The 55,103-nt window shown below is 67.7% G+C and carries 52 protein-coding genes (2 of these 52 cut by a window edge); 32 read left to right on the forward strand and 20 right to left on the reverse strand.

The annotated features are described in order from the left end of the window. The 4 genes from ACF8ML_RS24890 to ACF8ML_RS24905 all read right to left on the reverse strand — a co-directional run. On the reverse strand, positions 1–300 hold the 5' portion of the coding sequence (locus ACF8ML_RS24890) for a DUF4136 domain-containing protein (RefSeq protein ID WP_016446518.1). 396 nt of this gene lie to the left of the window's left edge; only the first 300 of its 696 coding nucleotides appear in the window; the start codon lies at positions 298–300; its stop codon lies off the left edge, out of view. Positions 301–377: 77 nt separating this feature from the next. Continuing rightward, positions 378–1,349, reverse strand: a complete 972-nt coding sequence (ttcA, locus tag ACF8ML_RS24895; protein WP_016446517.1) for a tRNA 2-thiocytidine(32) synthetase TtcA — start codon at positions 1,347–1,349, stop codon at positions 378–380. Further along, positions 1,343–1,714 (reverse strand): dihydroneopterin aldolase, encoded by a 372-nt coding sequence (locus ACF8ML_RS24900; protein ID WP_016446516.1) that lies wholly within the window; start codon positions 1,712–1,714, stop codon positions 1,343–1,345. Before ACF8ML_RS24900 ends, ttcA begins: the two co-directional genes overlap by 7 nt. Before the next feature lie 42 nt (positions 1,715–1,756). After that, the gene (locus tag ACF8ML_RS24905; RefSeq protein ID WP_016446515.1) at positions 1,757–2,542 is read right to left on the reverse strand and encodes an SDR family oxidoreductase; all 786 of its coding nucleotides are present in this window, start codon (positions 2,540–2,542) and stop codon (positions 1,757–1,759) included. Between the two features lie 116 nt (positions 2,543–2,658). On the opposite strand from ACF8ML_RS24905, the gene ACF8ML_RS24910 reads away from it, so the two are divergent. Next, the gene (locus ACF8ML_RS24910) at positions 2,659–3,672 is read left to right on the forward strand and encodes a class I SAM-dependent methyltransferase (RefSeq protein ID WP_016446514.1); all 1,014 of its coding nucleotides are present in this window, start codon (positions 2,659–2,661) and stop codon (positions 3,670–3,672) included. Positions 3,673–3,692: 20 nt separating this feature from the next. On the opposite strand, the gene ACF8ML_RS24915 is transcribed toward ACF8ML_RS24910, so the two are convergent. After that, on the reverse strand, positions 3,693–4,586 hold the full coding sequence (locus ACF8ML_RS24915; protein ID WP_052862650.1) for a hypothetical protein: 894 nt from the start codon (positions 4,584–4,586) through the stop codon (positions 3,693–3,695). Between the two features lie 133 nt (positions 4,587–4,719). On the opposite strand from ACF8ML_RS24915, the gene ACF8ML_RS24920 reads away from it, so the two are divergent. Together ACF8ML_RS24920 and trxC are read left to right on the forward strand one after the other, a co-directional pair. Further along, positions 4,720–4,914: a DUF2905 domain-containing protein gene (locus ACF8ML_RS24920; RefSeq protein ID WP_012203183.1), complete on the forward strand. Its 195-nt coding sequence runs from the start codon at positions 4,720–4,722 to the stop codon at positions 4,912–4,914. Positions 4,915–4,990: 76 nt separating this feature from the next. Further along, a complete protein-coding gene (gene trxC, locus ACF8ML_RS24925) occupies positions 4,991–5,425 on the forward strand; it encodes a thioredoxin TrxC (RefSeq protein ID WP_016451857.1) in 435 nt (144 codons plus the stop codon). Between the two features lie 42 nt (positions 5,426–5,467). Here trxC and ACF8ML_RS24930 read toward each other — a convergent pair whose 3' ends face one another. Continuing rightward, complete coding sequence (locus ACF8ML_RS24930; protein WP_047326230.1) at positions 5,468–6,151, reverse strand: response regulator transcription factor; 684 nt, start codon at positions 6,149–6,151, stop codon at positions 5,468–5,470. 73 nt (positions 6,152–6,224) lie between these two features. Between ACF8ML_RS24930 and ACF8ML_RS24935 the strand changes: the two genes are divergently transcribed. Beyond that, positions 6,225–8,177 carry a sensor histidine kinase gene (locus tag ACF8ML_RS24935; protein ID WP_047326229.1) on the forward strand — a complete coding sequence of 651 codons (1,953 nt, stop codon included), beginning with the start codon at positions 6,225–6,227 and terminating at the stop codon, positions 8,175–8,177. A gap of 25 nt (positions 8,178–8,202) precedes the next feature. On the opposite strand, the gene ACF8ML_RS24940 is transcribed toward ACF8ML_RS24935, so the two are convergent. Together ACF8ML_RS24940 and ACF8ML_RS24945 are read right to left on the reverse strand one after the other, a co-directional pair. Continuing rightward, positions 8,203–9,456 (reverse strand): multifunctional CCA addition/repair protein, encoded by a 1,254-nt coding sequence (locus ACF8ML_RS24940; protein ID WP_047217754.1) that lies wholly within the window; start codon positions 9,454–9,456, stop codon positions 8,203–8,205. Between the two features lie 212 nt (positions 9,457–9,668). Then, positions 9,669–10,361, reverse strand: a complete 693-nt coding sequence (locus ACF8ML_RS24945) for a glutathione S-transferase family protein (protein ID WP_016446508.1) — start codon at positions 10,359–10,361, stop codon at positions 9,669–9,671. An 88-nt stretch (positions 10,362–10,449) separates the two neighbouring features. Between ACF8ML_RS24945 and queC the strand changes: the two genes are divergently transcribed. Beyond that, positions 10,450–11,208 carry a 7-cyano-7-deazaguanine synthase QueC gene (queC, locus tag ACF8ML_RS24950; protein ID WP_034348362.1) on the forward strand — a complete coding sequence of 253 codons (759 nt, stop codon included), beginning with the start codon at positions 10,450–10,452 and terminating at the stop codon, positions 11,206–11,208. 156 nt (positions 11,209–11,364) lie between these two features. Here the strand turns inward: queC and ACF8ML_RS24955 are convergent, their stop codons facing one another. After that, positions 11,365–11,937, reverse strand: a complete 573-nt coding sequence (locus tag ACF8ML_RS24955) for a 5-formyltetrahydrofolate cyclo-ligase (protein ID WP_016446506.1) — start codon at positions 11,935–11,937, stop codon at positions 11,365–11,367. Positions 11,938–11,952: 15 nt separating this feature from the next. Here ACF8ML_RS24955 and ACF8ML_RS24960 point away from each other — a divergent pair, with 15 nt between their 5' ends. Then, positions 11,953–13,932 carry a lytic transglycosylase domain-containing protein gene (locus tag ACF8ML_RS24960; RefSeq protein ID WP_016446505.1) on the forward strand — a complete coding sequence of 660 codons (1,980 nt, stop codon included), beginning with the start codon at positions 11,953–11,955 and terminating at the stop codon, positions 13,930–13,932. 108 nt (positions 13,933–14,040) lie between these two features. Further along, positions 14,041–14,604, forward strand: a complete 564-nt coding sequence (locus ACF8ML_RS24965; protein ID WP_047326228.1) for a DUF4124 domain-containing protein — start codon at positions 14,041–14,043, stop codon at positions 14,602–14,604. Between the two features lie 14 nt (positions 14,605–14,618). On the opposite strand, the gene ACF8ML_RS24970 is transcribed toward ACF8ML_RS24965, so the two are convergent. From ACF8ML_RS24970 to ACF8ML_RS24985, 4 genes are all read right to left on the reverse strand, one after another. After that, positions 14,619–15,299, reverse strand: coding sequence for a Fe2+-dependent dioxygenase (locus tag ACF8ML_RS24970; protein WP_016446503.1), 681 nt, complete (start codon positions 15,297–15,299; stop codon positions 14,619–14,621). A 110-nt stretch (positions 15,300–15,409) separates the two neighbouring features. Further along, on the reverse strand, positions 15,410–17,710 hold the full coding sequence (locus ACF8ML_RS24975; RefSeq protein WP_392408254.1) for a catecholate siderophore receptor Fiu: 2,301 nt from the start codon (positions 17,708–17,710) through the stop codon (positions 15,410–15,412). 672 nt (positions 17,711–18,382) lie between these two features. Beyond that, the gene (locus ACF8ML_RS24980) at positions 18,383–19,342 is read right to left on the reverse strand and encodes an MBL fold metallo-hydrolase (RefSeq protein ID WP_047326227.1); all 960 of its coding nucleotides are present in this window, start codon (positions 19,340–19,342) and stop codon (positions 18,383–18,385) included. A gap of 81 nt (positions 19,343–19,423) precedes the next feature. Then, the gene (locus ACF8ML_RS24985; protein ID WP_047326226.1) at positions 19,424–21,124 is read right to left on the reverse strand and encodes an AMP-binding protein; all 1,701 of its coding nucleotides are present in this window, start codon (positions 21,122–21,124) and stop codon (positions 19,424–19,426) included. 201 nt (positions 21,125–21,325) lie between these two features. On the opposite strand from ACF8ML_RS24985, the gene ACF8ML_RS24990 reads away from it, so the two are divergent. Beyond that, positions 21,326–22,315 carry a triacylglycerol lipase gene (locus ACF8ML_RS24990; protein ID WP_047217748.1) on the forward strand — a complete coding sequence of 330 codons (990 nt, stop codon included), beginning with the start codon at positions 21,326–21,328 and terminating at the stop codon, positions 22,313–22,315. On the opposite strand, the gene phhA is transcribed toward ACF8ML_RS24990, so the two are convergent. Together phhA and ACF8ML_RS25000 are read right to left on the reverse strand one after the other, a co-directional pair. Next, the gene (gene phhA, locus ACF8ML_RS24995; protein WP_016446498.1) at positions 22,249–23,160 is read right to left on the reverse strand and encodes a phenylalanine 4-monooxygenase; all 912 of its coding nucleotides are present in this window, start codon (positions 23,158–23,160) and stop codon (positions 22,249–22,251) included. The two genes, ACF8ML_RS24990 and phhA, sit on opposite strands and share 67 nt — an antisense overlap. Positions 23,161–23,224: 64 nt before the next feature. Continuing rightward, entirely contained in the window at positions 23,225–24,343 is a 1,119-nt protein-coding gene (locus ACF8ML_RS25000) for a tripartite tricarboxylate transporter substrate binding protein (RefSeq protein WP_235434573.1), read from the reverse strand. A gap of 374 nt (positions 24,344–24,717) precedes the next feature. Between ACF8ML_RS25000 and ACF8ML_RS25005 the strand changes: the two genes are divergently transcribed. The 10 genes from ACF8ML_RS25005 to rfbC all read left to right on the forward strand — a co-directional run bounded on the left by ACF8ML_RS25005 (position 24,718) and on the right by rfbC (position 34,281). Next, positions 24,718–25,200 (forward strand): Lrp/AsnC family transcriptional regulator, encoded by a 483-nt coding sequence (locus ACF8ML_RS25005; protein ID WP_016446496.1) that lies wholly within the window; start codon positions 24,718–24,720, stop codon positions 25,198–25,200. Between the two features lie 135 nt (positions 25,201–25,335). After that, positions 25,336–26,061 carry a GNAT family N-acetyltransferase gene (locus ACF8ML_RS25010; RefSeq protein ID WP_016446495.1) on the forward strand — a complete coding sequence of 242 codons (726 nt, stop codon included), beginning with the start codon at positions 25,336–25,338 and terminating at the stop codon, positions 26,059–26,061. A gap of 106 nt (positions 26,062–26,167) precedes the next feature. Beyond that, positions 26,168–27,049: an HlyC/CorC family transporter gene (locus ACF8ML_RS25015; protein WP_016446494.1), complete on the forward strand. Its 882-nt coding sequence runs from the start codon at positions 26,168–26,170 to the stop codon at positions 27,047–27,049. Between the two features lie 91 nt (positions 27,050–27,140). Next, positions 27,141–28,748 (forward strand): apolipoprotein N-acyltransferase, encoded by a 1,608-nt coding sequence (lnt, locus tag ACF8ML_RS25020; RefSeq protein WP_047326224.1) that lies wholly within the window; start codon positions 27,141–27,143, stop codon positions 28,746–28,748. Between the two features lie 178 nt (positions 28,749–28,926). Next, positions 28,927–29,451, forward strand: coding sequence for a bifunctional 3-hydroxydecanoyl-ACP dehydratase/trans-2-decenoyl-ACP isomerase (fabA, locus tag ACF8ML_RS25025; protein WP_016446492.1), 525 nt, complete (start codon positions 28,927–28,929; stop codon positions 29,449–29,451). Continuing rightward, entirely contained in the window at positions 29,448–30,671 is a 1,224-nt protein-coding gene (gene fabB / locus ACF8ML_RS25030) for a beta-ketoacyl-ACP synthase I (protein ID WP_016446491.1), read from the forward strand. The genes fabA and fabB overlap by 4 nt, the downstream gene beginning before the upstream one ends. A 164-nt stretch (positions 30,672–30,835) precedes the next feature. Continuing rightward, the gene (rfbB, locus tag ACF8ML_RS25035) at positions 30,836–31,906 is read left to right on the forward strand and encodes a dTDP-glucose 4,6-dehydratase (RefSeq protein WP_016446490.1); all 1,071 of its coding nucleotides are present in this window, start codon (positions 30,836–30,838) and stop codon (positions 31,904–31,906) included. Next, positions 31,903–32,805 (forward strand): dTDP-4-dehydrorhamnose reductase, encoded by a 903-nt coding sequence (rfbD, locus tag ACF8ML_RS25040; protein WP_043789905.1) that lies wholly within the window; start codon positions 31,903–31,905, stop codon positions 32,803–32,805. The genes rfbB and rfbD overlap by 4 nt, the downstream gene beginning before the upstream one ends. Before the next feature lie 40 nt (positions 32,806–32,845). Then, positions 32,846–33,736, forward strand: coding sequence for a glucose-1-phosphate thymidylyltransferase RfbA (gene rfbA, locus ACF8ML_RS25045; protein ID WP_016451845.1), 891 nt, complete (start codon positions 32,846–32,848; stop codon positions 33,734–33,736). After that, positions 33,733–34,281: a dTDP-4-dehydrorhamnose 3,5-epimerase gene (gene rfbC / locus ACF8ML_RS25050; protein ID WP_016451844.1), complete on the forward strand. Its 549-nt coding sequence runs from the start codon at positions 33,733–33,735 to the stop codon at positions 34,279–34,281. Before rfbA ends, rfbC begins: the two co-directional genes overlap by 4 nt. A gap of 6 nt (positions 34,282–34,287) precedes the next feature. Here the strand turns inward: rfbC and ACF8ML_RS25055 are convergent, their stop codons facing one another. Continuing rightward, complete coding sequence (locus ACF8ML_RS25055; protein WP_313282858.1) at positions 34,288–35,169, reverse strand: LysR substrate-binding domain-containing protein; 882 nt, start codon at positions 35,167–35,169, stop codon at positions 34,288–34,290. A gap of 213 nt (positions 35,170–35,382) precedes the next feature. Here ACF8ML_RS25055 and ACF8ML_RS25060 point away from each other — a divergent pair, with 213 nt between their 5' ends. The 6 genes from ACF8ML_RS25060 to ACF8ML_RS25085 all read left to right on the forward strand — a co-directional run bounded on the left by ACF8ML_RS25060 (position 35,383) and on the right by ACF8ML_RS25085 (position 42,807). After that, on the forward strand, positions 35,383–36,834 hold the full coding sequence (locus ACF8ML_RS25060) for an NCS1 family nucleobase:cation symporter-1 (RefSeq protein ID WP_016446485.1): 1,452 nt from the start codon (positions 35,383–35,385) through the stop codon (positions 36,832–36,834). A gap of 10 nt (positions 36,835–36,844) precedes the next feature. Continuing rightward, entirely contained in the window at positions 36,845–37,585 is a 741-nt protein-coding gene (locus tag ACF8ML_RS25065) for a GntR family transcriptional regulator (RefSeq protein WP_160852885.1), read from the forward strand. A 178-nt stretch (positions 37,586–37,763) separates the two neighbouring features. Beyond that, a complete protein-coding gene (locus ACF8ML_RS25070; RefSeq protein ID WP_126311299.1) occupies positions 37,764–38,807 on the forward strand; it encodes a putative 2-aminoethylphosphonate ABC transporter substrate-binding protein in 1,044 nt (347 codons plus the stop codon). 14 nt (positions 38,808–38,821) lie between these two features. After that, entirely contained in the window at positions 38,822–39,895 is a 1,074-nt protein-coding gene (locus tag ACF8ML_RS25075; RefSeq protein WP_016446482.1) for an ABC transporter ATP-binding protein, read from the forward strand. Beyond that, positions 39,892–41,658, forward strand: a complete 1,767-nt coding sequence (locus ACF8ML_RS25080; RefSeq protein WP_392408255.1) for a putative 2-aminoethylphosphonate ABC transporter permease subunit — start codon at positions 39,892–39,894, stop codon at positions 41,656–41,658. Before ACF8ML_RS25075 ends, ACF8ML_RS25080 begins: the two co-directional genes overlap by 4 nt. Positions 41,659–41,691: 33 nt before the next feature. After that, positions 41,692–42,807 carry a TIGR03364 family FAD-dependent oxidoreductase gene (locus ACF8ML_RS25085; protein WP_392408257.1) on the forward strand — a complete coding sequence of 372 codons (1,116 nt, stop codon included), beginning with the start codon at positions 41,692–41,694 and terminating at the stop codon, positions 42,805–42,807. Between the two features lie 12 nt (positions 42,808–42,819). Here the strand turns inward: ACF8ML_RS25085 and ACF8ML_RS25090 are convergent, their stop codons facing one another. Together ACF8ML_RS25090 and ACF8ML_RS25095 are read right to left on the reverse strand one after the other, a co-directional pair. After that, positions 42,820–43,995 (reverse strand): zinc ribbon domain-containing protein, encoded by a 1,176-nt coding sequence (locus ACF8ML_RS25090; protein WP_392408258.1) that lies wholly within the window; start codon positions 43,993–43,995, stop codon positions 42,820–42,822. Positions 43,996–44,068: 73 nt separating this feature from the next. Then, positions 44,069–45,181 carry an SPFH and helix-turn-helix domain-containing protein gene (locus ACF8ML_RS25095; RefSeq protein WP_034365129.1) on the reverse strand — a complete coding sequence of 371 codons (1,113 nt, stop codon included), beginning with the start codon at positions 45,179–45,181 and terminating at the stop codon, positions 44,069–44,071. 358 nt (positions 45,182–45,539) lie between these two features. Here ACF8ML_RS25095 and glyQ point away from each other — a divergent pair, with 358 nt between their 5' ends. The 6 genes from glyQ to ACF8ML_RS25125 all read left to right on the forward strand — a co-directional run bounded on the left by glyQ (position 45,540) and on the right by ACF8ML_RS25125 (position 51,743). After that, complete coding sequence (gene glyQ, locus ACF8ML_RS25100) at positions 45,540–46,478, forward strand: glycine--tRNA ligase subunit alpha (protein ID WP_016446477.1); 939 nt, start codon at positions 45,540–45,542, stop codon at positions 46,476–46,478. A gap of 34 nt (positions 46,479–46,512) precedes the next feature. Continuing rightward, positions 46,513–48,624 carry a glycine--tRNA ligase subunit beta gene (gene glyS / locus ACF8ML_RS25105; RefSeq protein ID WP_016446476.1) on the forward strand — a complete coding sequence of 704 codons (2,112 nt, stop codon included), beginning with the start codon at positions 46,513–46,515 and terminating at the stop codon, positions 48,622–48,624. 181 nt (positions 48,625–48,805) lie between these two features. After that, on the forward strand, positions 48,806–49,375 hold the full coding sequence (locus tag ACF8ML_RS25110) for an HAD-IIIA family hydrolase (RefSeq protein WP_047326216.1): 570 nt from the start codon (positions 48,806–48,808) through the stop codon (positions 49,373–49,375). 150 nt (positions 49,376–49,525) lie between these two features. After that, on the forward strand, positions 49,526–50,266 hold the full coding sequence (locus ACF8ML_RS25115; RefSeq protein WP_016446474.1) for a 1-acyl-sn-glycerol-3-phosphate acyltransferase: 741 nt from the start codon (positions 49,526–49,528) through the stop codon (positions 50,264–50,266). A 13-nt stretch (positions 50,267–50,279) separates the two neighbouring features. Continuing rightward, positions 50,280–51,212, forward strand: a complete 933-nt coding sequence (locus tag ACF8ML_RS25120; protein ID WP_392408259.1) for a M48 family metallopeptidase — start codon at positions 50,280–50,282, stop codon at positions 51,210–51,212. Between the two features lie 90 nt (positions 51,213–51,302). After that, a complete protein-coding gene (locus tag ACF8ML_RS25125) occupies positions 51,303–51,743 on the forward strand; it encodes a rhodanese-like domain-containing protein (RefSeq protein WP_392408260.1) in 441 nt (146 codons plus the stop codon). A gap of 22 nt (positions 51,744–51,765) precedes the next feature. On the opposite strand, the gene ACF8ML_RS25130 is transcribed toward ACF8ML_RS25125, so the two are convergent. Continuing rightward, complete coding sequence (locus tag ACF8ML_RS25130; RefSeq protein WP_012203224.1) at positions 51,766–52,701, reverse strand: LysR family transcriptional regulator; 936 nt, start codon at positions 52,699–52,701, stop codon at positions 51,766–51,768. 105 nt (positions 52,702–52,806) lie between these two features. Here ACF8ML_RS25130 and ACF8ML_RS25135 point away from each other — a divergent pair, with 105 nt between their 5' ends. Further along, entirely contained in the window at positions 52,807–53,781 is a 975-nt protein-coding gene (locus ACF8ML_RS25135) for a tripartite tricarboxylate transporter substrate binding protein (protein ID WP_016446471.1), read from the forward strand. A gap of 1 nt (position 53,782) precedes the next feature. Further along, positions 53,783–54,541 carry a maleate isomerase gene (locus ACF8ML_RS25140; RefSeq protein ID WP_016451831.1) on the forward strand — a complete coding sequence of 253 codons (759 nt, stop codon included), beginning with the start codon at positions 53,783–53,785 and terminating at the stop codon, positions 54,539–54,541. A 168-nt stretch (positions 54,542–54,709) separates the two neighbouring features. Here the strand turns inward: ACF8ML_RS25140 and lysM are convergent, their stop codons facing one another. Beyond that, positions 54,710–55,103, reverse strand: the 3' portion of a protein-coding gene (gene lysM / locus ACF8ML_RS25145; protein ID WP_016446469.1) for a peptidoglycan-binding protein LysM. 77 nt of this gene lie beyond the right edge of the window; only the last 394 of its 471 coding nucleotides appear in the window; its start codon lies off the right edge, out of view — the gene reads right to left on this strand; its stop codon occupies positions 54,710–54,712.

Genomic DNA, 55,103 nt, shown 5'->3' on the forward strand with positions numbered 1-55,103 from the left:
GGCGTAGTCGCGCGCATAGCGGGCGTCGGCGCCGATCTGCACGATCAGGCTGGCCCGGGAGTCGTCGCGCTGCAGGCCCACGCGGCCCAGGGCCTGCTGGGCCTGGGACTCGATGGCCGCGAAGTGCGTCTGCGCCTCGCGTTGCGAGGGCAGCACTTCCAGGCGGTAGGTGGGCGGCGCGGGCAGGGCGCCCAGCGTGGAATAGCTCTGGACGGTGCTCTGGACTTCGCGCACGCTGGCGCAGCCCGTAAGCAAGGCCGTGGCCACGATGGCCAGGACATGGATGCAGCGCAGCTTCATGGTGTACTCCTTGGTCGAAAAAAGGCCCGTTTGCACGGGCCTTGGTTGGAGTGGGGCGATTGTTATAGGTTCAGCCGTCAGGACGACAGTTGTACCACCTGCAGACCGGGCAGCGATGCGGACACTGGCATCTCTTCATGGTCGAAGGCCATGTCGCCGTTGGGGTCGGCAATGCCGGTGGCCTTGGCGTTCTTGAAGTCGTGCAGCTCGGGATCCATCATGTGCGTGGTCACGATGTGGCCCATGGCGCGGAACATGCTTTCCACGCGGCCCGGGAATTTCTTGTCCCATTCGCGCAGCAGCTCGCCCACGGCCACGCGCTGCAGGCCGTCCTGGCTGCCGCAGAGGTTGCAGGGGATGATGGGGAAGTTCTGGTACTGGGCCCAGCGCACGGTGTCCTTCTCGGGCACGTAGCACAGCGGGCGGATCACCACATGCTTGCCGTCGTCCGAGACCAGCTTCGGGGGCATGCCCTTCATGCGGCCGCCGTAGAACATGTTGAGCATCAGCGTCTGCACGATGTCGTCGCGGTGGTGGCCCAGGGCCACCTTGGTGCAGCCCAGCTCGTCGGCCACCTTGTACAGGATGGCGCGGCGCAGGCGCGAGCACAGGCCGCAGGTGGTCTTGCCCTCGGGCACGACGCGCTTGACCACGCTGTAGGTGTCCTGCGTTTCGATGTGGTAGTCCACGCCGATGCTCTTGAAGTACTCGGGCAGCACATGATCGGGAAAGCCGGGCTGCTTCTGGTCGAGGTTCACCGCCACCAGCTCGAATTTGACGGGCGCGCGCTTTTGCAGCTTGCGCAGCACGTCCAGCATCGTGTAGCTGTCCTTGCCGCCCGACATGCAGACCATGATCTTGTCGCCTTCCTCGATCATGTTGAAGTCGGTGATGGCGCGGCCCACCTCGCGGCACAGGCGCTTTTCGAGCTTGATCTGCTCGCGCTCGATCTTGATGCGGTTGCCGCCTGCGGTGTCTGCGGGGGCGTCGGCGGCGGCTTCTTCGGCCAGCCAGGGGTTGTCGGTCACTGCGTTCATGGGGTTCACCATTGTCCTGTCTCGACGCGAATGGCCACTTCGCAGTCGTCAAAAATTTCGAGCTTGGCGATCTTCACGCGCACGCCCATCACGCCGGGCAGCTGCATCAGGCGCTGGGCCAGCTTGCCGATCAGGCTCTCCAGCAGGTTCACATGCTCGGCCGTGCATTCATCGATGATGATCTGGCGCACCTTGCGGTAGTCCAGCACATGCAGGATGTCGTCGTCGCGCGGAGCCAGCGGCTGCGTGCCCAGGCTCAGCTCGGCATCGACCTGGATGGGCTGGGGCATCTGTTTTTCGTGGGCGAGGATGCCCAGGTTGGCGTCGAAACGCAAACCCGTGAGCGTCAGGATCTGTTGTCCGGTGGCGGAGTTCATGGGGAAAAGCCGTGGAGTGTGGGGATGGGCGCGGGCAGGCGCCTACATCATGGAAAAGTCGCGCTCGAAGCGCTGCAGGTGCTGGCCGCCATCGACCAGCAGCGTAGTGCCCGTGATGGACTGGTTGTCCAGCGCAAAGCACACGGTGGCGGCCACGTCGGCCGCGCTGGACGAGCGGCCCAGCGGGCTGAGGCGGTGCAGGGCCTCGAAGCGCTCCTGGCTCAGCATGTGGCTGGTCAGCGTCAGGCCCGGGGCCACGCCGACCACGCGCACGCGCGGCGCCAGGGCCAGCGCCAGCATGGTGCCTGCGGCCTCAAGCGCTGCCTTGGACAGCGTGTAGCTGAGGAAATCGGGGTTCTGGTTCCAGAGCTTCTGGTCCAGCATGTTGATCACGGCGCCGCTGGCATGCTCCTCGCCGGCCGCCACGCGGTCCTCGATATGGGCATGCAGCGCCTGGGCCAGCAGGATGGGCGCGCCGGTGTTGCTGCGCAGGTGGGCTTCCAGGGCCACGTAGCTGAAGCTGCCGGCGTCGTCATGCTCGAACAGAGAGGCGTTGTTGACCACGGCGTCCAGGTGGCCGAAGTGCGCAACGGCACGCGGCACCAGGGAGCGCACCGAGTCCTCGTTGAAGAAATCGGCATCCAGGGCGGCGCTGTCGCCGGCCAGTTCAGCGCAGGTGGCGGCCGTCTCCAGCGCCTCGTCGTGGGAGTCGCGGTAGTGCACGGCCACCTGCCAACCGGCGCTGGCAAGCGCGAGCGCGATGTCGCGCCCCAGGCGGCGGGCCGCGCCGGTCACCAAAACTGTGCGTGTTCGGGCAGGTGAGGACATTCGAGGACAATGTACGGATCGTGACGACAGAACCCTCAATTTTAACGGCCGCCCTGCAAACCCGTATTGCGCAAGAGATTGCGTCCTCGGGCGGATGGCTGGCTTTCGACCGTTTCATGGCCCTGGCGCTGTACGAGCCGGGCCTGGGCTACTACGCCAATGACACCGCCAAGTTCGGGCTGATGCCATCGTCGGGCAGCGATTTCGTGACCGCGCCCGAGATGTCCCCGGTCTTCGGCCAACTGCTGGCCGCCCAGGTGGCCGAGGCGCTGCAGCGCACGCACACCCGCGAAGTCTGGGAGTTTGGCGCCGGCACGGGCGCGCTGGCGCTGCAGGTGCTGGACGAGCTGGCGGCCCTGGGCGTGCGGCCGGACCGCTACACCATCGTCGACCTGTCGGGCACGCTGCGTGCGCGACAGCAGCTCAGGCTGGTGAAGTACGAAAGCCTGGTGCACTGGGCCGATGCCCTGCCCGATAGGCTCGAAGGCGTGGTCATCGGCAACGAGGTGCTGGATGCCATGCCCGTGCAACTGCTGGTGCGCAAGGCAGGTGTCTGGCACGAGCGCGGCGTGGTGCTGCAGCCGGACGGCAGCCTGGGCTGGGAAGACAGGCCCACGCCACTGCGCCCGCCGATGGACATCGAGGGCGAGCACGATTACCTGACCGAAATCCACCCGCAGGGCGAGGCCTTCATTCGCACGCTGGGCGAGCGCATGGCGCGCGGCGCGGCATTTTTCATCGACTACGGCTTTGGCGAATCCGAGTATTTCCACCCGCAGCGCCACATGGGCACCCTGGTGTGCCACCGGCTGCACAAGGTGGACGACGATCCGCTGGCCGATGTCGGCCTCAAGGACATCACGGCCCATGTGAACTTCACGGGCACGGCCGTGGCCGCGCAGGAGGCCGGCTTCGAGGTGCTGGGCTATACCTCGCAGGCCCATTTCCTCATCAACTGCGGCCTGGGCCCCAAGCTCGACGCACTGGCCCAGGGCCCGCGCGCCATGGCCACCAAGCTGATGATGGAGCACGAGATGGGCGAGCTGTTCAAGGTCATCGGCCTGGCCAAGGGCGTGGAGCCCTGGGACGCCATGGGCTTTGTGCGCGGCGACCGCACGCACCGCCTGTAGCGGGCCGGGGCCCGCCTGCCTCAGCGCTGGACGCTGCGGCCGTTGCTGACGTCGTGGACCGTCTGGTCCTTGAGGTTGATGCGGTAGATCTCGCGCGTGACGTTGCCAGAGAAACCCAGCTCCACGATGGACAGGTTCTCGAACGTGGTCGTGAGGCCGCCGGGCAGGATGCGGTTCAGGCGCGCGGCCGTCTCGCCCATGGCGCGCTCGATCTCGGGCGTGAAGGTGGCTTCGCTGTAGACCAGGGTGTTGTGCGGGTTGTGGCTGCGCACCTCCTTGCCGGCCTGCACCTGGTTGATGCCGCTGACACCCACGCTTTGCACCATGGCCTTGGCCGAGTCGTTCATGCGGGCATAGACGGGTCCCGTCACGCGCGGCAGCGGGCCGTCGCGCAGCGGCGCCATGGCGGCGGTGGCGCGGGTGTTGAAGTCCATCATGGCCTCGTAGGCCGGGCCGGACTTGACGATGCCCAGGTCCAGCCACCAGGGCTTGCCGGCCCCCTTGGCGGCCTCGGTGGTGTAGAAATTCTTCAGGTGAACGTCCTGCAGCACGGGCGGCAGCGCCGGCAGGGCCGCCAGCATCTTGCGCGGCGTGGAGGGATCGGCGCTGTGGATATGCACCACGGTGACATGGGGCAGGTTGAAGGTGTTGGCCTCGGCCACCAGCTTCAGGCGCAGCAACTGCTCGTGCACCACGGGCGCGACCTGGCTGTCCAGGATGGCGGTGGCATCGGCAGGCAGGCGGTAGACCAGGCCATAGGTGGCCTGGTGCGCGCGGAAGTCGCTGCGCTGCAGGGCGCTGTTGTCGATGGCGCCGGGTCGGGCTGCCGGCGCAGGTGCGCTGGCGCAGGCGGTCATCAGCAAGGCGGCGGGCAGGGCTGCGGCAAGAAGAAGAAGGCGGCGGTTGCGTTGCATGGCGAATTCGTGGTGGTCGGCCTGGAGGCGATGAAGAGGGGGGGACAGCGGCAATGTAGGCAGTCCATATGTCGTGTGCATGACGCGGTGTACTCTGTATGGCCCGGTCCCGCGCCGCCGTACACTCGGCGCCATGATCCGCTGGCTCCTCGTCATCTTTCTGGCCCTGCTGCTGTTCAATGGCCTGCACGCCTGGCTGGAACGCATAGGCCTGGGCCGCCTGCCGGGCGACTTCCGCTTTCGCCTGTTCGGCCGCGTGATTTTTCTGCCCATTGCCAGCACCGTGTTGCTCAGCGTGATTGCCGCCCTGATCGCCAAGCTGGTCTGAGCATGGCTTGAAGCATGGGCGCAGCGCCCGTATATGCATGCAATTGCCCCCATGACTCGCCAACAAGAGGCCGCCCATGTCCGACAAGCTGCATTTCGTCTGCCCCCATTGCCACACCACCAACCGCATTGCGGTCGATCAGCTGGGCAGCGCGCCTGATTGCGGCAGCTGCCATCAACCGCTGGTCACCGGCCAGCCCGTGGCGCTGGATGCGCAGAGCTTCGCCAGGCATGTGGGGCGCAGCCAGGTGCCCGTGGTGGTCGATTTCTGGGCCCCCTGGTGCGGCCCCTGCCGCATGATGGCGCCTGCCTTCGAACAGGCGGCTCAGGCGCTGGCGCCCGGCGTGCAACTGGCCAAGCTCGATACCGAGGCGCACCCCCACGCTGCCGCGCCCTGGAACATCCGCAGCATCCCGACCATGGTGGTGTTCAAGGAAGGACGCGAGATCGCCCGTGTCTCCGGCGCGCTGCCTGCCGGCGAGATCGTGCGCTGGGTGCGCTCGGTCGTCTGATGGTTGCCGGGCCGCAAGGACCGGGCGCCTTCAGGCCCTTCCTCAGGCCTGCACTTCACCCGGCAGATAGAAGCAATAGCCGCTGTTGCGCAGCGTCTTGACAGGCAGCTGCTGGCCGCTGGCCTCTTGCACCTTGCGCCTCAGCCGGCGCATCTGGGTGTCCAGGCGGCGCTGGTCGTAGACCAGATAGTCTCCACCCAGCGCCTGCACGATCTGGCGGCGGCTGACGCTGGCCCCTGCCTTGCCCATCAGGCAGTGCAGCACCAGCAGGTCCTGGTGTGACAGCGCCACAGGGGGCGAGGCGGGGGGCTGCAGGCGGCTGGGGCCAAGCTGCAGCAGCCACGGCGCCTGGCGCTGCTGCAGGCCCAGGCGCCGCACCAGGGCGGCCAGGGTGGCTTCCAGCTCGTCGAGATCGCAGCCTTTGCCCAGGTAGTGGTCGGCGCCGATCTCCAGGCCGTCGATGCGGTTGGCGCTGCTGTTGAGCGCGCTGAAGACGATGATGCCCAGTTGCTGGCCCTGCTGGCGCAGGCGCTGGATCAGCGCCAGGCCGTTGCCGTCGGGCAGGCCGATGTCGATGATGGCCAGCCGGTGGCGCCGCGCATCGAAATGGCGGTCGAACTCCTGCAGGCTGGCCACGCACTGCGGTGCATAGCCCAGGGATTCGAGGAAGTCCCCCAGTTCATGGCGCAGCACGGGCTCGTCTTCGAGCAGGATCACATCAAGCATGGACTGGGAGGAGGGCAGGCGGGTGACAGCGCAGACAGCTGGTGTACGCTGGCGGCCCCGTGGTGGACTTCAGATGCGATATTACCGTGCAACCCTCATCGTGCTGGCCTGGCTGCTGTGCCCACTGCTGCTCCAGGCCCGGACCCTCGTGCTGGACCCCGATGTGCCCATGCAGGAGACCGCAGGGCAGTGGCAGCGGCTCGATGACGCTTCGGGCCTGCTCGATGTGCGGCAGGCCGACCTGGCGCCCGGGTGGAAGGCGATGCCAGGGCACCTGAACGCCAGCTTCACGCAGGCGGCGGTCTGGTTGCGCATGCCGCTGCAGGTGCAGCAGCCCGGCAGCTGGATGCTGTTGCTGGGCAATGCCCTGCTCGATGAGGTGGAGGTCCATGTGCGCCGGCCTGGCGGCCCCTGGCAGCTGCTGGGGCGCAGCGGCGAAGAGATTCCGCGTCACGCCTGGCCGGTGGACTACCGCAGCCCCGCATTCCAGTTCGAACCTGCTGCCGCCGGGTCATACGAGTTGCTGGTGCGCCTGCGTGCGCGCAACGCGCTCGTCACCCGTATCGATCTGTGGCAGCGACTGGCGTTCGACAACCATACGCGGCGCGAGGCCCTCTCGTTCGGCCTGTACTTCGGGCTGTACCTGCTGTTGATTGGCGTGCAACTGGTGTTCTGGCTGGGCACGCGGGCTCCGGTGAGCGGCCTGTTTCTGGCCTATCTCAGCGTCTGCGTGCTCAATGAGGTGGTATCGCTGGGGCTGGTGCAGCAGTTGACGGGCCTGCCGGGTTTCTGGAGCGACCGCCTGCTGGGATGCGGCATTGCCGGCGCCCTGGCGATCTCCATGCAACTGGCCTGCAGGCAGTTGGAGCTGGCATCGCTGTATCCGCGGCTGGTGCGCCAGATCGTGCCGCTGCTGTGGCTGTTCAGCCTGTGCTGCATGCTGCTGGTGGTGTCGGGGCACTACTCGGCGGGCATGGTCCCGGTGCAGGCCATGACCCTGCCGCTGACCGTGGGCTTTCTCGCATTCGCCCTTTGGCTGTGGCGGCGCGGCCACGCCCCGGCACGGTTCTTCATGCTGGCGTTCGGCATCTTCTATGCCGGCGTGCTGATCTCTTTCCTGCGCAACCTGGGCTGGCTGCCCATGAACGCGCTGACCGCGCTGGTGTCCACGCATGCGTCCGCGCTGGGCACCATGGCGCACATGCTGCTGCTCAGTGGCTGGATCATCGGCGGATACGAGCGCAGGCGCCGCATTCGAGAGCGCGAGCAGGTCCGGCTGGAGGCGGAACTGCGGCAGCGACAGTTGCGCGAAAGCGAACTCAGCGAGGCGCTGGCGCTGGAGCGCAGGGTGCGCCAGGAGCAGCGCGACTTTGTCGCCATGGTCTCGCACGAGCTGCGCACGCCGCTGGCCATCATCCTGACCAGTGCGCAGCAACTGGCGCGCAATCTGGCTGCACCGCCCGACAAGACGCTGGCACGCAGCCGCAACATCCGCGAAGCCGCCCAGCGCCTGCTGGCCCTGGTGGACGACTGCCTGGCCGACGACCGCATGGCCGACCCCCAGCCCCATGCCGAGCCGCGCCTGCAGCCGTGCGACCTGCATGCGCTGGTGGATGGCTTGTGCCTGGACTTTGCGCCCGGCCGCATCGTCTGCCAACTGGGCGGGGGCACGCAGCAATTGATCACCGATGCCGGCCTGCTGCGCATCGCGCTGCGCAATCTGCTGGCCAATGCAGACCGCCACACGCCCGAGGGCGAATCGGTCCGCCTGGACGTGACCAGGCAGGGCGAGGGTCTGGAGATCCAGGTCTCGAATCCGGCAGAGCCCATTGCCCAGGCGGACCAGGACCAGCTGTTCGAAAGGTATTACCGTGGCCGCAACGCCCAGCACCGGCCCGGCGCCGGGCTGGGGCTGTACCTGGTGCGGCGCATCGCCGAGCGGCTGGGCGGCAGCGTGGCCTTGTTGACGGCAGGAGGCGAGCAGCCCGTGTGCCTGCGACTGGTCCTGCCCGTGGCGCGAGCCTGATTCCCGTGTGTGGCGGCCTTTTCGCTCAGGCCGCCTGCGCCAGCCAATCTGCCACGGCCTGCGCGCGCGCCGCCTGCACGGCTTCGCCGATGGCCTTGCCCTGCTTGCCGCGCGCAGCGGCCTGGGCGGCGATGTCAGAGGTGGAGACGGACAGCGCGGCAGCCAGCGCATCGCGCAGGCGGGCGCGCTGGGGGTAGGGCCGGTCCTCGAAACCCAGGCGCCCCCGCGCGTCGCATTCACAGGCCGCAAGGGCCTGTTCGAAGCGCGCGGGCTTGCGGATGGCGTCGCAGCGCTCCAGCAGGCGGACGATGGCGGCGCCGTTGAGTTCGCCGCTGCGGTGGATGTTGCCGTGCTCGCGCGCCACCACGTCGCCCAGTTCGCGGCAGTCCGTGGGCACGCGCAGACGCTCGCCCACTTTCTCGGCCAGCCGGGCGCTGCGCTGCTCATGGCCTATGTGGCGCGGCAGCACATCGGCCGGCGTCGTTCCCTTGCCCAGGTCGTGCACCAGGCAGGCGTATCGCACGGGCAGGGGGGCGTCGAGCTGTGCGGCCATGTCCAGCACCATCATGGCGTGCACGCCGGTATCGACCTCGGGGTGGTACTCGGCGCGCTGGGGCACGCCCCACAGCCGCTCCAGCTCGGGCAGCAGCACGGACAGCGCACCGCACTCGCGCAGCAACTCGAACATGCGCGAGGGGCGGCGCTCCATCAGGCCACGGCTGATCTCCTGCCACACGCGCTCGGGCACCAGGGCATCCACCTCGCCGGCGGCCACCATCTCCCGCATCAGGGCCATGGTTTCCGGCGCCACCGTGAATTCGTGGAAACGTGCCGCAAAGCGCGCCACGCGCAGGATGCGCACCGGGTCTTCGCGGAAGGCCCCGGTCACATGGCGCAGCACCCGGGCCTGAAGATCGGCCTGGCCGTGGTAGGGATCGGTGATGGCGCTTTCACCATCCCAGTCCGCAGGAGCGGCCATGGCATTGATGGTCAGGTCGCGCCGGGCCAGATCCTGCTCCAGCGTGACATCGGGCGCCGCCTGCACGACGAAACCCCGGTACCCCAGGCCGCTCTTGCGCTCGGTACGCGCCAGCGCGTATTCCTCGTGCGTCTCGGGATGGAGGAAGACCGGGAAGTCCCGCCCCACAGGCAGAAAGCCGCGCGCGGACATTTGTTCGGGCGTGGCGCCGACCACCACCCAGTCGCGGTCATGCACGGCCCGCCCCAAAAGACGGTCGCGCACCGCGCCGCCCACCATGTACACCTGAAATTCGCTCATGCCGCAATGGTAGGGCCTGGGCGGTGACATGATGGCGGGCTGCCTCCACGCACCGATGGAGTGCCGAGCGCATGCTTTCTTCCGGATTCTTTCTAGAGACGAACTCAAGCAGCGCCAGCCGGACGGCCGCTGCACTGCCTCCGCAACCGCGGCATTGCGCAGGCCGCGCCCACCCCAGCGCAGCAGTGCTCCGACTTTTGCTGGTGCGCCGCTCAGCCGGCCGCAGGCGCGCTGCGGTAGGGTTCCTCGAACGGCCGGAAATCGTGCTCGGCCAGTGCGCCCTGCACCCAGTCCTGCACGCCCGGCAAGGCGCGCACGCGGCGCACGTAGGCGTCGATGGCCGGGGCCAGCGGCAGCTCGTAGGTCGTCAGGCGCATGCACACGGGCGCGAAAAAGGCATCGACGATGCTGAACTGGTCATACAGCATGGGGCCGCTGGCCGTGGACAGCAGCGGCTGCCACAGCTCGGACAGGTGCTGGACATCGTCGCGCAGGTCCGCGCGCTCGGCCCACAGCCGCGCGCCGACCTCGGGCAACTGGGCCTCGATGTTCATTGGGCACAGCGAGCGCAGCGCGCCGAAGCCGCTGTGCATCTCGGCACAGAGGCTGCGCGCGCGGGCGCGGTTCAGGGCCAGGGTCGGCCACAGGTGTTTTTCAGGGAATTTCTCGGCCAGGTACTCGCAGATGGCCAGGCTGTCCCAGATGGCCATGCCTTCGTCCATGAGCACGGGCACGCGGCCCGAGGGAGACAGCGCGCGGGCGCGCTGCTTGAAGGCGGACTGCTCGTCGAAGCTGTCAAAGCGCAACATGACTTCTTCGAAAGCAATGCCGGCCTGGCGCATCAGCACCCAGGGGCGCATGGACCAGGATGAGTAATTCTTGTTGCCGATATAGAGCGTGAGCATGGCCGCAACCTCCGCGATAGGCCCTACAGCTTAGCAAGCATGGCAGGAAAACCCATGTAGGAGCCGGGCGCTGCCTGGGCGCGCTCTAATGCGTGCCATGCAAAACGATAGCTCTTCCCCCCAGGCGCCAGCGGGGCGCCACACGGCTGCGCTGGTCCTGTTTTCCGGCGGCCAGGATTCGACCACCTGCCTGGCGCAGGCACTGTCGCTGTACGAGCGCGTCGAGACCCTGGGTTTCGACTACGGCCAGCGCCACAGCGTGGAAATGCAGGTGCGCCAGCAGGTGCGCGAGCGGCTGGCCAGGGACTTTCCCGGATGGGCACCGCGCCTGGGCGATGACCATGTCCTCTCGCTGGACGTGCTGCAGCAGATCGGCGGCTCCTCCCTGACCGAAGACGTGGCCTTCGCCATGCAGGCCGACGGCCTGCCCAACACCTTCGTGCCCGGCCGCAACCTGCTGTTCCTGACCCTGGCCGGCGCGCTGGCCTACCGTCGCGGCCTGTCGGTCATCGTCACCGGCGTCTGCGAGACCGACTACTCCGGCTACCCCGACTGCCGTGACGACACCATGAAGGCCATGCAGCTCGCCCTGAACCTGGGCCTGGAGCGGCGCCTGCGCATCGAAACCCCGCTCATGTGGATAGACAAGGCCCAGACCTGGCAAATGGCCCACGACCTGGGGGGCGACACCCTGGTGGACCTCATCCAGCGCGACACCCACACCTGCTACCAGGGCACGCGCGAGACGCTGCACGACTGGGGCTACGGCTGCGGAACCTGCCCCGCCTGCGACCTGCGAGCCCGCGGCTGGCATCAATGGCAGGCGCAGCGCGAGACAGCAAACTAAAGAAGCACAGCGCTAGAAACCGGCGCGGCCAAAAGCGAGGGACACCGAGCAAGGGCCTAAGCCGGCCGCGCCGCCCCGCAGTGAGGGTGTCGTCCCCCTCCCCCGCGAAGCGGGCAGAGAGGGGGAAGGCGTGCAGCGCCTCAGGGGGTGCTTGTTCTACACCGGCCAGACGACTCCGTGGTCGTTCAAGATGGCGTCCAGGGGCAGGTCATGCGGCTCGGGCTCGAACTCGTCCACATAGCCGCAGCCGTAGCCCAGGCCCACGGTGAAGGGCCTGGGCTGCAGCTCGGCCAGGGTGCGGTCGTAGAAACCGCCGCCATAGCCCAGGCGGTAGCCACCGGCCGCGTAGCCCACGCAGGGCACGAACAGCAGGGTGGGGGTCAGGGTTTCGGTGTCCTTGGGCTTGGGAATGCCGTAAGCATCCTCTTCCATGGGACAGCCCGGGTACCAGGCGTGAAAGCTGAGTGTCTTACGCTGCTTGTCGATCACGGGCAATCCGATGCGGCGTCTTTGTGGGGTACCCTGTAGCTCGCCATCTTCCTTCCACCGGTGAAGCGCTGGCAGCGGGTCGAACTCCCCCTTGATCGGCCAATAGGCGCCGATGATGCTGTCGGGCCGCTGTATCAGCCAAAAGCGCATGACCTGCTGCAGCGCGTCGGCGCGCTGCAATCGGTCGGGAAGGTTGAGGCGCTGGTCTATCAAGCTGCGGCGCAGGGCTGCTTTGTCCATCAGATAATTTCCTCCATGCACTGGCTGAAGATTTTGACACCGCTTCTGGCGGCTTCCCTCTGGACCACCGCAGCCACGCCTGCGCTGGCGCAAAACCGTGGCGACGACGTCCTGCTGGAAATGCAGCAGGCCTTTCGCAAGGGCGACAAGGCCAAGCTCACGCAGCTGCTGCCTTCTGCGCGTGGCCATGTGCTCGAACCTTGGGCCGCCTATTGGGAACTCAAGGCCCGGCTCGAAGAAGCCAGTGCCGACGAGATTCTGGGGTTTTTCAAGCGCTGGCCCGGCACCTACCAGGAAGACCGGCTGCGCAATGACTGGCTGCTGCTGCTGGGGCAGCGGCGCGACTGGGGCATGTTCGATCAGGTGCACGGGGCGTTTCGCATGCGCGATGACCGTTCCGTCAACTGCTATGCCCTGCTGATCGACAACCTCAAGGGCCAGCCTGCCGCCAATCTTGGCCAGCAGGTCCGCGACCTGTGGTGGGCCCAGCGCGACGCCGACGACGGCTGCACCTATGCTGCCGGCGAGCTGTACGCAGCCAAGCAGATCAGCGAGCCCGAAGTCTGGCGCAAGGCACGCCAGTCGGCCGAGGCCAATCGCCAGAAGGCCACACGCGATGCCGTGGCCATCGTCGCGCCCGAGGCCCTGCCCCAGGTGGCGCAGGTATTCGCCTCGCCGGCGAAATACCTTGCCGGGCAGACGCGCGTGCGTGGTGCCGTGCCCAAGGAACTGGCGCTGCTGGCGCTGATCCGCATGGCGTCCAGCGACCCGGCGGCGGCGGCCACCCAGCTGGAAGGCGGCTGGGGTGCCCGGCTGACGGCCGAGGAGAACAACTGGGCCTGGGGCGTGATCGGCAAGCAGGCCGCGCTCAAGCTGCAGCCCGAGGCTGCGGCCTATTTCGGCAAGGTGCGCAAGGACGGCGATCTCAGCGACGAACTGCTGGGTTGGAAGGTGCGTGCCGCGTTGCGTGCAGGCGACTGGCGCACGGTGCGCCGCGCCATCGACGCCATGGGACCTGAGCGCACCGAACACACATGGACCTACTGGAAGGCCCGCGCCCTGCTGTCGGGCCGCCCCAGCGAGCAGGAGCGCTCCGAGGCGCGCCAACTGCTGGAGGACATGGCCGGCCCCGGCAGTTTCTACGAACAGCTGGCGCTGGAGGACATCGGCCAGCGCGTGACGGCCCCACCGCCGCCTGCGCCGCCCACGGCACAGGAGAAGGCCGCCGCCCGCGCCAACCCCAGTCTGGTGCGCGGCCTCTACGCCATCCAGAACGGCCTGCGCAGCGAAGGCGTGCGTGAATGGAACTACGCCACCAACCTGCACCAGGCCGGCGGCATGAACGACCGCGAACTGCTTGCTGCCGCCGACCTGGCCTGCCAGCAGCAGGTCTGGGACCGCTGCATCAACACCAGCGAGCGCACGCGCAGCTTTGCCGACTGGAGCCAGCGCTTTCCCATGCCCTTCCACGACACGGTGCTGGCGCGCTCGCGTTCCATCGGGCTGGACCCTGCCTATGTCTATGGACTGATCCGCCAGGAAAGCCGCTTCATCATGGATGCGCGCTCGGGCGTAGGCGCCTCGGGCCTGATGCAGGTCATGCCGGCCACGGCCCGGTGGACGGCGCGCAAGATCGGCATGACGGACTTTTCCCCGTCCATGATCAATGACCGCGATGTGAATATCACCATAGGCACCGCCTATCTGAAGCTGGCGCTGGACGATTTCGACGGCTCCATGGCGCTGGCTGCGGCCGGCTACAACGCCGGCCCCGGCCGCCCGCGCAACTGGCGCAACGGCCCGGTGCTCGACGCCGCCATCTGGGCCGAGAACGTGCCCTTCACCGAGACGCGCGACTATGTGAAGAAGGTGCTGTCCAACACCACCAACTACGCGGCGCTGATCACGGGCCAGCCCCAGTCGCTCAAGAGCCGCCTGGGCACCATCGGCCCGCGTGATGCGGCCACGCCCGACCCCAGCAAGGATCTGCCCTGAGCCGCACTTGACATTCCTGCGGGGTGCGGCGATGCCTGTCGGCGCTACACTTGGTTACCGACTGGCGGGCCGCATGCCGCGGCCCCGGATACCGCAGGGGTTTCAAGAATGACAACAACAGGGAGCCGCGCGGCCTGGGTCGCGCTGGGTCTTGCATGGGCGTGCACGGCGGCGGCGCAGCCCGTCTACAAATGGGTGGATGCCGAAGGGCGCACGCACTACGGTTCGCAGCTGCCCGTCGACCAGGCCGATGCCGGCCAGATCAAGGTCTCGCCCAATGGCAGCTCGGGCGCAGGCTCGGGCCGGTTTGGCGAAGAGCGCAATCCCGACGGCACGAAGAAGCTGCCCAGGCAGGTGCGCGAGCTGGCGGACGGTGTGGCCAAGGGCCTGAGCAAGGTCGATTCCAAGGAGGTGCCGCTGAACTGCGCAGCCGCCGTGGACAACATCCGCAGCCAGGTGGACACCATGGTCGAGAACGGCCAGAAGAACCTCAAGGGCGGCTACATCACGCAGGCGCAGTTCGATGCAACCGCGGGCAAGTTCCGCGAGGCGCGCACGCACGCCACGGTGGCCGACTGCCAGGCCTCCACGGGCCGCTCCAAGGCCATGTACCAGTGCATGTCCAACAGCTACAACCACCTGATCGGCTGCGCGGAAAAGCACAAGCCCTGAAGCGATCCCATCCCTCAGGTCTCGGCCCACATGCGCAGCAGGTTGTGATATTGGCCCGCGAGGCTGAGGGTTTCATCGGTCTCGCCCAGTTTTTCGCGCAGGCGCTGGATGGTCTGGTCCATCTCGAACAGCATGGCGCGGCGTGTGTCGTCGCGCACCATGCTTTGCGCCCAGAAGAAGGCGCACACGCGCTCGCCCCGGGTGACGGGCTCCACGCGGTGCAGGCTGGTGGAGGGATAGAGGATCAGGTCGCCGGCCGGCAGCTTGACCTCGTGCGTGCCGTAGGTGTCCACCACGACCAGCTCGCCGCCATCGTAGTCCTCGGGATCGCAGAGGAAGAGGGTGCAGGACACATCGGTGCGCATCCACTGCTGCGCGCCTGGCAGGCGCCGTGCCGCACCGTCCACGTGCAGGCCATAGGTTTCACTGTCTGCATAGCGGTTGAACAGCGGCGACATGGTGCGCGCGGGCAGGGCGGCACTGAAGTACAGCGCATTGGCCGCCAGCGCCTGCTCGATGGTGCGGCCCTGCTCCAGTGCCACGGGCGAGTCTTCGGGCAACTGGCGGTTGCGCTTGACCCGGGCGCCTTGGCTGCCCGCCGTGGCACGGCCATCCACCCAGTCGGCGGCGTCGATGGCTGTGCGGATCGCAGTGACCTGCTGGCGCGTGAGCACGTCGGGAATGTGCAGCATCATGGTGCGGGTCTTCCTCGCATGGAAAAAGCCCCGGCGGGGCCGGGGCGGTACTGGGATTGTCGGCGTTCTGCGCGCGGCAAGGCCGGCGCGGCCGCCCGTCTTGCATCCACTCAGAAGCGGAAGTTCGCCGTCACGCGCACGGAGCGCGGCGTGCCCGGGAAATAGCGGTAGCCGCTCTTGTTGATGGCGCCCACATACTCCTTGTCGAACAGGTTGTAGAAGTTCAGCTGGATGTCGGCGTTCTTGTTGATGCGGTAGCTCGCCATGGCGTCGAAGACCCAGTAGGCATCGGTGAAGTTGGGCGTGCCCACGGCGCCGTCGGTGCCACGCTTGAGTCCGCCCGAGTAGCGCGCCCCGCCAGCCAGCGTCAGGCCGAACGGGAACTGGTAGCTGGTCCACAGTGAGAAGGCGTTCTTGGGCGTATAGGTCAGGCCGCTGGAGCCGTCCTGCGCCACGGTGGCGCCCGTGTCCACCTTGGTGTCCTGCAGCGTGTAGCCGGCAGTCACGCCCCAGGCGGGCGTGATCTGGCCCGTGGCGCCCAGCTCCAGGCCCTGCACGATCTTCTTGCCGGTCTGTCCCACGGTGCCGTCAGGGTTGGTGACGATCTCGTTGGTGATCTCGGTGCGGAACAGCGCGCCTGTCAGCAGCAGGCGCTTGTCCATCAGCTCCCACTTGGTTCCCAGTTCGGCGGTCTTGGCCTTTTGCGGGTCCATGTTGGGGTTGTTGGCGTTGTTGGCGGCCGTGGACAGCGTGAAGTTGGCTCCGCCCGGTGGCTGCTGCGACAGGGCGTAGTTCACGTACACGCTGCCATTGGGCGCGGGCTTGTAGAGGCCGCCGATCTTCCAGCTCAGCAGGGTGTCGGAGGCCTCCAGGCCCACGGCGCTGGGCAGCACGGTGCCTGCAGGATTGCTGCCGCAGGCCGGGCCGCTGCGGCCGCCGCAGACGGCGCGTGCGTCGTACTGCGTCTTGTAGCGGTCCAGGCGCAGGCCGGCGTTGGCCTGCCATTGCTCGTTGAACTTGAGCGTGTCGAAGGCGTACAGCGCAAAGGTGTCGGTCGAGCCCTTGCTGTCGGCGCCGTTGCGCGACCAGTTCAGGCCGGAGCTGGGCACCTGCGGGTCATAGAGGCTGGCATTGGGCCAGGCGCCCGTGGTGCCCGTGCCGTAGTTGCTCTGCTTTTCGCGCGTGATCTCCACCCCGGTGCTCAGCTCGTGCCGCACGCTGCCTGTCGCCAGCTTGGTCGTCAGGTTGGTCTGGTTGGTGACGATGTCGTTGACCTGGTTCTTGAAGGTCGGCAGGCTGCGTGACACGGTCCAGTCGGCGGGATTGCTGCTGTTGTTGCTGGACAGCGTCATGAAGGCCGTGAGCAGGTAGTCCTGCTTGGTGCGGCCCCAGCGCGTGGTGTTGCGCAGCGTGGTGTCGGGCGTGAAGTCGTGCTCCACGCGCAGCGTGACCATGTCGGCCGTCACGTCGTCGTGGTCGGCGCTGGTGCCGTAGAAGCGGCTGGGGTCCACGGGGCGGCCCGCGTTCAGGCGCGCATCGGTGTTGCTGTAGCCGGGCAGGCCGATGGTGGGCACGCCGCCGTCCGGCACATTGCTTTGCTTGACGTGCAGCACGTTCAGATAGGTGCGCGTGTCGGTGTTCAGTCCGAAGGCGAACGACGGTGCGATGCCCCAGCGGTCATTGGCCACGCGGTCGCGGCCGGCGACGCCGGCGTCCTGCACCATGGCGTTGAGCCGGAAGGCCGCACCGCCCATCCCGGTCAGGCTCTTGTTCCAGTCCACGGTGGAGCGCTTGTAGCTGCCCGAACCCGCGCCCAGCGAGGCGCCGAAGCTGTCGGCCAGGCTGGGCTGCTTGGTGACCATGTTGATGGCGCCGGTGGGCGCGCTGCGGCCGTAGTCGGTGCTGGCCGGGCCCTTGGTGACTTCCACCTGCTCGGTGTTGAACACGTCGCGCGAGATGGAGCCCACGTCGCGCACGCCGTCCACATAGATGCTGTTGGAGGTGTCGAAGCCGCGCATGTAGATGGCATCACCCGTGCTGGTGTTGCCGTTCTCGCCCGCGTAGAAGGTGCCGGCGCCGGGCACGTTGCGCAGCGCCTCGGTCAGCGTGGTGGCGCCTTGTTCCTGCAGCACCTGCTCCTTGATGACGGAGATGGTCTGCGTCGTGTCCACCAGCGGCTGGGTGAACTTGGGGGAGGAGACCTGTGCGGGTTCGTAGCCGGTGCTGCGCGAGCCTTCGACGGTCACTTCCTTGAGGCTGGGCGCGGTCCTGGCGCTGGGCGTCTGTGTCTGGGCCACGGCCGGCAGGCCCAGGGTGGCCAGGGCCGCGGCTGCAGCGATGATGCCGGCCGACGGCGAGCGGCCAGCGGTGTCGTGTTTGCGGCTTTTGATGTACGAGTTGGAGTTCGCCATGGTTGAACGGAAAGCGGGATGGGCAGTGAACATGCTGGCTTGCTGGCCGGCGTTGCGCGGGCGGCTGGAGAGCTGTCTTGGCTTGCCGGTGCTGGCTGGATCAGGCAGTTTTGCCTGGATTGAGAATGGTAATGATTCCTAATAAAAATATAAGAATAATCTGATAAGTGAATGGATGGCCGTTGCCGCCCAGCAACAGCCCTGTCTCGGAACTTCAGCGTGGCGACCAGCCTGGCCGAGCGCGCCCCGCCCGGGATGTGGCGCGCGCCGCCGCTGTTCAGGCTGGCGATGTAACGCTGGTTGGCGAGGTTGTAGACGTTCAGCTGCAGGCTCAGGTTCGCGCTGAGCTCCCAGGCCATGAAGGCGTACAGCGCAAGGGTCTTGGTGTGGCCTTCGTTGATCTGGCCGGCATAGCGGATGTCCTGGCCCGTGATCGCATCGCTGACGCCGGGATCGTAGAGATTGGCGGGCGCCAGGGCGCTTGCGCCCGTACTCGGAACCCGAGGCGCCCTTGACGATCTCGATGTCCTCGATGTTGAAGGTGTCGCGCATCGGGCTGCCCAGGTTGCGCACGCGGTCGATGAAGATGCTGCCCGTGGTGCCGCAGCTGCGCAGTGCTTGCGGCCGGTGATGTGATTGGCGTGGTTTGCGCCTATCGCGGATCTGTTTCGTTCAGGCGTTGTGAACCCATTCGCCCTCGCGCTGCGCCGCGCCCGATTGCACCAGCGCATCCACCAGCGTGCGGCCCCAGTGCTCGGCGGTCTCGTGGCTGAAATAGCCTGCATGCAGCATGCCGAAGTAGGGCGTGGCGTCCAGCCAGGCCAGCAGTTCAGTGGTGCGCACGCGCTGCCAGTCCAGTAGCCGGTACTTGAGCAGCACCTTGGCCGCGTAGAGGGCATGGCGCTCGGGGGCGCGCACAAAGCCGTCCAGGCGGCGGCGCGCCGTGTCCAGCGCCGCGGCCACGCCCGTGAAAACGCCGCCGTGGCCGGGGACGATGGTGAGCGGGGCCAGGGCCTCGATCACATCCAGCGTGGCGGCCACTTCCTCGAAGGCCTGCAGGCCCTCGATTTCGGGAAACACCACGCCGAAGCCGTTTTCCCAGAGCGCATCGGCCGAGATCAGTGTGCGGCTGGCAGGCTCGAACAGGATGATGGAGTGCGGGTCATGCCCCGGCGCGGCATGGATCTGCCAGTCGCGCCCGGCCAGCCGCACGCTGGCGCCGGGCTGCAGTACGCCGGTCAGCGCAAATGGCGGGCATTCCTGGCCGGTGGGGGTGTAGCTCAGCGCCTCGGGATTCCAGTGGCGCACGAATTCGGCCTGGCCCGGCGCGACATAGGTCCGGGCCTGCGGCCAGCGCGCCTGCAGTGCGGCATTGCCGCCGCAGTGGTCGCTGTGCAGATGGGTGTTGAGGATGCGCGCCAGCGGCTGGCCAGCCAGCGTCTGCTCGATCAGCAGCACGGTCTGATCGGCATGGCTGACGTAGCCGGTATCGACCACGGCCGCGCCGTCGTCCTGCGGATCGGCAGGGTCGGCCGCGAAGACGATGTTGTTGGCCGACAGCCAGCCGCGCTCCAGCACGGTCATGCCGCACGGCAGCGCAGCGGTGGCGCTTGTGGGGGCGAAGGAGTTCATGGGGGGAGAAGCCTTTCCCAAGGCTAACAGCCGCAGGCAGCCACGGCTGACGCGTGGGCTACAGCTGCGGCTGTCCGGATTTCAGGCGGGATCGCGCAGGGCGCGCCGCAGGATCTTGCCCACATTGGTCTTGGGCAGTTCGTCGCGGAACTCCACCTGCCGCGGGCGCTTGTAGCCGGTGAGCTGGTCATGGCAAAAGCGCATCACCTGGTCCTCGGTCAGTGCCGGGTCGCTGCGCACCACGTAGACCTTGATGGCCTCGCCCTGGCGCTCGTCGGCCACGCCCACGGCCGCGCATTCGAGCACGCCGGGGCACATGGAGATCACGTTCTCCAGCTCGTTCGGATAGACGTTGAAGCCGCTGACTACCATCATGTCCTTCTTGCGGTCGATGATGCGGGTGTAGCCTTCCTGGTCCATCACGCCGATGTCGCCGGTACGCATGTAGCCGTCGGCCGTGAAGGCCTTGGCGGTCTCGTCAGGCTGGTTGTAGTAGCCGCGCATGACGTTGGGGCCCTTGATGCACAGCTCGCCGGCCTCTCCCATGGGCAGATCGCGGCCTTCGTCGTCCTTGATGGCGATGGAGATGCCCGGCAGCGGCAGGCCGATGGTGCCGCTGAAGGCGGTGGCGGTGACGGGGTTGTTGGTGCCGATGGCGCAGGTCTCGCTCATGCCCCAGCCCTCGATCATCACGCTGCCCGTGACCTGCTGCCACTGGCGCGCCGTGCCCTCGCTGGCGGCCATGCCTCCGGCCTGCGACACGCGCAGCTGCGAGAAGTCCAGCTCGCGGAACTGGGCGTTGTTGAGCAGGGCGTTGAACAGGGTGTTGACGGCCGGCAGGATGTGGAAGGGCCGTTTCTGCAGCACCTTGACGAACTTGGGGATGTCGCGCGGATTGGGGATCAGGCTCAGGCTGGCCCCCATGCGCATGGCGAACAGGCTCACCGTGAGGGCGAAGATGTGGTACAGCGGCAGCGCCGCGATGATGTGCGTGTCCTGCGCGCTGACGCGCCCGTGCAGGGCCGGCGTGAACCAGGCATGCGCCTGCAGCGTGGCGGCCACGATGCAGCGGTGGGTGAGCACGGCACCCTTGGACAGCCCGGTGGTGCCGCCCGTGTATTGCAGGAAGGCCACCGAATCCAGTCCCGCCTGGCTGGGGCGCAGCTCTTTCTGGGCGCCGCGCGCCAGCGCCTGGGAAAAGGTCGTGACCTCGCGCACCGTGCCGCCCGCCCCGTCCAGCGGCAGGCTGTAGGCCGGCACCATCTTGGCCAGGTGGCGCACGGCGAAGGTGATCCAGCTGCCATACATGCCGCCCAGCAGATCGCCCATGGCCGTGACGCAGACATGGCGTATGGCGCTGCGCTCGATCACGTCGGCCAGGGTGTGGGCGAAGTTCTCCAGGATGATGATGGCCGTGGCGCCCGAGTCCTTGAGCTGGTGCTCCAGCTCGCGCGGCGTGTACAGCGGATTGACGTTGACACAGGTGTAGCCGGCGCGCAGCACGGCCGCCATGCTCACGGCGAACTGCGGCACATTGGGCAGCATGATGGCCACGCGCGCATCGGGCTCCAGCCCCAGACCCTGCAGCCAGGCGCCCAGGCGCGTGGACAGCTGGTCCAGCTCGCGGTAGCTCATCCAGCGGTCCATGCACACCGAGAAGGGCAGGTCCGCATGCTGGGTGAAGGCCTCCTCCAGCAGGTGCGTGAGCGAGCGGTATTGCTCGGGATGCACCTCGTGGGGCACATCGGCGGGATAGTTCTTGAGCCAGGGCGCAGCGTCCATGCAGGGTACCTTGGGTTGCTGGTGAGACAGGGGAACGGCAAAGGGGCAGGCGCCGGTCGGCCGGCCACCGCTGCGGCTGATTCTGGTCAGGCGGGTGCTTTGCGGTCTACGCGGGGTTGTCCTAGGCAGGGGCCGGCGTCCCCGCGAAAGTGCGGCCGCTCTGTGCTACGTTGGCGTTTTTTTCAGGGAGGGCGGGCTGCCGTGAACGCACGCATTCTGCAAATGGTGGCGCTGGGCACGCTGGCCGGCGCCATGGCCTGGCTGGCATGGTGGTGGCCGGAATCGCGCGGGCTGGCGCTGGCAGGAGCGCTGCCGGGCCTGTGCTGGCCGGGCCTGCATCTGGGCCTGCAGATGGTGTTGATGCGCCGCGTGGTGCGCAAGGCCGGCGCACCCGTGCCCGCCTGGCGCACGGTGGCGGCAGCCTGGCTCGCCGAGTGGGCATTGGCCGTGCAGGTGTTTGGCTGGCGCCTGCCCTTCCGGGTCCATGCCGAGGCCGACGGCTGGCCAGGTGACCCGGCCGCAGGACAAAACGCAAGCCCGGTCACAGGCCAGGTCGGCATGGTGCTGGTCCACGGTTTCTTCTGCAATCGCGCGGTCTGGGCGCCATGGCTGCGGCGGCTCAAGGAACGCGGCATTGCCTGCGCGGCCATGACGCTGGAGCCGGCGCACGGCGCATCCATCGACGCCATGGTGGCCGACCTCGATGCCTGCGCACGCCGCATGGCCCAGGCCACGGGGCGGGCGCCGCTGATCGTGGCCCACAGCATGGGCGGACTGGTGGTGCGTGCCTGGCTGGGCCGGTTGTCCGCGCAGGAGCGCCGGCAACTGGCTGCCCATGTGGTGACCCTGGCCACGCCGCACCGCGGCACCTGGATGGCGCGCTTCGCCCATGGCCTGCCGGCGCTTCAGATGCGCGAGGACAGTCCCTGGCTGCAGCGCCTGGGGCCGCCGCCGCCCGAGGTGGCCTTCAGCTGCTGGTGGAGCTGTTGCGACAACATCGTCTTTCCCTTCCCCGTGGCCACGCTGCCAGGGCAGCACGCGCACCGCCTGGACGACGTGGCCCATGTGCAGCTGGTGTTCGACGAGCGCGTCTGGCGCTTTTGCCTGGAGCTGCGCGAGCGGCTTCAGGACGCGGAAGTCTGCAGGGCCACTTCACCGGGCAGCAGTGCATCGGCCGCGATGGTCGGCTGATCGCGCAGCTGGCGGTACAGCGGCTCGAAATCGGCGGCCGTGAGGTCGAACAGCTGCTGCAGGTCGTCGATCACGAAGTAGGTGTGCTGGTAGGTGTCGATCTTGTAGAGCGTGCGCATGGCGCGCTCCAGCGACAGCGGCAGGCGCTGCGGCTCGGGGCTGCGCACCGAGTAGTTGAGCTCACCCGAAGAACTCAGAATGCCCGCGCCGTAGGCGCGCAGGCCGCCCTGCTCGCGGATCAGCCCGAACTCGATGGTGTACCAGTACAGGCGCGACAGCATCTCGCAGGCGCCCAGCTCGGCGGCCTTGAGCCCGCCCTGGCCATAGGCCTGGATGTAGTCGGCGATGACGGGGTTGAACAGCAGCGGCACATGGCCGAAGAGGTCATGGAAGACATCGGGCTCGACGATGTACTCGAACTCCTCGGGCTTGCGGATCCAGTCCGTGACCGGGAATTTGCGGTTGGCCAGCAGCGAGAAGAAGGGCACCTCGGGAATCAGGCCCGGCACGCCGACGATCTCCCAGCCCGTGGCGCGGCGCAGGCGCTCGTTGACTTCCTCGAAGCGCGGAATGCGGTCCTTGGCGCCCAGCGAGGGCAGGGCGTCGATGAAGTGCTGGCTGGCCAGTCCCGGCAGCAGGGCGGACTGGCGTTCGTACAGGCGCCGGTAGGTGTCGTGGTCGGCCTCGGTGTAGGCGTCGTAGTCCTGCGCGCAGGTGTAGTCGTCGCTGGCGCGGCTGTAGTCGCCGCGCGGGGGGCGGTCGGCCTGGCCGTAGACCACGGGTGCCACACCGGGGGCGTGGGCAGGGGCGTGGGACGAGGTGGGGGTCGCTGCGGTGCTCATCATGGTGCTCTCCAGGGATCTTGTCATTGCTGCCCCGGGCCGGGGGCAGGCAAGGCACCTGCGCGGCTCAGAGCTGGCGGATTCGGGCGGCCTGCACCAGCAGGCCGTATTTGCTGTGCTCGGAGCGCACAAAGCGCGCGAACTCCTGCAGCTGAAGGTCTTCGGGCAGCACGCCCATGGCGGTCAGCGTTTCCTGCACCGGACTGCTGCGCATGGCCTTCGAGAACACGGCGGCATGGCGCTGGGCCAGGTCGGCGGGCCAGCCGGCAGGCGCGAACAGGCCGAACCAGTTGGCGAGGTTGAAGCCCGGTACCGTGTCGTTGAGGCTGGGCACCTCGGGCAGCAGCGGCACGCGTTCCAGCGTGGTCACGGCCAGGGCCTGCAGCCGGCCTGCACGGATGTGCGGCAGCGAGGACGCCAGGCTGTCGAACAGCAGATCGGCCGATCCGTCGAGCAGGGCCGACAGCGCCGGCTGCGTTCCGCCAAACGGCAGATGCAGCAGCGGCAGCCGTGTGAGCATCTGGTACATCTCGCCCGACAGGTGCCCGCTGCTGCCCGGCCCGCCCGAGGCATAGCGCAGCGGCTGGCGGTGCTTGGCAAGAAAGCGCTGCAGGTCCAGCGCCGTGCGTATGCGCCACTGGCGCGCCAGATCGCTGCGCATCACCAGCACATTGGGCATGCGCGCCACCAGCACCAGCGGCTGGAAGTCGCGCAGCGGGTCGTAGCCCAGCTGGGGCTGCAGCCAGGGCAGCACGGCGTGCGTGGCGGCCGCGCCCATCAGCAGCAAGCGGTCCTGGGCCGTGGCCTGGGCCACCATGTTCGAGCCCTTGGCGCCGCCTTCGCCCGGCACGTAAAGAATGTGGATGGCCCCCAGCTTCGCGGAGCTGGCCTCGACCAGAGGACGCGCCGTGCGGTCCAGGGGGCCGCCGGCTGCATAGGGAACGATCAGGGTCAGGGCGTCGGATTTCGCGTCGCGCGCCGGGGCTGTCAAGGCTGTCGGGGGCGGCTGGGGCGGCTGGGGCTGTGCCGAAGCCGGCAGCCAGGGCAGGGCGGCCAGGGCCGCCAGCAGGCTGCGCCGCGCCATCCGGGCCGACGGCTGCGGGCCGGCTGCCGCAGGTGCACGTACTGGCGCAGATGCACGGGCATCGCGTGGCATGGCGCGGGTGGCGTCGTGGCGGGGCGTCATGGCGTGAAGCGAAATGGAGGCGATCCCCGCAGTATAGGCAGCGCCGACTGCCGCTGAGGCCGCACGCGCCCATGTCCTGCGCGCGCCGGGCCGTCTGTGCGCGGGCGGGGAACTGGGCCAGGTTCAGCGGGGCTTTCATGGGGGTCTCCGGCCTTTTTGTGCAGGACAGTGTTTCGGGCGCCCCAGGCATGGCCTGCGGGCTTGCGATCAGTGCTGTCACTGTAGGCGGGAGGGGCTTCAGCTTTTTGCCGTTTGCCCTTGGTGGGAAAATGCGGAATGCATGAAAATTGCGGAATTCTTTTGTTTATCGCAATTTAACTGGTTAATTCGGGTTAACCCTGAAGAAATCCGTACTTATTTACGAGTCCACCGCCATGAGCGCCACGCACACCATCGACAAACTGGATCGGGCCATTTTGCGCCGCCTGCAGGCCAACGGCCGGGAAACCTATGACGTCATCGGGGAGCAGGTCGGCCTGTCTCCCAGTGCCGTGCTGCGCCGGGTCAAGCGCCTGGAAGACAGCGGCGTGATCGACCGCTATGTGGCCCTGGTCCAGCCGGAGACCGTGGGCCTGGGGCTGACCGCCTATCTCAACGTGCGCCTGGAGAAGTACACCGAGACCAGCAAGCGCAACCCCATGGACGTGTTCCGCGCCAGCGTGCAGACTTGGCCCGAAGTGGTGGAGTGCGTGTCGCTGACCGGGGAGATGGACTATCTGATGCGTGTGGTCGTGGCCGACATGCAGCACTACACGCGCTTCGTCATGGACACCTTGCTCAAGCATCCCAGCGTGCAGGATTGCAAGACCAGCTTCGTGATGGACCGCGTCAAGGTGACCACGGCCGTGCCTTTGTAGCTTTCGTGCTCGACAGGCGCCAGGCCGTTGGGTGTTGCAGGGAGGGGGAATTGGTTTGCATGCCAAAACCTTACGGTTTTGTTGCATTGCAATATCTTCGTTGCTCGACCTCGGGTTTTTACCTATATTTGAGCCATGAATGCATCCAAAGACTGGTTGAAGGCGTCCTGGCAGGCCGGCCGGGACATGTTGCGTGCGAGCGCAGGCCAGCCGCACCGTCCCGATGGGCGCTCCGCGTCCATGGTGCCCATTCGTTCGCTGGGCCCGTCCCACCGCGAACGCGTGGTGGCGCATTTGCTCAAGCTCGATGAAGGCGACCGCTACCTGCGCTTCGGCTATGCCGCCAGCGACGAGCAGGTTCGCCGCTATGCGATGCAGCTTGATTTCGAGCGCGACGACATCTTCGGCATCTACAACCGCCGGCTCGAGCTGATCGCCATGGCGCATCTGGCCTTTGCCTCGCATCCCGAGCACAAGAGCTGCGCCGAATTCGGCGTTTCCGTGCTCAAGCAGGCACGCGGCCGCGGCTACGGCGGGCGCCTGTTCAACCGCGCGGTGATCCATGCACGCACCAAGGGCGTGTCCATGATGTTCATCCACGCGCTGTCGGAGAACACGGCCATGCTCAAGATTGCGCGCAAGGCCGGCGCCACCATCAAGCGCGATGGCTCCGAGTCCGAGGCCTACCTGCAGCTGCCGCCCGCCGGCATCGACACGCACATGGCGTCGCTGATGACCGAGCACATCGGCGAGGTGGACTACCAGCTCAAGAAGCAGGCCAAGCAGTTCTGGGATTTCCTGGCCGACGTGCAGGAAATCCGCCGTGGCGTGCAGGATGGCCGCCACCAGGCCGGCGAATAGGCGCAAAACGCCGCAAAGGGAATTGGCGCAGCGCATGCAGGGGTGACGGAGCAATCCGCTATCCTTGCGGCTTGTTTCACTACCGCACGTCCTGCACTCCAAGACAGTGTCCGACCCCCATCCTGCGCGCTCTTCCGAGAAGGAAAGCAAGCGAAGCTTCCTGCAAAAGGTGGCCGAGTTCATCCACCCGGCCCCTGATTCTCCTGACGAGCTGATCGAGACCCTGGCCGACGCCGAGGACAACCAGGTCATCGGCCCCGAGTCTCGCGTCATGCTCGAACGCGTGATACGCATGGCCGACATGACGGCCGGCGACGTCATGGTCGCAGCCCCTCGCATGGACCTGGTCAACATCGACGCTCCGTTCGATGAACTGCTGCACCAGGTCATCACCACTGCACATTCGCGTTTCCCGGTCTACCAGGGCGAGCGCGAGAACATCATCGGCATCCTTCTGGCCAAGGACCTGCTCAAGCTGCAGCGTTCACCGGACCTGAACATCCGCGCCCTGCTGCGCCCCGCCGCCTTCGTGCCGGAGAGCAAGGGCCTGAATGATCTGCTGCGCGAGTTCCGGGGCAACCGCAACCATCTGGCCGTGGTCATCGACGAGTTCGGCCGCGTGGCAGGCCTGGTGACCATCGAGGATGTGCTGGAGGAAATCGTCGGCGAGATCGAGGACGAGTTCGACATCCCCGAGGACGAAGGCGACATCTTCGCCCTGGCCGACAACAGCTACCGCGTGGCGGGCGACACCACCATCGAGCATGTGAACGAAGCCTTCGAGGTCGCCCTGCATGCCCGCGATCCCGAAGATGAGTTCGACACCATCGGAGGCCTGATCGCCCACGAAATGGGCCATGTGCCCAAGCGCGGCGAGCAGATCCATCTGGCCGGCCTGGAATTCACCGTGCTGCACACCAAGGGCGGCGCCGTGCGCTGGTTCAAGGTGGTGCGCGATCCCGCAGCCGACAGTCTGCTGCGCAGCTGAGGCTGCCCCTTTCTATCCCCACCGACATCTCTCCCGTACCTGGCCGATGCCCCTGTCCAGTTCTTCCGCTTTTTCGCAAGACGGCCGGCGCATGGGCCGGCTCGCCGTGGGCGTGCTGCTGCTGCTTGCGGGTGCAGCCCAGGCCCTGTCGCTGGCCTGGCCCTGGGCGCGCGGCCAGGGCGACGGGCCGCTGAGCCTGGTCGGCGGCTATGGCCGCCCGCTGTGGTGGCTGCAGATTCTGTCGCTGGCCGTGCTGGCACGCGCCCTGCAGACGGCACAGCGCCCGGCCCAGGCGGCGGGGCGGGCCATGCTCTATGCCACCGCCTGGCTGGTGGCCACCTTCTGGTGGCTGTTCATCTCCATGCATGTCTATGGCGGCCTGCCTGCGCCGCTGGCCGTTGCCGCCGTGCTGGCGCTTGCGGCCTTCCTGGGCAGCTACTACGCGGTGGCCGCCTGGGGCTGGCACAAGCTGCGCCCCACCAGCACGGCGGGCGGCGCCTTGCTGTTCGCCGCCGTCTGGCTGCTGGCCGAATTGGCGCGTGGCTGGCTGTGGACCGGCTTTCCCTGGGGCGCGGGGGGCTATGCCCACGTCGAAGGGCCCCTGTCGGTGCTGCCGCGCTGGATCGGCGTCTACGGCACGGGGGCGGTGGCGTCCTGGCTGGCATATTGGCTGGCCGCCTTGGCGGCTGGTTCGCGGGGCGGACAAGCCCTTCGGCCTGCACGGTGCGCGGCCACTGTGGCGGCCCTGGTTCTGGCCTGGGGCGGGCTGTGGTGGCTTCGCGATGCCGCCATCAATGCACCATCGGCCGAACGGCCAGCGCTGAGCGTGGCCATGCTGCAGGGCAATATCCCGCAGGATGAGAAGTTCGAGGCCGGCAGCGGCATTCCGCTGGCCCTGGGCTGGTACGGGCGGGAGCTGCGCGCGGCCACGGCGCAGCTGGTGGTCGCACCCGAGACGGCCGTGCCCCTGCTGCCCCAGCAGTTGCCCGAGGAATACCTGGACCTGCTGCGCGAACCATATCTGAAGAAGGATGGCCGGCAGGCGGCGCTGCTGGGCATTCCGCTGGGCTCGGAAGAGGCCGGCTATACGAACTCGGTCGTGGGCTGGCAGCCTGGCCAGATCCAGGACTACCAATACGACAAGCACCATCTGGTGCCCTTCGGGGAGTTCATCCCGCCGCTGTTTCGCTGGTTCACGCAGATGATGAACATACCGCTGGGCGACTTCAACCGCGGCGCGCTGGGCCAGCCTTCCATGGCCTGGGCTGGCGAGCGGCTGTCACCCAACATCTGCTACGAGGATTTGTTTGGCGAAGAGCTGGGTGCACATTTCGGCAAGGCAGCGACGGCGCCCACGGTGCTGGTGAATTTCAGCAACATCGGCTGGTTTGGCGACAGCGTGGCGATCGACCAGCATCTGGCCATCAGCCGCATGCGGGCGCTGGAGTTCGAGCGCCCCATGCTGCGCGCCACCAATACCGGTGCCACGGTGGCCATCGACCACCGGGGCGTGGTGACGCACGCGCTGGTGCCTTACGAGCGCGCGGTGCTTGAGGCCAGTGTGCAGGGCCGCGAGGCCTTGACACCGTTTGCGCGCTGGGTGAATGCAGCAGGTCTGGTCCCGCTGTGCGCCGCTGCTGCGGCGGTGCTGCTGGTGGCCTGGATCGGCCGCCGCAGGGCCTCGGCTCAGGGGCTGTAGCCAAGTCCCGCGACCTGGGTCGGCGTGGCTTTTGTGGCAGAGTTTTGATGCGGCCTCGGGGTTTTGTTGCAGTCTGGCAACGTTCAGCCCCGATAATGCGCGGCTGCATGGTCCGCTGCGGGCCGCACCCATTCAGAGATAGAGGTGGCGTCAGTGCCGCCGTGGAGCAAGTTAGACAATGGCCGATTCTTTTTCGTATGAGCAACTGATCGCTTCGGGCGAAGGCAAGCTGTTTTCCGCAGACAGCGGGCGTCTGCCACTGCCTCCCATGCTGATGTTCGACCGCATCACGCACATCGACACGGATGGTGGCGCCCACGGCCTGGGCAAGATCGTCGCCGAACTCGACATCAAGCCTGATCTCTGGTTCTTCGACTGCCATTTCCGGGGCGACCCCGTCATGCCCGGCTGCCTGGGTCTGGACGCCATGTGGCAACTGATCGGCTTTTACCTGACCTGGCTGCGCCTTCCGGGCCGGGGCCGTGCGCTGGGCGCCGGCGAAGTCAAGTTCACGGGCGAAGTGGGTCCTGACGTCAAGCTCGTGACCTACGAAATCGACATCAAGCGCGTGATCAAGCGCAAGCTCAACATGGCCATCGGCGATGCACGCCTGCTGGCCGACGGCAAGGAAATCTACGTCGCCAATGACCTGCGCGTGGGCCTGTTCCTGCGCGAGGGTGAAGGCCAGGGAACGGCAGCATGACCAAACGTCGCGTAGTCATCACCGGCGCGGGCATTGTCTCGTGCATCGGCAACGACCTCGATACCGTGGAGACCTCGCTGCGCGAGGGGCGCACGGGCATCAAGGCCATGCCGAAGTTCACCGAACTGGGCATGCGCAGCCAGGTGGCCGGTGTGCCGGAGATCGACGTCGAGGCACGTATCGATCGCAAGCAGCTGCGCTTCATGGGCGATGCCGCTGCCTATGCGCAGATCGCGCTGGAAGATGCCATCGCCCAGGCCGGCCTGGCTCCCGAGCAGGTCAGCCATCCGCGTACCGGCCTGATCATGGGCTCGGGCGGCGGGTCGCCGGCCAACCAGATCGAGGCGGCCGACACGCTGCGCGAAAAGGGCATTCGCCGCGTCGGGCCCTACCAGGTCACGCGCTGCATGAGCTCCACGGTGTCCGCCTGCCTGGCGACCAACTTCAAGGTCAAGGGCATCAACTACTCCATCACCTCGGCCTGCTCCACCTCGGCGCACTGCATCGGCGCAGCGGCGCAGCAGATCGCCTGGGGCATGCAGGACGTGATGTTTGCCGGCGGCGGCGAAGAGCTGTCCTGGGGCATGGCACTGCTGTTCGACGGCATGGGGGCCATGTCCAGCAAGTACAACGACCAGCCCGAAAAGGCTTCGCGCGCCTATGACGCCCACCGCGACGGTTTCGTGATCGCAGGTGGCGGCGGCGCGGTGGTGCTGGAAAGCCTGGAGCACGCCCAGGCCCGGGGTGCGAACATCCTGGCCGAAGTCGTGGGCTTTGGCGCCACCAGCGATGGCGAGGACATGGTCGCGCCCTCGGGCGACGGCGCCATCGCCTGCATGCAGCAGGCCCTTGAAGGCCTCGAAGGCGGCGTGGACTACATCAACACCCACGGCACCTCCACGCCCGTGGGCGACATGCAGGAAGTGCGCGCCATGCGCGCGCTGTTCGGCGACCAGGTGCCGCCGTTCTCCTCCACCAAGTCGCTGACCGGCCACTCGCTGGGCGCCACCGGCGTGCAGGAAGCCATCTACTGCATGATCATGATGAACAAGGGCTTCATCGCGGGTTCGGTCAACGTGGACACGCCCGATCCCGCGCTGAACGACATGCCCCTGGTCACGCGCACACGCGATGCCCAGCTGAACACCGTGCTGTCCAACAGCTTCGGCTTCGGTGGCACGAACGCCTCGCTGGTGCTGCGCCGCTGGCAGGGCCAGTGAATACGCCCTGGTGTGTAAAAGGCGTGTCCTGAAGGAAAAAGCCCGCCTCCTGCGGGCTTTTTCACTGGTGAACGCCGACAATGCCCAGGTCGCGCGGGAGGCAGCACTGCAGGCTGCTGCCTGAATCCCGAACCAAGAACAATGAAATTTTGCAAGGTTGAACCATGATTCTTGTCACAGGCGGCGCCGGCTTCATCGGCGCCAATTTCGTGCTGGACTGGCTGGCTGCCGGCGATGAGCCGGTGCTCAACGTGGACAAGCTCACCTACGCGGGCAACCTCAAGAGCCTGGAGAGCCTGCAGGGCGATGCGCGCCATGTCTTCGTGCAGGCCGACATCGGCGATGGCGAAGTCCTGGCCCGCCTGCTGGCCGAGCACCAGCCGCGCGCCGTGGTCAACTTCGCGGCCGAAAGCCATGTGGACCGTTCCATCCACGGCCCCGAGGACTTCATCCAGACCAACGTGGTCGGCACCTTCCGCCTGCTCGAGGCCGTGCGCGGCTACTGGAGCGCGCTGGATGCCGAGGCCAGGGCGGCCTTCCGCTTCCTGCATGTCTCCACCGACGAGGTCTATGGCAGCCTGGCGCCAGCGGCACCGGCCTTCACCGAAGACCATAACTACGAGCCCAACAGCCCGTACTCGGCCAGCAAGGCCGCCAGCGACCACCTGGTGCGCGCCTGGCATCACACCTACGGCCTGCCCGTGCTGACCACCAACTGCAGCAACAACTACGGCCCGCTGCATTTCCCCGAGAAGCTGATCCCCCTGATGATCGTCAACGCCCTGGCCGGCAAGCCTTTGCCCATCTATGGCGATGGCATGCAGGTGCGCGACTGGCTCTATGTGCGCGACCATTGCAGCGCCATCCGCCGCGTGCTGGAGGCCGGCAAGCTGGGCGAGACCTACAACGTGGGCGGCTGGAACGAAAAGCCCAACGTCGAGATCGTGAACACCGTCTGCGCGCTGCTCGACGAGCTGCGCCCCAAGGCCGATGGCACCAGCTACGCTGCCCAGATCACCTATGTGAAGGACCGCCCCGGTCACGACCGGCGCTATGCCATCGACGCGCGCAAGCTCGAGCGCGAACTGGGCTGGAAGCCCGCGGAGACCTTCGAGACCGGCATCCGCAAGACCGTGCAGTGGTACCTGGACAATCCCGAGTGGGTGGCCGATGTGCAGTCCGGCGCCTACCGCGAATGGGTCAGCCGCCAGTACACGGAGGGAGCCGGCGCATGAAGCTGCTGCTGCTGGGCCGCAATGGACAGGTGGGCTGGGAGCTGCAGCGCAGCCTGGCGCCGCTGGGCGAGTTGATTGCGCTGGAGCGCCAGGGCGACGCCGGTGGCCAGGGCCTGTGCGGCGATCTCTCTCGCCTCGATGAACTCGCACGGACCGTGCGCGCTCTGCGTCCCGATGTCATCGTCAATGCCGCCGCCCACACGGCCGTGGACAAGGCCGAAAGCGAGCCGGAACAGGCGCGGCTGCTCAATGCGCTGGCTCCCCAGGTGCTGGCCCGCGAGGCGGCGCAGACTGGCGCGCTGCTGGTGCACTACAGCACGGACTACGTCTTCGACGGCAGCGGCAGCGCTGCGCGCACGGAGACCGAGGCCACGGCGCCGCTGTCCGTCTATGGCGGCAGCAAGCTCGAAGGCGAGCAGCTGATCCAGGCTTCGGGCTGCCGCCACCTGATCTTTCGCACCAGCTGGGTCTATGCGGCGCGCGGCGGCAACTTCGCCAAGACCATGCTGCGCCTGGCCCAGGAGCGCGAGGTGCTGAGCGTGATCGACGACCAATGGGGCGCGCCGACGGGGGCAGACCTGATCGCCGACGTGACGGCCCATGCCATCCGCCAGGTGCGGCGCCAGTCCGGCGGCGAAGGCCTGCACCATCTGGTGGCCGGTGGCGAGACCACCTGGCATGCCTACGCCAGCCATGTGATCGCCCGCGCCCGCGAACTCGCACCCGACCGGCCCTGGAAGGTGCAGCGCATAGCTGCCGTGCCCACCAGCGCCTTTCCGACCCCGGCGCAGCGTCCGCACAATTCCCGCCTGAACACCGAGCGGCTGCAGCAGACCTTCGGCCTGCGCCTGCCGCACTGGCAGGCCGGCGTGGACCGCATGCTGCAGGAAATCATCTGAGCGCGGCTGCGCGCTTCAGCAGAACCCCAGGATCCAGGACATGAACCAGACACGCAAAGGCATCATCCTCGCGGGCGGCTCCGGCACCCGCCTGCACCCGGCCACGCTGGCCATCAGCAAGCAGCTGCTGCCGGTCTACGACAAGCCCATGATCTACTACCCGCTGAGCGCCCTCATGCTCGCGGGCATCCGAGAAATCCTCGTGATCAGCACCCCGCAGGACACGCCGCGCTTCGAGCAATTGCTGGGCGACGGCTCGCAGTGGGGCCTGAAGCTGGAGTACGCCGTCCAGCCCAGCCCGGATGGCCTGGCCCAGGCCTTTTTGATCGCCGAGGACTTCCTGGCCGGCGCCCCCAGCGCCCTGGTGCTGGGTGACAACATCTACTACGGACACGACTTCCCCCGCCTGCTCGAACGCGCTGACGCGCGCAGCGAGGGCGCCACGGTGTTTGCCTACCACGTGCAGGACCCCGAGCGCTATGGCGTGGCCGAGTTCGACGCCCAGGGCCGCGTGCTTTCCCTGGAGGAAAAACCCAGGCAGCCCAGGAGCAACTACGCGGTCACGGGCCTGTATTTCTACGACAGCCAGGTCGTTGAGCTGGCAAAGTCCATCAAGCCCTCGGCGCGCGGAGAGCTGGAAATCACCGACCTCAACCGCCTGTACCTGGACAAGGGCCAGCTCAATGTGGAGCTCATGGGCCGTGGCTATGCCTGGCTGGACACGGGCACGCACGACAGCCTGCTGGAGGCCGGCCAGTTCATCGCCACGCTGCAGCAGCGCCAGGGCCTGAAGGTGTCATGCCCCGAGGAGATCGCCTTCCGCCAGGGCTGGATAGACCGTGCCCAGCTCGAGACGCTGGGCCAGGCGCTGGCCAAGAACGGCTACGGCCAGTACCTGCTGCAGATCCTCAAGGAAAAGGTGCACGCATGAAGGCAACACCCCTGGCCATTCCCGAGGTGATGCTGATCGAGCCCAAGGTCTTTGGTGACGATCGCGGCTTCTTCCTCGAAAGCTTCAACCAGCAGGCCTTCAACCAGGCCACGGGCACGGACCACCAGTTCGTGCAGGACAACCACAGCCGCAGCAAGAAGGGCGTGCTGCGCGGCCTGCACTACCAGCTGCCTCCCCATGCCCAGGGCAAGCTGGTGCGCGTGGTGCGCGGCGCCGTGTTCGATGTGGCCGTGGACATCCGCAAGGGCTCGTCCACCTTCGGCCAATGGGTGGGCGCCGAGCTGACGGAAGACAACCACCGCCAGCTGTGGGTGCCCCCAGGCTTTGCCCACGGCTTCATGGTGCTCAGCGACAGCGCCGACTTCCTCTACAAGGCCACGGCCTTCTACGCGCCCCAGGCCGATCGCGGCATTGCCTGGGACGACCCGGCCATCGGCGTGCAGTGGCCGCAGCTCGATGTGGAGCTGTCGCTGTCGGACAAGGACCTCAGGCAGCCGCTGCTGGCGGATGCCGAGCTGGCCTGAGCCGGTTCACATCTGGTCCGGCAGCACCCCGCCCGGCACGGCCTCCTCCAGAAAGCCGGCGATCAGCCGGGCCTGGCGGCGTTCGCGCAGGCAGTACAGGTATTCGGGCAGGCGCGGCACGGGGCCTGCGAAGGGCAGGACGACGATGTCGGGGTGGGTCGAGGCTTCATGCCGGGCGAAGACGCTGATGCCCATGTCGCGGATCACGGCCTCGCGGATGGCTTCGCGGCTGGCGATTTCCATGATGTGGCGCGGTGCCAGGCCGGCGGCGGCCAGCATCTGTTCGGTGAGCTGGCGCGTCATGGAGCCGCGCTCGCGCAGGATCAGCGTGTCTTGCACCAGATCGGACGCCTGCACCATGGTGCGCTGCGCCAGCCGGTGGCTGCGGTGCACCAGCAGGGCCAGCGGGTCCTGGCCCAGTTCCACGCGCAGCAGGCGCGGATCACCTTCCAGGTGCGATGAGGTCGCCAGGTCCACCTGGTAGTCCACCAGCGCCTGCACCATCTGGCGCGAGTTGCCGCCCACGATGGCCACTTCCACCCGCTCGAAGCGCCGCTGGTAGCGCTTGACGATGTCCAGCACGTAGTAGGGCGCCGTCGCACCGATGCGCAGCTGGCCCTGGCTGGCATCGCCCGAATGGCGCAGCGCCGACTCCAGCTGGATGGTCTGCAGCAGCAATTGCTCGACCTGGGGCAGCAGGCGCAGCCCGGCATCGGTGATGGACAGGCGCCCGCCCTGGCGATGGAACAACTCCACGCCGTAGTGCTCTTCCAGCGCGCGGATCTGGGTGGTCACGGTGGGCTGGCTCAGCGAAAGCTGGCGTGCCGCCTGCGTGATGCTGCCCAGGCGGGCGACCCAGAAGAAGGACTTGAGCTGCGTGACGAACATGGCGGGGTGTTGGGGTCAGGAATGCCTGGCGCCATTTCAACATGGCGCCGTGATGCGCAGGGCCGGCGTGGCCGGGTATGTCCCTGGAAACAACTCCTGCGCCTGAAGGCACACTTCTTGCATGCCAGTTTGCGTGCCAGTTTGTGTGCCAGCTGATTCATGGGTCTCGGCTGGTCTTGTGTCAGTGATTGCTCGTGATCAAGGAGCGCAGCAATGGATATTCGCAATCCCTCGCCGGGTCTTTACAACGAAGACCTGGCGCCCACCAAGGACCGCCGCTGGGGCGCCTTCAGCATCTTCAACGTCTGGACTTCGGACGTGCACAGCCTCTGGGGCTACTACCTGGCGGCCAGCCTGTTTCTGCTGTGCGGCAGCTTCGTCAATTTTCTGATCGCCATCGGCATCAGCTCCCTGGTCATCTTTTTTCTGATGAACCTGGTGGGCTATGCGGGCGAGAAGACCGGCGTGCCCTACCCGGTGCTGGCGCGTGCCTCGTTCGGGGTTTGGGGTGCGAATCTGGCTGCCCTGGTGCGAGCCATCGTGGCCTGCTTCTGGTACGGGGCGCAGACGGCGGCCGCCTCGGGCGCCATGGTGGCGCTGCTGGTGCGCAATGAGGCGTTGCTGTCCTTCCACCAGACCACGCACTGGCTGGGCCATTCGGGACTGGAGGTGATCTGCTACGTGGTCATCTGGGCCTTGCAGCTGCTGATCATCCAAAGGGGCATGGAGACCGTGCGGCGATTCCAGGACTGGGCCGGGCCTGCCGTGTGGATCGCCATGCTGGTGCTGGCCATCGGCCTGTGCGTGAAGGCCGGCGGCTTCAGCTTCGACCACGGCATTCCCATGGATGTGCTGCTGGACAAGACCAAGGATGCGGGGGTGAGCGGCGCGCCGGGCAGCTTCTGGGCGTTGATGGCCGTGGGCGCGACCTGGATCACCTACTTTGCGGCGCTGTACCTGAACTTCTGCGATTTCTCGCGCTATGCGAAGAACAAGGAGGCGGTGGCCAAGGGCAACCTCTGGGGCCTGCCCGTGAACCTGATCGCTTTCTCGCTGGTGGCCGGCATCACCACGATTGCGGCCTTCAAGGTCTATGGCGAGGTGCTGCTGCACCCCGAGCAGATCTCGGCCAAGTTCGACAGCTGGGTGCTGGCCCTGCTGGCCGCCGTCACCTTTGCCGTGGCCACGCTGGGCATCAACGTGGTGGCCAACTTCGTCTCGGCGGCCTTCGATATTTCCAACGTGTTTCCCAAGCGCATCGACTTCAAGCGCGGCGGATACATCGCCGCACTGATCGCCCTGGCTCTCTACCCCTTTGCACCATGGGAGGGCGGCGCTGCCCACTTCGTGAACGCCATCGGCGCCACCATGGGGCCGCTGCTGGGCATCATCCTGGTGGACTACTACCTGGTGGCCAAGGGCAACATCAACGTGGCGGCGCTGTATGACGAACATGGCGAGTACCGCTACGAGGGCGGCTGGAACGTCAACGCGCTGATCGCCACCGGCATCGGCAGCGTGTTCTCCACCATCCTGCCCAACTTCACCAGCCTGCTGCCGGTCTGGTGGGGCACCTACGGCTGGTTCTTCGGCGTGCTGATCGGCGGCAGCGTGTACTGGGTGATGGCCACGCTGCGCCCGCGCCGCATTCCGGCCGCAGCCTGAGGAGGCCGCCATGTCCGAGCCGCAGGATGCGCCGGCCACCGGGCCGGCCTTGATTGCCGAGCGCGTGATGCGCTCCATCGTCGAGCGCAAGCTGCGCCCTGGCGAACGCCTGGGCGAAAAGGAACTGGCCGAGGTCTTCGGCGTGAGCCGCACCATGGTGCGCGAGGCGCTGATGCAGCTGCAGGCGCGCGGCTTCGTCGAGGTGCGCTCGCGCCAGGGCTGGTACGTGGTCGAGCCCTCGTTCGAGGAAGCCCAGGAAACCTATGCCGCGCGCCGCGTACTGGAGTCCGGCATGCTGCGCGACGCGGGCCGGCCGCTGCAGGCGGCCATACGCACGCTGCGCGAGCATGTGGCCCAGGAGCGCGGCGCCATCGCCGAGGCCGACAACGCCGGCCAGCGCAGCGTGCTGCTGGCCGACTTCCACGTCTGCCTGGCCGAGCAGATGGGCAACCGCTTTCTCACGGCCATGATGGCCGACCTGTCGGCGCGCACCACCCTGGTGTCTGCGCTGTACCAGTCGCAGACCGAGGCACAGCACTCCAATGCCGACCACGAGGCCATCGTCGATGCGCTGGCGGCCGGCGACATGGCGCGCGCCGAGCAACTGATGCGCGATCACATCGACGCGCTGGCCGCGCGGCTGGATGAGAACCTTGCCCACCGCGCGCGCCTGCAGGACCGGCTGCTGGATGCGCTGCAGCCGCAGACGGCCCAGGCTGAGCGCCCGGGCAGGGTAAAGCCGCGCCGCTGAAGAAGGCGGGAGCGGGGCGAGGGGGCGCCGAGGGGCGGAGGGCACCCAAATCCGCCAATACCCGCTTCGCCAAATTTCCGTTGTGTGACACGGACGTTTCACCTGCGCTTTCTACAGTGGGTGTCAGAGGTGGCGACCCTGCCGCCTGTCCACGAACCCACAACGGAACTGACACGCCATGCGCCACACCCTTGCCTCCCTGGGCCGCCGCCTTGCCATTGCCTCTGCGGCGCTGACCGTCGCCTCCTTCGCCTCCCTGGCCCATGCGGCCAAGACCGAGCTGCTGGTCTACAGCGCGCTGGAGGCCGACCAGATCAAGGCCTACAAGAGCGGCTTCGAGAAGGCCCATCCCGAGATCGAGCTCAAGTTCGTGCGCGACAGCACGGGCATCATCACGGCCCGCCTGCTGGCCGAAAAGGCCAATCCCCAGGCCGACGTGATCTGGGGCGTGGCCGCCACCTCGCTGATGCTGCTGGACAAGCAGGGCATGCTGCAGCCCTATGCGCCCAAGGGCCTGGACAAGGTGCGAGCCAACATGCGCGATCCGCGCGCCCAGCCGACCTGGGTGGGCATGGACCTGTGGTCGTCGGCCATCTGCTTCAATACCGTGGAGGCCGGCAAGCGCAAGCTGCCTGTGCCCGCCAGCTGGGCCGACCTGGTCAGGCCCGAGTTCAAGGGCACGATCACCATGCCCCACCCGGCCTCCAGCGGCACGGGCTACCTGATGGTCGCGGCCTGGCTGCAGATCATGGGCGAGGACAAGGGCTGGGCCTACATGGACGGCCTGCACCAGAACATGGGCGTGTACACGCACAGCGGCTCCAAGCCCTGCCGCCAGGCAGGGGCTGGCGAGTTTCCCGTGGGCCTGAGCTTCGAATACCGAGCCAGCAAGACCAAGAAGGATGGTGCGCCCATCGACATCGTTTTCCCCCGGGAAGGCCTGGGCTGGGATGTGGAGGCCACGGCCATCCTCAAGACCAGCAAGAAGCAGGAAGCCGCCAAGGCCCTGGCCGACTGGGCCGTCACGCCCGAGGCCAACAAGCTCTACGCCGCCAACTTCGCCGTGCTGGCCTTGCCCGAGGCGCAGGAAAAGCTGGAGTTCATTCCTGCCGACCTCGAAAAGCGGCTGGCGAAGAACGACTTCGATTGGGCCGCGGCCAACCGCGAGCGCATCCTGGCCGAGTGGAGCCGCCGCTACGAAGCCAAGGCAGAGAAAAAGTAAGCCGGAGCCACGCCATGCTGCGCATAGACCATATCGCCAAGCGCTACCGCGAGCAGCAGGTGCTGCGCGGCATTGACCTGAACGTGGAGGCGGGCGAGTTCGTCAGCCTGCTCGGCCCTTCGGGCTGCGGCAAGACCACGCTGCTGCGCATCGTCTGCGGCATCGACATGCCTGACGAGGGCAGGGTGCTGTTCCAGGGCGATGACATCACGCGCTGGCCGGCCGCGCGCCGTGGCTTCGGCGTGGTGTTCCAGAGCTATGCGCTGTTTCCCAACCTGACGGCCGCGCAGAACGTGGCCTTCGGGCTGAACGGGCAGCCTGCGGCGCAGGCGCGCGAGCGCGTGGCCGAGATGTTGTCCCTGGTGGGTCTGGGCGCGCAGGCCCAGCGCTACCCGGCCCAGCTGTCGGGCGGCCAGCAGCAGCGCGTGGCACTGGCCCGCGCGCTGGCGCCCCGGCCGCGCCTGCTGCTGCTCGACGAGCCGCTGTCCGCGCTCGATGCCCAGGTGCGCACCGAGCTGCGCAGCGAGATCCGCCAGCTGCAGCGCCAGTTGGGCATCGCCTCCATCATGGTCACGCACGACCAGGAAGAGGCCTTGTCCATGGCCGACCGCGTGGTGCTCATGCACCAGGGCCGCATCGAGCAGCAGGGTTCGCCCGAGCAGCTCTATGCCCAGCCCGTGAGCCAGTTCGCGGCCGGTTTCGTGGGCCGCATGAACCTGCTGCCGGCCACGGCCGAGGGGGCGGACCAGGTGCGCATCGGCGAAGCCAGCCTGCGCTGTGCGCTGGCCGGCTTCGAGCGTGGCGACGCGCTGCTGGTCGGCGTGCGTCCGGAAAGCGTGGTGCTGCACCCGGCCCAGCCCACGGCGTTGCCCAACCTGTTGCGCGCCCGCGTGGTGGAGACCTCCTTCCTCGGATCGATGGCCCTGGTGCGCCTGTACAGCCCCACGCTGCAATGCCAGGTTGACGCCCAGTGGCCCCTGCGCCACGACGTGGGCCTGCCCGACTGGCTGCAGGGCGAGGTGCTGATGGAGCTGCCCGCCGCTGCGCTGCAGCCGTTGGCGGCGCCCGACGCGAGGAAGGCCGCATGAGCGCGCATCCCATGGACACGGCCGTTTCCGTGCCGGTGCCGGTGGACCGCTTCGCTTGCGCCCGCCGCAGCGCGCCTGCAGGGCCCGTGCGTCCGCAGGGGCGCAGCGCAGGCTGGGAGCGCTGGTGGCTGGGCGCCCTGGTGCTGGGCGCACTGGCCTGGCTGCTGGCCACCATCGCCCTGCCGGTGGCCAGCCTGCTGGGCAGGAGTTTCTGGGACGACACGGGCCGCTCCACGGGCCTGGCCCAGTTCATCACCTATGCGCGCATGCCGGGCGTGACGCAATCGCTGTTCAACAGCCTGTGGCTGTCGGCCGTGAGCAGCACGGTCTGCGTGCTGCTGGCCTATGCCTACGCCTATGGCGTGGTGCGCAGCTGCATGCCGCTGGCGCGCTGGTTCCGCGCGCTGGCCCTGGTGCCGCTGCTGGCGCCTTCGCTGCTCATGGCCATCAGCCTGATCTACCTGTTCGGCAGCCAGGGCCTGCTCAAGGGCTGGCTGCAGGGGGGCTCGGCCTACGGGCCCTTCGGCATCATCGTGGGCTCGGTGCTCTGGACCTTTCCGCATGCGCTGATGATTCTGTGCACCACGCTGGCCTCGGGCGATGCGCGCCTGTACGAGGCGGCCGCCACGCTGGGCGCCAGCCGCTGGCGCAGCTTTCGCCAGGTCACGCTGCCGGCCAGCCGCTACGGGCTGATGATTTCGTGGATCGTGGTTTTCGTGCTCGTGGTGACCGACTTCGGCGTGCCCAAGGTCATTGGCGGCAACACGGCCATGCTGGCCACCGACATCTACAAGCAGGTCATCGGCCAGCAAAACCTGTCCATGGGTGCGGTGGTGGCCATGCTGCTGCTGGTGCCGGCCGGCCTGGCCTTTGCGGCAGAGCGCCATCTGCGCGTGCGCCAGGCGGCCACCATGGGCGTGCGCTCCGTGCCGCTGGTGCCCCAGCCCCATGCGCCGCTGGACCGCGCGCTGTTCGCCTACTGCGCGCTGGTGGCGCTGGCGCTGCTGGCCGTCATGGGCACGGCCGTGCTGGCCTCCCTGGTCAGCTACTGGCCGTACAACCTCACGCTGACATTCAAGAACTACCGCTTCGACATGATGGACGGCGGCGGCTGGGCCAGCTATGGCAACTCGCTGTCCATGGCGCTGGCCACGGCCGTGCTGGGCGCGGTGCTGAGCTTTGTGACCGCCTACCTGGTGGCCAAGCCCGTGCGCTGGGCACGCACGCGCCAGTGGCTGCATGCCGTGGCCACGCTGCCCATGGCCGTGCCGGGGCTGGCGCTGGGCCTGGGCTACATCCTGTTCTTCAATGCCCAGGGCAATCCGCTGCACTTCCTGTACGGCAGCATGGCCATCCTGGTGCTGTGTTCGGTGGCGCATTTCTTCTCGGTGGCGCACATCACGCAACTGGCCGCGCTGCAGCAGCTCGATGCCGAGTACGAGCGCGTGGCCGATTCCATGGGTGTGGCCTTCTGGACGCTGCTGTGGCGCGTGCACCTGCCGGTATGCCTGCCCGTGGTCATGCAGGTGGCCGGCTATTTCTTCGTCAACGCCATGACCACGGTGTCGGCCGTGGTGTTCCTGTACTCGCCCGAGACCACGCTGGCCTCGGTGGCCGTGCTGGCCATGGACGACGCGGGCGACACCGCGCCGGCCGCCGCCATGGCCACGCTGATCTTTGCCACGGCCGCTGCGGGCCGGCTGCTGATCGCGGCGCTGGATGCCTGGGTGCAGCGGCGCACGCAGCGCTGGCGCCAGCGCTGACTTTTTTCCTTTCCCTCTCCTCTGTTTTCTCCCATGAAGAACTACGACCTGATCGTGGTGGGGGCCGGCATTGTCGGCCTGGCCCACGCCTATGCGGCTGCGCGCCGTGGCCGCAGCGTGCTCGTCATCGAGCGCGACGCGGCCTGCATCTCCGCCTCCATCCGCAATTTCGGCTTTGTCACTGTCACGGGGCAGCAGGCGGGCGCCCACTGGCAGCGGGCCATGCGTTCGCGCGACACCTGGGCCGAGATCGCGCCGCAGGCCGGCATCGAGGTCGTGCACCGCGGCCTGTGGCTGACGGCGCGCCGGGCCAGCGCCGAGGCCGTGCTCCACGCCTTTCTGAGCACCTCCATGGGCGAGCGCTGCGAGCTGCTCACGCCGGCCCAGGCCGCCGAACGCCACCCGGCACTGCGCACCGAAGACCTCAGCGCCGTGCTCTACAGCCCGCATGAGCTGCGCGTGGAGTCGCGCACAGCCATTGCCAGGTTGGCGCAGTGGCTGGAGCGGGCCATGGGCGTGGATTTCCGCTTCGGCGAGGCCGTGCTCGAGGTGGCGGCACCCCGGGTGCGCAGCGCCCGCGCCAGCTACCACGGCGAACGCGTAGTGGTCTGCAACAACGCCGACCCGGGCGGCCTGTTCGCCGGCCTGTGGACGCCGCACCGCATCCAGCTGTGCCAGCTGCAGATGCTGCGCGTGCGGCCGCAGCCGGGCTTGCAGCTCAAGGGCTCGGTCATGGGGGACCTGAGCATGGTCAGATACGAGGGCTACAGCGCCCTGCCCGAAGCCGCCGCGCTGCGCGCCGAACTGGAGCGGGAGGAGGGCGAGAGCCTGGCCCACGGCATCCACCTGATCGCCGTGCAAAGCGCCGACGGCAGCCTGGTGGTGGGCGACTCCCACCACTACGGCGCAGCGCCCCCGCCCTTTGCCAGCGAAGCCGTGGACCGGCTGATGCTGCGCCACATGAACGAGGCCCTGCACTTGCGCGATGCGCAGGTGGTGGAGCGCTGGGTGGGCGTCTACCCGAGCGCGCAGGACGCGCCCTGCGTGGTGCATGCGCCCGACGAAGCCACGCGCGTGGTCGCTGTGACGGGTGGGTCCGGCGCCAGCACGGCGTTCGGTCTGGCCGAGGAGGTCTGGAGCGCGTGGTGAGCGGCAGCCGGCCTACTTGCCGAACATCACCCACAGCAGCGCCAGCACCATGATCGTGGCCAGCACGGCCAGCGTGATCTTGAGGGCGCTGTAGGGGCGCTCGCCCGCGATCTGGCCCGTGTAGCCGTTGGCGATGATCTGGAAGGTCCTGCTGCCGTAGGTGTAGCCCACCAGCCAGACCGGCACGAGGATGTGCTTGAAGGTGCGGCCCTGGTACTCGCGCTGCATCTGCAGGTTGCGGTAGGTGTCGCCGGGCACCTGGCGCGCGCACAGGGCGCGCAGCTGCTCGTCCATGTCCTGCACGTTGACCTGCGCGGCCTTGCCCAGGTCGATCTGGTAGCGCTCCACCGTCCAGCCGCGCACGAACTCGGGCGTGTAGGGCTTGAGGTCGGTGGTGGTGGGGAAGGGCTCCACCTGGCGCAGCAGGTTGGCGTGCACGCCCACGGTGCCGGGCACCAGCTCGTCGTCGAAGAAATGGGCGAGGCTGCCCGAGGCCGGCTCCCAGCGCACATGGCGCACCTGGCGCGTCTGCACGTTGCCGTTGCTGTCGCGGTAGGACTCGGTGGTGTAGTAGTAGAAGCCCGCCTCGGCCTGCCAGTCGGCGCTGGCGTGGGCGTCGAAGGTCCAGTACGGCAGGTACACGCCGTGCAGCGTGTCGGTCAGCGCGGCGGATTTCAGGCGGTTGGGCGCGAACCAGCGGCTGCCGTACCACTGGCGTATGCGGTCGCGGATCTGGCCGTCGCTGATCTTGAAGGGCAGGATGCTCTGCGGCGTGATGGCATCGCCCTGGTCCTCATGGGCGACGATGGAGGGCGAGCCGCAGAAGTCGCAGCGCTGGGCCACGGTGCGGTTCACGAAGACCGAGATCGCGCGGCAGTTCTGGCACTGGACCTCGTAGCGGTCCTCCGTGCCCCAGCCCCGGCCGGACTTGGGGTTGCGCAGCGCCTCGGCCAGGCCCTGCTCGACCACATCGCGGCCCAGTTCCTCGCGCGTTTCCTCGCTCCAGGGCACCGTGGTGCCGCAGTACGGGCACTTGAGCGCCTGGGCCTGGGCATTCCATTCGAGGTTGGCGCCGCATTCGGGGCAGGGGTGCTTGCGCACCATGGCTGGCGCGGCGGCAGCGGCCTCCCAGGAACCGGAGGCGGGGGAAGTCGAGGTGCTGGAGGAACTGGAGGAGGGCGCGCTCACGGCATCGGTCCTGGAAAACGGGACGCGGCGCCAGGCAGGGCCTGGCGCCGCAAAGGGTCAAACCACGGAAATGTCAGCCGCGCAGGAACTCATCGAGTGCGGCTTGCGCAATGCGCCACTGGCTGCCGATCTGGCGCGCCTTGAGGTTGCCGGCCTGGATCTCGGCCAGCACATCGGCCTCGCTCACACCCAGCACCTGGGCCGCCTGTGCCGGAGTCAGCACCTGCAGGCCACCGGCGGCGGGTGCTGCCGGCGCCTGGGCGGCCTGGGCGGCGGCAGGCGAGAACGGGTCGGAGGCCTGGCCGGCCGGTGCGCCACCGGCGCCGCCGCCGTTTTGCATGCTCTTCATCATCTCCTGCGCCATGCCGAAGCCCATGGCCATGGTGGCGGGCAGGGTGGCTGCGGCAGCGCCTTCGCCGCCCGTGGTCATGGCCTGGCCCATCTGGTACTTGACGTAGTCGTTGAGGTTGCCGATGGCCGTCATGCTGGAGCGCTTGTCGATGGCCTGCTCCACCTCGGGCGGCACGGACACGTTCTCCAGCACGAAGCTGGTGATCTCCAGGCCGTACTTGTCCGTCATGGCCGGGTTGATCAGCGGCAGCAGCGCATCGCCCAGCTCGCCATAGCGCTGGGCCACGTCCAGCACGGGCACTCGGGCCTTGGCCAGCGACTCGGTGAACACGCTGATGATGCGCGAGCGCATGGTGTCGGCGAACTCGTCGATGCGGAAGTTCTGGTCCGTGCCCGCCACTTCCTTGAGGAACTTGGCCGGCTCGACGATGCGGAAGTCATAGGTGCCGAAGGCGCGCAGGCGCACGGCGCCGAAGTCCTGGTCGCGCACCATCACGGGGTTGGAGGTGCCCCACTTGTTGCCCGTGAACAGCCGCGTGTTGATGAAGTAGACATCGCACTTGAACGGCGAGTTGAAGCCGTACTTCCAGCCCTGGATGGTGGACAGGATGGGAATGTTCTGCGTGGTCAGCGTGTGCTTGCCGGGGCTGAACAGGTCGGCGTACTGGCCGGCCGAGACGAACTGCACCTGCTGCGACTCGCGCACGATGAGCTGGGCGCCGTTCTTGATTTCCTTGTCGTCGTCGGGCCAGCGGTAGGAGAGCGTGTCGCGCGAGTCATCGGTCCACTCGATGATCTCTATCAGTTGCTTGGTGATGATGTTCATCAGGTTCATGGCAGGCTCCGAAACGGTGGTGGTCCACGACAAAAAAGGTCAATGGGCCATTCTAGGCGGCGTGCATGGCGGCGGGGAGAACGGCCACCGGCCGCTGCCCCGGTGAATTGTCAAAAAATGATCCGGATGCGTCGTGCAAGGCGGGCTTTCGGGTCTTCGCGCGCCACGGCCTTTGCCGGCATGTGTCGCCTGCTCCGTTTTTTGATGCAGATCGCCCTGTGGCGCGTCTGCCGTGGGGCCGCAGGCCCGCGCCACGGCGCAGGGCCGGGCGGCGCCTTAAAATCGTCGTTTGCGCGGCGCGAGCCGCCTCTCATTCACCGGCGCGGCCCCGGCCTGCGTGCGACGCCTGAAACAAGTCATGCTCACTTTCCAACAAATCATCCTCAAGCTGCAGTCCTACTGGGCCGACCAGGGCTGCGCGCTGCTCCAGCCCTATGACATGGAAGTGGGCGCGGGCACCTCGCATACCGCCACCTTCCTGCGCGCCCTGGGTCCCGAGCCCTGGAAGGCCGCCTACGTGCAGCCCAGCCGCCGCCCCAAGGACGGCCGCTACGGCGACAACCCCAACCGCCTGCAGCACTACTACCAGTTCCAGGTCGTGCTCAAGCCCGCGCCCGACAACATCCTGGAGCTGTACCTGGGCTCGCTCGAGGCCCTGGGCTTCGATCTCAAGAAGAACGACATCCGCTTTGTCGAGGACGACTGGGAAAACCCCACGCTGGGCGCCTGGGGCCTGGGCTGGGAAGTCTGGCTCAACGGCATGGAGGTGACCCAGTTCACCTACTTCCAGCAGGTCGGCGGCATCGACTGCAAGCCCGCCACCGGCGAGATCACCTATGGCCTGGAGCGCCTGGCCATGTACCTGCAGGGCGTGGACAACGTCTACAACCTGACCTGGACCGACGGCCTGAGCTACGGCGACGTCTACCACCAGAACGAGGTGGAGCAGTCCACCTACAACTTCGAGCACTCGGACGCCGACTTCCTGTTCACCGCCTTCAGCGCCCACGAAAAGCAGGCCAACCACCTGATCGGCGAACAGCTGGCGCTGCCGGCCTACGAGCAGGTGCTCAAGGCCGCCCACACCTTCAACCTGCTCGATGCGCGCGGCGCCATCAGCGTGACGGAGCGTGCCGCCTACATCGGCCGCATCCGCAACCTGGCCCGCGCCGTGGCCAAGGCCTATATGGACAGCCGTGCGCGCCTGGGCTTCCCCATGGCGCCCAAGGCCCATGCCGACGAAGTGCTGGCCGAGCTGGCCAAGGCCGCCGAACAACAGGGCAAGAAGGCCGCCTGAGGCGGACACCGCTGCACCGAGAGACCACCAGACCATGAACGCATCGAATCTTCTTGTTGAACTTTTTGTCGAAGAGCTGCCCCCGAAGGCGCTGCAAAAGCTGGGCGACGCCTTTGCCGGCGTGCTGTTCGAGCAGCTCAAGGCCCAGGGCCTGCTGGCCTCCAGCGAAGCGCGCCTGACGGCCTATGCCTCGCCGCGCCGCCTGGCCGCCCACATCACCGAAGTGCTGCCCCAGGCCGAGGACAAGGCCGTGTCGCAAAAGCTCATGCCCGTCTCCGTGGGCCTGGACGCCGACGGCAAGCCCACGCCCGCACTGATCAAGAAGCTGGCCGCCCTGGGCGCCGGCGAAGAAGCCGTTGCCAGCCTGACCCGCCAGGGCGAAGGCAAGGCCGAGGCCCTGTTCCACGCCTCCACCGTGCGCGGCGTGATGCTGGCCGACGGCGTGCAAAAGGCGCTGGACGAAGCCATTGCCAGGCTGCCCATCCCCAAGGTCATGCGCTACCAGCTGGCCGACGGCTGGAGCAGCGTCCATTTCGTGCGCCCGGCCCACGGCCTGGTGGTGCTGCACGGCACCGAGGTGCTGATCGGCGTCAAGGCCCTGGGCCTGACGGCCGGCACGGCCACGCATGGCCACCGCTTCGAGGCGGCGGTCGATCCCGTGGTCATCCGCTCCGCCGATGACTACGCCGCGCAACTGCGCGAGGAAGGCGCCGTCATCGCCAGCTTCGCCGAGCGCCGTGCCGAGATCGCGCGCCAGCTGCAGGCCGCTGCCGAGCGCGTGGGCGGCGGTGTCCGTCCCATCGAGGACGAGGCCCTGCTGGACGAAGTCACGGCCCTGGTCGAGCGCCCCAATGTGCTGGTCTGCGAGTTCGAAAAGGAATTCCTCGACGTGCCGCAGGAATGCCTGATCCTCACCATGAAGGCCAACCAGAAGTACTTCCCGCTGCTGGACGCCGCCGGCCGGCTGACCCACCAGTTCCTGGTGGTCAGCAACATCAGCCCCCAGGATGCCAGCGCCGTCATCGGCGGCAACGAACGCGTGGTGCGCCCGCGTCTGGCCGACGCCAAGTTCTTCTTCGACCAGGACCGCAAGAAGACCCTGGCCTCGCGCGTGGACGGGCTGGGCAAGGTGGTCTACCACAACAAGCTCGGCACCCAGGGCGAGCGCGTGGAGCGCGTGCGCTCCATCGCCAAGAGCATTGCCCGCCAGCTGGGCGACACGGGACTGGCCCAGCAGGCCGACCTGGCCGCGCAACTGGCCAAGACCGACCTCGTGACCGACATGGTGGGCGAGTTCCCCGAGCTGCAGGGCACCATGGGTCGCTACTACGCGCTCAACGACGGCCTGGACGTGGCCGTGGCCGATGCCATCGAGGACCACTACAAGCCCCGCTTTGCGGGCGACGAACTGCCGCGCGGCAACGCCGGCGTGGTCGTGGCCCTGGCCGACAAGCTGGAAACCCTGGTCGGCATGTTCGGCATCGGCAACCTGCCCACGGGCGACCGCGACCCCTTCGCGCTGCGCCGCCACGCCCTGGGCGTGATCCGCATGCTGGTCGAGAAGGACCTGGCGCTGGACCTGGAAACCCTGCTGGTCAGCGTGCTGCCCGCCTTCGGCGACAAGATCGAGGACGCCACGCCCCAGCTGGCCGATTTCATCTACGACCGCCTGGCCGGCAACCTGCGCGAGCAGGGTTTCTCGGCCCAGGAAGTGGACTCCGTGCTGGCCCTGCGCCCGCAGCGCCTGTCCGACGTGCAAAAGCGCCTGGAGGCCGTGCGCGCCTTCGGCGAGCTGCCCGAGGCACCGGCCCTGGCCGCCGCCAACAAGCGCGTGGGCAACATCCTCAAGAAGGCCGACCAGGCGGTGCAGGCCCAGGTCAACGCGGCCGTGCTGGCCGAGGTGGCAGAGAAGGACCTGTACGCAGCCCTGCAATCGGTGGCGCCCAAGGCGCAGCAGCAGTTTGCTGCCGGCGACTACACGGCCAGCCTGCAGACCCTGGCCGCGCTGCGCGCCCCGGTCGATGCCTTCTTCGAGCATGTGATGGTCAACGCCGAAGACCCGGCGCTCAAGGCCAACCGCCTGGGCCTGCTGGCCACGTTGCACGAAGCCATGAATCGCGTGGCGGACCTTTCGCGACTGGCGTGAATGGAGCACCCCCTGAGGCGCTTCGCGCCTTCCCCCCGTGGCACGGCGCCTCTCTACTTGCTTCGCAAGGGAGGGGGACGACACACTCGGTGCGGGGCGGCGCGGCCGGCCTAGGCCCTTCCTCGGTGTCCCTCGTCTTGGGACGCGCGCAATTGAGTTCTGACATTCTTGGGACCCGACCATGAAAATTGCGATCCTGGACCGTGACGGAACCCTCAACCAGATCGGTGAAGAGGGGTTCATCGGCTCGGCCGAGGCCTGGAAGGCCCAGCGCGGTGCGCTGGAAGCCGTGGCGCGCCTGAACCGGGCGGGCTGGCATGTGGTGGTCGCCACCAACCAGCCAGGCCTGGGCCGGGGCCTGTTCGACGTGACCGAGCTCAATGCCGTGCACGCGCGCATGCACCGCGAAATGGCGGCGGCAGGCGCGCGCGTCGATGCGGTTTTCTACTGCCCCCATGCCCCGGACGAGGAATGCCATTGCCGCAAGCCCGGCACGGCGCTGTTCGAGCAGATTGCCGAGCGCTTCGGCGTCGAGGGGCAGCAGCTGTGGGTCATAGGTTCCTGCGTGGCCCACCTGCAGGCCGGAGCGGCCATGGGCGCACGCCTGCACCTGGTCTGCACGGGCGCCAGCGCCGGAGTGTCTCTGGACGGCGAACTTCCGCCCGGATTGCCTGCCGGCACCCAGCGCCATGCCAGCCTGGCCGCGCTGGCCGATGCGCTGGTTCCGGCAGATGCCGCACCCGCTCCCTGAACGCCTGAACGCCCGAATGGCGCTTTGCCCATGCGCCGCCGGCCTGCCGTCCTGCGCACAATGCTATCTTTGTGAATTCCGATTCCTGAGGGCGCAAGGCCCGGGCCTGCCGCCCGGCCCCTGCGCCGCTTTCTGCACCACACTGCCGCCATGTCCCTGATCCGCTCCACCCTCCACATGCTCTGGATGGGCATCACCGTGATCCCCTACACCCTGGCCGTGCTGCTCACGCGCTGGCTGGGCGGCGGGCCGCGCCGCGTCTATGCCGTGGCGCGCGCCTGGCTCAAGCTGTCGGTGGACAGCGCCCGCGTGATCATGGGCGTGCGCCACCGCGTGCAGGGCATGGAGAACCTGCCCACCGATCCCAAGCAGGGCGTGGTGCTGCTGGTCAAGCACCAATCCACCTACGAGACCTTCCTCATGCCGGCGATCATGCCGCGCCCGCTGGCCTATGTGTTCAAGAAGGAACTGCTCATGGTGCCCTTCTTCGGCTGGTCCATCGGCAGCATGGACATGATCCATATCGACCGAAAGCACGGCTCGCGCGCATTCCACAAGGTGGTCGAGCAGGGCCGGCGCCTGCTGGCCCAGGGCACCTGGGTCATCATGTTCCCCGAAGGCACGCGCATCCCGCGCGGCGAACGCGGCGAGTACAAGACCGGCGCCACGCGCCTGGCCATCATGACCGGCGTGCCCGTGGTGCCCATTGCCGTCACCTCGGCCAAGTGCTGGCCGCGCAAGGCCTTCATCAAGACCCCGGGCGTGGTCGATGTCTCCATCGGCAAGCCCATCCCTTCCGTGGGCCGCAAGCACGAGGAGCTGATGGTGGAAGTCGAAAACTGGATCGAATCCGAGATGCAGCGCCTCGACCCCGAGGCCTACCGCGCCTGAGGCAGGAGTCGGCATGGCGGACACGGCACAGCGTTCCTGGGACTGGTTGGTGCCGCCCGCCGTGGAAAGACAGGACGGCGGGCTGAGGCCGCGCCGTGAGCGATCCGCTCAACCCGAAGCGCCGCAGGCTTTGCCTGCACCTGCACCTGCACCTGCACCTACCCCGCCCGCCGGCTCCGCGCACAGTTCCTTCGTTCATCCGCAAGCCAACCAGCAGGCGGTTCTCCAGGGGCAGGTGCTGCACTATCGGTTGCAGCGGTCGCGCCGGCGCACCATAGGCTTCACCATCGGCGCGCAGGGGCTGGTGGTCAGCGCGCCCGCATGGGTGAGCATGACGGCCATCGGGCAGGCACTGGATGCGAAGTCGGGCTGGATACTGCGCAAGCTCCAGGAGGCCGGGCAGCGCCAGCGGGCCCAGCAGTCGGCACGCATCCGGTGGGAGCACGGCGGCGAGATCGACTATCTGGGGCGTCCCCTGGCACTGCTTCTCACCGGTGGCGAAGCCCAGCCGCTGCGCACCCGCCAGGTCCACCGCGAACAGGCGGCCGACGGCAGCCAGTCCCTGCACCTGCCCCTGGCGCCAGACGCATCAGCTGCCGAGGTGCGTGCCTGCGTGCAGGCCTGGATGCTGCGCGAGGCCCGCTCCTGGTTCACGGCCAGCCTGCAGCGCCATGCGCCGCTGCTGGGCGTGCAATGGACCAGCCTGCGCCTGACCAGCGCGCGCACGCGCTGGGGCAGCGCCAACACCGCAGGGGCCATCCGCCTGAACTGGCGGCTCATGCAGCACACGCCCGAGGTCATCGACTACGTAGTCGTGCACGAGCTGTCCCACCTGCGCCACATGGACCACAGCCCGCGCTTCTGGGCCACGGTGGCCAGCGTGATGCCGGGCTGGGAGGCGCAGCGCCAGGTGCTGCGCGACAGGCTGCTGCCGCCCTGGGAATAGGCGATCCGGGCACCGGCGAGGCGGCGCCAGTCGGGCTGGACGGTTATTCTTGCCGGGCACACAACCGCGTCCTATCAAGAAAGCCCATCCATGTCCGCAAACGCTCCCGTTCCCGCAGCCATTCCCCTGGCCGTCCAGCCCGCACAGGGCTATGCCGGCGACATTCCTCCCGACCTTGCCTGGCAATGGCTGCAATCCGGTGAAGCCGCGCTGGTGGACGTGCGCACCGATGCCGAGCGCGAGTGGGTGGGCCGCGTACCCGGCGCCGTGGCCGTGGCCTGGAAGCAGTGGCCGTCCATGGCCATGAACCCCGATTTCGACAGCCAGCTGCGCGCCGCCGTGCCTGAGGGCGGCAAGGTGGTCCTGCTGTGCCGCAGCGGCGTGCGCTCGGTGGCCGCTGCCCAGCGCGCAGCGCAACTGGGCATCGAGGCCTACAACATCCTCGAAGGCTTCGAGGGCGATGTGGACGCCAACGGCCAGCGCGGCCATGTCGGCGGCTGGCGCCTGCGCGGCCTGCCCTGGCGCCAGTAAGCCGGCGCCGACCTGGCGTCGCTCAGCGTTGCGGCTGCGCGAACCCCAGCGCCGCCGCCCGGGCGGCCACCATGTCCACCAGGGCCTGGGCCGGTCCTGACAGCGTGGCCTGCGAGCGCATGGCCAGCAGCAGCCGGCGCCGGGTGTTGAGCGCCCCCAGCGGGCGCAGCCGCAGTGCCCGCGCGGCCAGGTGCGGCGCGGTGGCCGCGCGCGGCAGGATGGCCAGGCCCAGGCCCACCGAGACCATGTGGCACATGGCATCGAAGCTGCGCACCTGGATGCGGATCCGCACGGGCCGGTTGATGGATTCGGCCTCGGCCGCAATGCGCCGCATCAGCGAGGTGGAGCGGGCCAGGCTCACGAAGTCGTGGTCCAGCACGGTGGCCAGGGGCACGGGGGAGTCGTCGTCCGTGTCCAGCGCATGGCCGCGCGGCATGACCAGCACCAGCTCGTCCACATCGCAGACCTGGGTGCTCAGCCCTTCCAGGGGCGTGTTCTCCCCGATGATGGCCAGCTCGGCCACGCCGCTGAGCACGGCGCGCACGGACTCCTCGCTCAGCGCGTCTTCCAGGTCCACCGAGACACCCGGGTGGGCCGCCATGAAGTCGGCCAGCAGCCGGGGCAGAAAGCCTGCGAACGCCGAGTTGTTGGCCCACAGGCGCAACTGGCCCGTGGCGCCGCTGCGAAAGTCGTCCATGGCCAGGGCCAGATGTTCCAGCCGGGCCACCACGTCCACGGCATGGTGGTACATGCTCTGGCCGGCGGGCGTGGGCGTGACGCCGCGCTTGCTGCGCACCAGCAGGGTCACGCCGCAGTGCTGCTCCAGCTCGGCCACGCGCTTGCTGGCGGCTGCCAGTGACAGCCCCAGCGTGCGCGAGCCCGCCGTCAGGCTGCCGGCATCGACCACGGCCACATACAGGCGCAGCGTCAGCAGATCGAATCGGTGCAGGTTGATCATTCGCATCCTCCACCAGAGACGAAGGATGGATCAACGAGATACGGCTGTTCGACCGCGAGCAGGCCCGCAAGAATGCGCCGGTACAAAGAGAACATGGAGACAAGCATGAATCGACGCATTGTGCTGCAGGCCGCCGGCCTGGCAGCGGCCGCCCTGCTGGGCGCAGGAACCGTCCAGGCCCAGGCCTTTCCAGCCAAGTCCATCACCCTCGTGGTCCCCAATCCGCCCGGCGGCGTGGTGGACACGGCGGCACGCCTGGCGTCCGATCCGATGTCGCGCCTGCTGGGGCAGTCGGTCGTGGTGGACAACCGGGGCGGGGCCAGCGGCAACATTGCCTACCAGATGGTGGCCAGGGCACCCAAGGACGGCTACACGCTGCTGGCTTCGTATTCGGCCTACCACGTGGGCAATCCGGCGCTGTTTCCCAAGCTGCCCTGGGCCCAGTCCGAGCTGGTGCCCGTGGGACTGATCGTGGCCGCCACCAATGTGATCGCCGTCCATCCTTCGGTGCCGGCGAACAGTCTGCAGGAATTCATTGCCTACCTGCGCAAGAACCCGGGCAAGGTCAACTATGCGTCGCAGGGCAATGGCTCGCTGTCGCACGTGGGCACGGCCGTGTTCGCCCAGGTGACCCAGACCCAGATCACGCATGTGCCCTACAAGGGGTCCGGCCCGGCCATCCAGGACGTGCTGGGCGGCCAGGTGCAGATGTTCATCACCACGCCGCCTTCGGTGCTGGGCCATGTGCAGACGGGCAAGCTCAGGGCCCTGGCCGTGACCAGCAAGACGCGCCATCCCATGCTGCCCGATGTGCCCACCACCGCAGAAGCGGGCCTGCCGGGCTTCGAGCTGGAGGCCTGGGTCGGCCTGTTCGCGCCTGCGGGCACACCGCCCGACGCCATCGCCAGGCTGTCGGACGCGCTCAAGACCTCCCTGGAGTCGCCTGACGTGCAAAAGCGCGCGGCCCTGCAGGGCGTGGAGCCGCGATTCCTCGGCCCGCAGGCGCTGGCCGCCCTGGTCCAGCGCGAGACGGACCACTGGGGCAAGGTCATCAAGGCCAACCACATCACGATGGATTGACATGACAGCCAAAAACCATTTCCGTATCGGGCAGATCGTGCCCAGCTCCAACACCACGATGGAGACCGAGATCCCCGCCATCCTGCGGGCCCGCGAGGCCCTGGCGCCCGAGCGTTTCACCTTTCACTCCAGCCGCATGCGCATGAAGCATGTGACCAAGGAGGAGCTGGCTGCCATGGACGGCGACAGCGACCGCTGCGCGCTGGAACTGTCGGATGCGCGTGTCGATGTGCTCGGCTATGCCTGCCTGGTGGCCATCATGAGCATGGGGCGCGGCTACCACCGTGTCTCCGAGACGCGCCTGCACCAGCGCACCGTGGACAACGGCGGCCCCGCGCCTGTGGTCACCAGCGCCGGCGCCCTGGTCGATGGCCTGCACGCCATCGGCGCGAAGAAGGTGGCGCTGCTGGCGCCCTACATGAAGCCGCTGACGCAGCTGGTCATCGACTACATAGAGAACGAAGGCATCGAAGTGGTGGACAGCATCTCGCTGGAGATTGCCGACAACCTGCAGGTGGGCGCCCAGGATGCGCGCGCACCCATCGAGATCACGCGGCGCCTGAACACGGCCAATGCCGACGCGGTCATCGCCTCGGCCTGCGTGCAGATGCCCTCGCTGGCCTCGGTGCAGCCCATCGAGGACCGCGTGGGCCTGCCGGTACTGTCTTCCTCGGTGGCCACGACGTTCATGATGCTCAAGCGCCTGGGCTTGCCGACAGCCGTTCCGGGATTCGGTGCGCTGTTGAGCGGTAAATACTGAATCTTTCATTGAGAAAGGCCGCTATTGCGGCCTTTCTCGGAGCGGGGTAGGTCTAATTCGCGGCATCCAGAACTGGCATGAGCCAGGTCAGAGACACCGAGCAAGGGCCGCCCCGCCGCGAGGGTGTCGTCCCCCTCAGGGGGAAGCGGCGACGCCGCTCAGGGGGGCTTAGATTGCCGGAATGCGCAGCTTCTGGCCGGGGTAGATCTTGTCGGGGTGGCTCAGCATGGGCTTGTTGGCCTCGAAGATCACCGGGTACTTGTTGGCATCGCCATAGAACTTCTTTGCAATGGCCGACAGCGTGTCGCCGCGCACCACGTCGTGGTACTGGGCTTCGGGCTCGGGGTTGGTCACCGTCATCTGGTTGTCCACGGACTGCACGCTGGAGACGTTGCCGCAGCACAGCGTCACCTTTTCCTTGGCCGCCTGGGTAGGTGCCGTGCCCAGCACCGTGACCTTGCCCTGCGAGCCGTCGAACTGCACCTTCACGTCACTGACGCCCAGGTTCTGCGTGCCGATATAGGTCTCGATGGCCTTGGCCGCCTTGGCATTCAGGTCTTGC

Source organism: Delftia sp. WSY_10 (assembly GCF_043104705.1).
In the GTDB taxonomy this organism is placed as follows: domain Bacteria; phylum Pseudomonadota; class Gammaproteobacteria; order Burkholderiales; family Burkholderiaceae_C; genus Comamonas; species Comamonas tsuruhatensis.

What these genes read in the sequence shown, in the direction of transcription:
- ACF8ML_RS25060 (WP_016446485.1), top strand. Translation starts at nt 35,383, where the DNA reads ATGGATATTCGCAATCCCTCGCCGGGTCTTTACAACGAAGACCTGGCG.
- ACF8ML_RS24965 (WP_047326228.1), top strand. Translation starts at nt 14,041, where the DNA reads ATGACAACAACAGGGAGCCGCGCGGCCTGGGTCGCGCTGGGTCTTGCA.
- phhA (WP_016446498.1), bottom strand. Translation starts at nt 23,160, where the DNA reads ATGATGAGCACCGCAGCGACCCCCACCTCGTCCCACGCCCCTGCCCAC.
- lnt (WP_047326224.1), top strand. Translation starts at nt 27,141, where the DNA reads ATGGGCCGGCTCGCCGTGGGCGTGCTGCTGCTGCTTGCGGGTGCAGCC.
- ACF8ML_RS24975 (WP_392408254.1), bottom strand. Translation starts at nt 17,710, where the DNA reads ATGGCGAACTCCAACTCGTACATCAAAAGCCGCAAACACGACACCGCT.
- ACF8ML_RS25130 (WP_012203224.1), bottom strand. Translation starts at nt 52,701, where the DNA reads ATGATCAACCTGCACCGATTCGATCTGCTGACGCTGCGCCTGTATGTG.
- ACF8ML_RS25085 (WP_392408257.1), top strand. Translation starts at nt 41,692, where the DNA reads ATGAAGAACTACGACCTGATCGTGGTGGGGGCCGGCATTGTCGGCCTG.
- ACF8ML_RS25120 (WP_392408259.1), top strand. Translation starts at nt 50,280, where the DNA reads ATGGCGGACACGGCACAGCGTTCCTGGGACTGGTTGGTGCCGCCCGCC.
- ACF8ML_RS24940 (WP_047217754.1), bottom strand. Translation starts at nt 9,456, where the DNA reads ATGAGCGAATTTCAGGTGTACATGGTGGGCGGCGCGGTGCGCGACCGT.
- trxC (WP_016451857.1), top strand. Translation starts at nt 4,991, where the DNA reads ATGTCCGACAAGCTGCATTTCGTCTGCCCCCATTGCCACACCACCAAC.
- ACF8ML_RS24955 (WP_016446506.1), bottom strand. Translation starts at nt 11,937, where the DNA reads ATGGACAAAGCAGCCCTGCGCCGCAGCTTGATAGACCAGCGCCTCAAC.
- ACF8ML_RS24910 (WP_016446514.1), top strand. Translation starts at nt 2,659, where the DNA reads ATGGCCCTGGCGCTGTACGAGCCGGGCCTGGGCTACTACGCCAATGAC.
- ACF8ML_RS25080 (WP_392408255.1), top strand. Translation starts at nt 39,892, where the DNA reads ATGAGCGCGCATCCCATGGACACGGCCGTTTCCGTGCCGGTGCCGGTG.
- ACF8ML_RS25000 (WP_235434573.1), bottom strand. Translation starts at nt 24,343, where the DNA reads ATGACGCCCCGCCACGACGCCACCCGCGCCATGCCACGCGATGCCCGT.
- ACF8ML_RS25075 (WP_016446482.1), top strand. Translation starts at nt 38,822, where the DNA reads ATGCTGCGCATAGACCATATCGCCAAGCGCTACCGCGAGCAGCAGGTG.
- ACF8ML_RS24935 (WP_047326229.1), top strand. Translation starts at nt 6,225, where the DNA reads ATGCGATATTACCGTGCAACCCTCATCGTGCTGGCCTGGCTGCTGTGC.
- ACF8ML_RS25065 (WP_160852885.1), top strand. Translation starts at nt 36,845, where the DNA reads ATGTCCGAGCCGCAGGATGCGCCGGCCACCGGGCCGGCCTTGATTGCC.
- ACF8ML_RS25070 (WP_126311299.1), top strand. Translation starts at nt 37,764, where the DNA reads ATGCGCCACACCCTTGCCTCCCTGGGCCGCCGCCTTGCCATTGCCTCT.
- glyQ (WP_016446477.1), top strand. Translation starts at nt 45,540, where the DNA reads ATGCTCACTTTCCAACAAATCATCCTCAAGCTGCAGTCCTACTGGGCC.
- ACF8ML_RS24930 (WP_047326230.1), bottom strand. Translation starts at nt 6,151, where the DNA reads ATGCTTGATGTGATCCTGCTCGAAGACGAGCCCGTGCTGCGCCATGAA.
- ACF8ML_RS24900 (WP_016446516.1), bottom strand. Translation starts at nt 1,714, where the DNA reads ATGAACTCCGCCACCGGACAACAGATCCTGACGCTCACGGGTTTGCGT.
- ACF8ML_RS25095 (WP_034365129.1), bottom strand. Translation starts at nt 45,181, where the DNA reads ATGAACCTGATGAACATCATCACCAAGCAACTGATAGAGATCATCGAG.
- ACF8ML_RS24920 (WP_012203183.1), top strand. Translation starts at nt 4,720, where the DNA reads ATGATCCGCTGGCTCCTCGTCATCTTTCTGGCCCTGCTGCTGTTCAAT.
- ACF8ML_RS25125 (WP_392408260.1), top strand. Translation starts at nt 51,303, where the DNA reads ATGTCCGCAAACGCTCCCGTTCCCGCAGCCATTCCCCTGGCCGTCCAG.
- ttcA (WP_016446517.1), bottom strand. Translation starts at nt 1,349, where the DNA reads ATGGTGAACCCCATGAACGCAGTGACCGACAACCCCTGGCTGGCCGAA.
- ACF8ML_RS24980 (WP_047326227.1), bottom strand. Translation starts at nt 19,342, where the DNA reads ATGAACTCCTTCGCCCCCACAAGCGCCACCGCTGCGCTGCCGTGCGGC.
- ACF8ML_RS24945 (WP_016446508.1), bottom strand. Translation starts at nt 10,361, where the DNA reads ATGCTCACGCTCTATATCGGCAACAAGAATTACTCATCCTGGTCCATG.
- ACF8ML_RS24985 (WP_047326226.1), bottom strand. Translation starts at nt 21,124, where the DNA reads ATGGACGCTGCGCCCTGGCTCAAGAACTATCCCGCCGATGTGCCCCAC.
- rfbC (WP_016451844.1), top strand. Translation starts at nt 33,733, where the DNA reads ATGAAGGCAACACCCCTGGCCATTCCCGAGGTGATGCTGATCGAGCCC.
- rfbA (WP_016451845.1), top strand. Translation starts at nt 32,846, where the DNA reads ATGAACCAGACACGCAAAGGCATCATCCTCGCGGGCGGCTCCGGCACC.
- queC (WP_034348362.1), top strand. Translation starts at nt 10,450, where the DNA reads ATGCGTGCCATGCAAAACGATAGCTCTTCCCCCCAGGCGCCAGCGGGG.
- fabB (WP_016446491.1), top strand. Translation starts at nt 29,448, where the DNA reads ATGACCAAACGTCGCGTAGTCATCACCGGCGCGGGCATTGTCTCGTGC.
- ACF8ML_RS24905 (WP_016446515.1), bottom strand. Translation starts at nt 2,542, where the DNA reads ATGTCCTCACCTGCCCGAACACGCACAGTTTTGGTGACCGGCGCGGCC.
- ACF8ML_RS25010 (WP_016446495.1), top strand. Translation starts at nt 25,336, where the DNA reads ATGAATGCATCCAAAGACTGGTTGAAGGCGTCCTGGCAGGCCGGCCGG.
- ACF8ML_RS24960 (WP_016446505.1), top strand. Translation starts at nt 11,953, where the DNA reads ATGCACTGGCTGAAGATTTTGACACCGCTTCTGGCGGCTTCCCTCTGG.
- ACF8ML_RS25135 (WP_016446471.1), top strand. Translation starts at nt 52,807, where the DNA reads ATGAATCGACGCATTGTGCTGCAGGCCGCCGGCCTGGCAGCGGCCGCC.
- ACF8ML_RS25055 (WP_313282858.1), bottom strand. Translation starts at nt 35,169, where the DNA reads ATGTTCGTCACGCAGCTCAAGTCCTTCTTCTGGGTCGCCCGCCTGGGC.
- rfbD (WP_043789905.1), top strand. Translation starts at nt 31,903, where the DNA reads ATGAAGCTGCTGCTGCTGGGCCGCAATGGACAGGTGGGCTGGGAGCTG.
- ACF8ML_RS25005 (WP_016446496.1), top strand. Translation starts at nt 24,718, where the DNA reads ATGAGCGCCACGCACACCATCGACAAACTGGATCGGGCCATTTTGCGC.
- ACF8ML_RS24915 (WP_052862650.1), bottom strand. Translation starts at nt 4,586, where the DNA reads ATGCAACGCAACCGCCGCCTTCTTCTTCTTGCCGCAGCCCTGCCCGCC.
- rfbB (WP_016446490.1), top strand. Translation starts at nt 30,836, where the DNA reads ATGATTCTTGTCACAGGCGGCGCCGGCTTCATCGGCGCCAATTTCGTG.
- ACF8ML_RS24970 (WP_016446503.1), bottom strand. Translation starts at nt 15,299, where the DNA reads ATGATGCTGCACATTCCCGACGTGCTCACGCGCCAGCAGGTCACTGCG.
- fabA (WP_016446492.1), top strand. Translation starts at nt 28,927, where the DNA reads ATGGCCGATTCTTTTTCGTATGAGCAACTGATCGCTTCGGGCGAAGGC.
- glyS (WP_016446476.1), top strand. Translation starts at nt 46,513, where the DNA reads ATGAACGCATCGAATCTTCTTGTTGAACTTTTTGTCGAAGAGCTGCCC.
- ACF8ML_RS25110 (WP_047326216.1), top strand. Translation starts at nt 48,806, where the DNA reads ATGAAAATTGCGATCCTGGACCGTGACGGAACCCTCAACCAGATCGGT.
- ACF8ML_RS25115 (WP_016446474.1), top strand. Translation starts at nt 49,526, where the DNA reads ATGTCCCTGATCCGCTCCACCCTCCACATGCTCTGGATGGGCATCACC.
- ACF8ML_RS25140 (WP_016451831.1), top strand. Translation starts at nt 53,783, where the DNA reads ATGACAGCCAAAAACCATTTCCGTATCGGGCAGATCGTGCCCAGCTCC.